The organism is Nonomuraea sp. KM88 (assembly GCF_052245635.1).
Taxonomy (GTDB): domain Bacteria; phylum Actinomycetota; class Actinomycetes; order Streptosporangiales; family Streptosporangiaceae; genus Nonomuraea.
The window spans coordinates 57,672-103,879 of the sequence record NZ_JBQQCC010000024.1; the positions used below are offsets into that span (position 1 = coordinate 57,672).

50 protein-coding genes and 1 rRNA gene (1 of these 51 only partly in view) are annotated in these 46,208 nt (G+C 70.3%); 30 read left to right on the top strand and 21 right to left on the bottom strand.

Going from position 1 to position 46,208, the window contains the following annotated elements; genetic code table 11:
* Together ACTWPV_RS43710 and ACTWPV_RS43715 are read left to right on the top strand one after the other, a co-directional pair.
* Window positions 1–282, top strand: partial view of an amino acid ABC transporter ATP-binding protein gene (locus ACTWPV_RS43710; RefSeq protein WP_443156305.1) — the end only. Its footprint begins 462 nt before the window's first position; only the last 282 of its 744 coding nucleotides appear in the window; its start codon lies off the left edge, out of view; it ends in the stop codon at window positions 280–282.
* A gap of 67 nt (window positions 283–349) precedes the next feature.
* Window positions 350–775 (top strand): CGNR zinc finger domain-containing protein, encoded by a 426-nt coding sequence (locus ACTWPV_RS43715; protein ID WP_443156306.1) that lies wholly within the window; start codon window positions 350–352, stop codon window positions 773–775.
* Window position 776: 1 nt separating this feature from the next.
* On the opposite strand, the gene ACTWPV_RS43720 is transcribed toward ACTWPV_RS43715, so the two are convergent.
* Window positions 777–1,157, bottom strand: coding sequence for a S24 family peptidase (locus tag ACTWPV_RS43720; RefSeq protein ID WP_347650489.1), 381 nt, complete (start codon window positions 1,155–1,157; stop codon window positions 777–779).
* 17 nt (window positions 1,158–1,174) lie between these two features.
* On the opposite strand from ACTWPV_RS43720, the gene sodN reads away from it, so the two are divergent.
* The 3 genes from sodN (at window position 1,175) to ACTWPV_RS43735 (ending at window position 2,993) form a co-directional block, all read left to right on the top strand.
* Window positions 1,175–1,576: a superoxide dismutase, Ni gene (sodN, locus tag ACTWPV_RS43725; RefSeq protein ID WP_132331356.1), complete on the top strand. Its 402-nt coding sequence runs from the start codon at window positions 1,175–1,177 to the stop codon at window positions 1,574–1,576.
* A gap of 173 nt (window positions 1,577–1,749) precedes the next feature.
* Entirely contained in the window at window positions 1,750–2,196 is a 447-nt protein-coding gene (locus tag ACTWPV_RS43730) for an anti-sigma factor (RefSeq protein ID WP_132510121.1), read from the top strand.
* A 17-nt stretch (window positions 2,197–2,213) separates the two neighbouring features.
* A complete protein-coding gene (locus ACTWPV_RS43735; RefSeq protein ID WP_171055307.1) occupies window positions 2,214–2,993 on the top strand; it encodes an RNA polymerase sigma factor SigF in 780 nt (259 codons plus the stop codon).
* On the opposite strand, the gene ACTWPV_RS43740 is transcribed toward ACTWPV_RS43735, so the two are convergent.
* Complete coding sequence (locus ACTWPV_RS43740) at window positions 2,990–3,373, bottom strand: hypothetical protein (RefSeq protein WP_347650488.1); 384 nt, start codon at window positions 3,371–3,373, stop codon at window positions 2,990–2,992. The genes ACTWPV_RS43735 and ACTWPV_RS43740 overlap by 4 nt on opposite strands.
* Before the next feature lie 89 nt (window positions 3,374–3,462).
* On the opposite strand from ACTWPV_RS43740, the gene ACTWPV_RS43745 reads away from it, so the two are divergent.
* Both ACTWPV_RS43745 and ACTWPV_RS43750 read left to right on the top strand, forming a co-directional pair.
* On the top strand, window positions 3,463–4,422 hold the full coding sequence (locus ACTWPV_RS43745; RefSeq protein WP_347650487.1) for a diacylglycerol/lipid kinase family protein: 960 nt from the start codon (window positions 3,463–3,465) through the stop codon (window positions 4,420–4,422).
* Window positions 4,423–4,698: 276 nt separating this feature from the next.
* Window positions 4,699–4,953 carry a WhiB family transcriptional regulator gene (locus ACTWPV_RS43750; RefSeq protein WP_347624499.1) on the top strand — a complete coding sequence of 85 codons (255 nt, stop codon included), beginning with the start codon at window positions 4,699–4,701 and terminating at the stop codon, window positions 4,951–4,953.
* 77 nt (window positions 4,954–5,030) lie between these two features.
* Here the strand turns inward: ACTWPV_RS43750 and ACTWPV_RS43755 are convergent, their stop codons facing one another.
* Complete coding sequence (locus tag ACTWPV_RS43755; RefSeq protein ID WP_347650486.1) at window positions 5,031–6,500, bottom strand: histidine kinase N-terminal domain-containing protein; 1,470 nt, start codon at window positions 6,498–6,500, stop codon at window positions 5,031–5,033.
* 508 nt (window positions 6,501–7,008) lie between these two features.
* On the opposite strand from ACTWPV_RS43755, the gene ACTWPV_RS43760 reads away from it, so the two are divergent.
* The 6 genes from ACTWPV_RS43760 (at window position 7,009) to ACTWPV_RS43785 (ending at window position 12,963) form a co-directional block, all read left to right on the top strand.
* The gene (locus ACTWPV_RS43760; RefSeq protein WP_347624501.1) at window positions 7,009–7,728 is read left to right on the top strand and encodes a GntR family transcriptional regulator; all 720 of its coding nucleotides are present in this window, start codon (window positions 7,009–7,011) and stop codon (window positions 7,726–7,728) included.
* 150 nt (window positions 7,729–7,878) lie between these two features.
* Window positions 7,879–8,592, top strand: coding sequence for a dethiobiotin synthase (gene bioD / locus ACTWPV_RS43765; RefSeq protein ID WP_443156307.1), 714 nt, complete (start codon window positions 7,879–7,881; stop codon window positions 8,590–8,592).
* Between the two features lie 80 nt (window positions 8,593–8,672).
* Window positions 8,673–9,833 carry a sensor histidine kinase gene (locus ACTWPV_RS43770; RefSeq protein ID WP_347650484.1) on the top strand — a complete coding sequence of 387 codons (1,161 nt, stop codon included), beginning with the start codon at window positions 8,673–8,675 and terminating at the stop codon, window positions 9,831–9,833.
* Window positions 9,824–10,480: a response regulator transcription factor gene (locus tag ACTWPV_RS43775; protein ID WP_347624504.1), complete on the top strand. Its 657-nt coding sequence runs from the start codon at window positions 9,824–9,826 to the stop codon at window positions 10,478–10,480. Before ACTWPV_RS43770 ends, ACTWPV_RS43775 begins: the two co-directional genes overlap by 10 nt.
* Entirely contained in the window at window positions 10,477–11,253 is a 777-nt protein-coding gene (locus ACTWPV_RS43780; protein ID WP_443156308.1) for a DUF4097 family beta strand repeat-containing protein, read from the top strand. Before ACTWPV_RS43775 ends, ACTWPV_RS43780 begins: the two co-directional genes overlap by 4 nt.
* Window positions 11,254–11,316: 63 nt before the next feature.
* Complete coding sequence (locus ACTWPV_RS43785) at window positions 11,317–12,963, top strand: acetolactate synthase (RefSeq protein ID WP_443156309.1); 1,647 nt, start codon at window positions 11,317–11,319, stop codon at window positions 12,961–12,963.
* Between the two features lie 2 nt (window positions 12,964–12,965).
* On the opposite strand, the gene ACTWPV_RS43790 is transcribed toward ACTWPV_RS43785, so the two are convergent.
* On the bottom strand, window positions 12,966–14,495 hold the full coding sequence (locus tag ACTWPV_RS43790) for a protein kinase domain-containing protein (protein WP_443156310.1): 1,530 nt from the start codon (window positions 14,493–14,495) through the stop codon (window positions 12,966–12,968).
* A gap of 274 nt (window positions 14,496–14,769) precedes the next feature.
* On the opposite strand from ACTWPV_RS43790, the gene ACTWPV_RS43795 reads away from it, so the two are divergent.
* Complete coding sequence (locus ACTWPV_RS43795) at window positions 14,770–15,159, top strand: thioesterase family protein (protein ID WP_347624508.1); 390 nt, start codon at window positions 14,770–14,772, stop codon at window positions 15,157–15,159.
* Between the two features lie 6 nt (window positions 15,160–15,165).
* Here ACTWPV_RS43795 and ACTWPV_RS43800 read toward each other — a convergent pair whose 3' ends face one another.
* The 8 genes from ACTWPV_RS43800 to ACTWPV_RS43835 all read right to left on the bottom strand — a co-directional run bounded on the left by ACTWPV_RS43800 (window position 15,166) and on the right by ACTWPV_RS43835 (window position 21,622).
* Window positions 15,166–15,381 carry a biotin/lipoyl-binding carrier protein gene (locus ACTWPV_RS43800; protein ID WP_132336371.1) on the bottom strand — a complete coding sequence of 72 codons (216 nt, stop codon included), beginning with the start codon at window positions 15,379–15,381 and terminating at the stop codon, window positions 15,166–15,168.
* A gap of 40 nt (window positions 15,382–15,421) precedes the next feature.
* Window positions 15,422–16,786, bottom strand: a complete 1,365-nt coding sequence (locus tag ACTWPV_RS43805; RefSeq protein ID WP_347650480.1) for an acetyl-CoA carboxylase biotin carboxylase subunit — start codon at window positions 16,784–16,786, stop codon at window positions 15,422–15,424.
* Window positions 16,787–16,918: 132 nt separating this feature from the next.
* Window positions 16,919–18,214: an HD-GYP domain-containing protein gene (locus ACTWPV_RS43810; protein WP_443156311.1), complete on the bottom strand. Its 1,296-nt coding sequence runs from the start codon at window positions 18,212–18,214 to the stop codon at window positions 16,919–16,921.
* Complete coding sequence (locus ACTWPV_RS43815; RefSeq protein WP_443156312.1) at window positions 18,211–19,566, bottom strand: HD-GYP domain-containing protein; 1,356 nt, start codon at window positions 19,564–19,566, stop codon at window positions 18,211–18,213. The genes ACTWPV_RS43810 and ACTWPV_RS43815 overlap by 4 nt, the downstream gene beginning before the upstream one ends.
* An 18-nt stretch (window positions 19,567–19,584) precedes the next feature.
* Window positions 19,585–19,707, bottom strand: a complete 123-nt coding sequence (locus tag ACTWPV_RS43820; RefSeq protein WP_347650477.1) for a hypothetical protein — start codon at window positions 19,705–19,707, stop codon at window positions 19,585–19,587.
* Between the two features lie 94 nt (window positions 19,708–19,801).
* On the bottom strand, window positions 19,802–20,743 hold the full coding sequence (locus tag ACTWPV_RS43825; RefSeq protein WP_347650476.1) for an NAD-dependent epimerase/dehydratase family protein: 942 nt from the start codon (window positions 20,741–20,743) through the stop codon (window positions 19,802–19,804).
* 10 nt (window positions 20,744–20,753) lie between these two features.
* The gene (gene rsrA / locus ACTWPV_RS43830; RefSeq protein ID WP_443156313.1) at window positions 20,754–20,981 is read right to left on the bottom strand and encodes a mycothiol system anti-sigma-R factor; all 228 of its coding nucleotides are present in this window, start codon (window positions 20,979–20,981) and stop codon (window positions 20,754–20,756) included.
* Window positions 20,982–21,016: 35 nt separating this feature from the next.
* Window positions 21,017–21,622, bottom strand: coding sequence for a sigma-70 family RNA polymerase sigma factor (locus ACTWPV_RS43835; protein WP_132630305.1), 606 nt, complete (start codon window positions 21,620–21,622; stop codon window positions 21,017–21,019).
* Between the two features lie 234 nt (window positions 21,623–21,856).
* Between ACTWPV_RS43835 and ACTWPV_RS43840 the strand changes: the two genes are divergently transcribed.
* Window positions 21,857–22,597 carry a class I SAM-dependent methyltransferase gene (locus tag ACTWPV_RS43840; protein WP_132336385.1) on the top strand — a complete coding sequence of 247 codons (741 nt, stop codon included), beginning with the start codon at window positions 21,857–21,859 and terminating at the stop codon, window positions 22,595–22,597.
* Window positions 22,598–22,622: 25 nt separating this feature from the next.
* On the opposite strand, the gene ACTWPV_RS43845 is transcribed toward ACTWPV_RS43840, so the two are convergent.
* A complete protein-coding gene (locus ACTWPV_RS43845) occupies window positions 22,623–22,955 on the bottom strand; it encodes a TraR/DksA family transcriptional regulator (RefSeq protein WP_347650475.1) in 333 nt (110 codons plus the stop codon).
* A gap of 157 nt (window positions 22,956–23,112) precedes the next feature.
* A complete protein-coding gene (locus ACTWPV_RS43850) occupies window positions 23,113–23,913 on the bottom strand; it encodes an SOS response-associated peptidase (RefSeq protein ID WP_347650474.1) in 801 nt (266 codons plus the stop codon).
* 97 nt (window positions 23,914–24,010) lie between these two features.
* Between ACTWPV_RS43850 and aroA the strand changes: the two genes are divergently transcribed.
* The 3 genes from aroA to hisN all read left to right on the top strand — a co-directional run bounded on the left by aroA (window position 24,011) and on the right by hisN (window position 27,478).
* The gene (gene aroA / locus ACTWPV_RS43855) at window positions 24,011–25,282 is read left to right on the top strand and encodes a 3-phosphoshikimate 1-carboxyvinyltransferase (RefSeq protein ID WP_443156314.1); all 1,272 of its coding nucleotides are present in this window, start codon (window positions 24,011–24,013) and stop codon (window positions 25,280–25,282) included.
* A 174-nt stretch (window positions 25,283–25,456) separates the two neighbouring features.
* Window positions 25,457–26,500, top strand: coding sequence for a ribosome small subunit-dependent GTPase A (gene rsgA, locus ACTWPV_RS43860; RefSeq protein WP_347650500.1), 1,044 nt, complete (start codon window positions 25,457–25,459; stop codon window positions 26,498–26,500).
* A 195-nt stretch (window positions 26,501–26,695) separates the two neighbouring features.
* Window positions 26,696–27,478 (top strand): histidinol-phosphatase, encoded by a 783-nt coding sequence (gene hisN / locus ACTWPV_RS43865; protein ID WP_347624517.1) that lies wholly within the window; start codon window positions 26,696–26,698, stop codon window positions 27,476–27,478.
* On the opposite strand, the gene ACTWPV_RS43870 is transcribed toward hisN, so the two are convergent.
* A complete protein-coding gene (locus tag ACTWPV_RS43870; protein WP_443156315.1) occupies window positions 27,468–29,174 on the bottom strand; it encodes a right-handed parallel beta-helix repeat-containing protein in 1,707 nt (568 codons plus the stop codon). The genes hisN and ACTWPV_RS43870 overlap by 11 nt on opposite strands.
* Before the next feature lie 64 nt (window positions 29,175–29,238).
* Here ACTWPV_RS43870 and ACTWPV_RS43875 point away from each other — a divergent pair, with 64 nt between their 5' ends.
* Window positions 29,239–30,081, top strand: coding sequence for a TetR/AcrR family transcriptional regulator (locus tag ACTWPV_RS43875; RefSeq protein WP_347650470.1), 843 nt, complete (start codon window positions 29,239–29,241; stop codon window positions 30,079–30,081).
* Here ACTWPV_RS43875 and ACTWPV_RS43880 read toward each other — a convergent pair.
* Together ACTWPV_RS43880 and ACTWPV_RS43885 are read right to left on the bottom strand one after the other, a co-directional pair.
* Window positions 30,078–30,914, bottom strand: coding sequence for a fructosamine kinase family protein (locus ACTWPV_RS43880; protein ID WP_443156316.1), 837 nt, complete (start codon window positions 30,912–30,914; stop codon window positions 30,078–30,080). The genes ACTWPV_RS43875 and ACTWPV_RS43880 overlap by 4 nt on opposite strands.
* Window positions 30,901–31,386 (bottom strand): low molecular weight protein-tyrosine-phosphatase, encoded by a 486-nt coding sequence (locus ACTWPV_RS43885; protein WP_347650468.1) that lies wholly within the window; start codon window positions 31,384–31,386, stop codon window positions 30,901–30,903. The genes ACTWPV_RS43880 and ACTWPV_RS43885 overlap by 14 nt, the downstream gene beginning before the upstream one ends.
* Before the next feature lie 120 nt (window positions 31,387–31,506).
* On the opposite strand from ACTWPV_RS43885, the gene pstS reads away from it, so the two are divergent.
* From pstS to ACTWPV_RS43910, 5 genes are read left to right on the top strand one after another with little or no spacing between them, the layout of a single operon-like run.
* Window positions 31,507–32,604, top strand: a complete 1,098-nt coding sequence (pstS, locus tag ACTWPV_RS43890) for a phosphate ABC transporter substrate-binding protein PstS (RefSeq protein ID WP_347650467.1) — start codon at window positions 31,507–31,509, stop codon at window positions 32,602–32,604.
* A gap of 6 nt (window positions 32,605–32,610) precedes the next feature.
* A complete protein-coding gene (pstC, locus tag ACTWPV_RS43895) occupies window positions 32,611–33,591 on the top strand; it encodes a phosphate ABC transporter permease subunit PstC (protein ID WP_347650466.1) in 981 nt (326 codons plus the stop codon).
* Window positions 33,588–34,463, top strand: coding sequence for a phosphate ABC transporter permease PstA (pstA, locus tag ACTWPV_RS43900; protein WP_347650465.1), 876 nt, complete (start codon window positions 33,588–33,590; stop codon window positions 34,461–34,463). The genes pstC and pstA overlap by 4 nt, the downstream gene beginning before the upstream one ends.
* A gap of 15 nt (window positions 34,464–34,478) precedes the next feature.
* The gene (gene pstB, locus ACTWPV_RS43905; RefSeq protein ID WP_347650464.1) at window positions 34,479–35,255 is read left to right on the top strand and encodes a phosphate ABC transporter ATP-binding protein PstB; all 777 of its coding nucleotides are present in this window, start codon (window positions 34,479–34,481) and stop codon (window positions 35,253–35,255) included.
* Entirely contained in the window at window positions 35,255–35,980 is a 726-nt protein-coding gene (locus ACTWPV_RS43910) for a winged helix-turn-helix transcriptional regulator (RefSeq protein WP_347650463.1), read from the top strand. Before pstB ends, ACTWPV_RS43910 begins: the two co-directional genes overlap by 1 nt.
* Here the strand turns inward: ACTWPV_RS43910 and ACTWPV_RS43915 are convergent.
* Both ACTWPV_RS43915 and ACTWPV_RS43920 read right to left on the bottom strand, forming a co-directional pair.
* Complete coding sequence (locus ACTWPV_RS43915) at window positions 35,949–36,890, bottom strand: serine hydrolase (RefSeq protein ID WP_443156317.1); 942 nt, start codon at window positions 36,888–36,890, stop codon at window positions 35,949–35,951. The genes ACTWPV_RS43910 and ACTWPV_RS43915 overlap by 32 nt on opposite strands.
* A gap of 145 nt (window positions 36,891–37,035) precedes the next feature.
* Entirely contained in the window at window positions 37,036–38,190 is a 1,155-nt protein-coding gene (locus tag ACTWPV_RS43920) for an ROK family protein (protein WP_443156318.1), read from the bottom strand.
* A gap of 243 nt (window positions 38,191–38,433) precedes the next feature.
* Between ACTWPV_RS43920 and ACTWPV_RS43925 the strand changes: the two genes are divergently transcribed.
* The 5 genes from ACTWPV_RS43925 (at window position 38,434) to ACTWPV_RS43945 (ending at window position 44,145) form a co-directional block, all read left to right on the top strand.
* Window positions 38,434–40,047: a beta-N-acetylhexosaminidase gene (locus tag ACTWPV_RS43925; RefSeq protein ID WP_443156319.1), complete on the top strand. Its 1,614-nt coding sequence runs from the start codon at window positions 38,434–38,436 to the stop codon at window positions 40,045–40,047.
* The gene (locus ACTWPV_RS43930; RefSeq protein WP_443156320.1) at window positions 40,044–41,966 is read left to right on the top strand and encodes an ABC transporter permease; all 1,923 of its coding nucleotides are present in this window, start codon (window positions 40,044–40,046) and stop codon (window positions 41,964–41,966) included. The genes ACTWPV_RS43925 and ACTWPV_RS43930 overlap by 4 nt, the downstream gene beginning before the upstream one ends.
* A 22-nt stretch (window positions 41,967–41,988) precedes the next feature.
* Window positions 41,989–43,251, top strand: a complete 1,263-nt coding sequence (locus ACTWPV_RS43935; RefSeq protein WP_443156321.1) for an extracellular solute-binding protein — start codon at window positions 41,989–41,991, stop codon at window positions 43,249–43,251.
* A gap of 418 nt (window positions 43,252–43,669) precedes the next feature.
* Complete coding sequence (locus tag ACTWPV_RS43940) at window positions 43,670–43,927, top strand: hypothetical protein (RefSeq protein WP_443156322.1); 258 nt, start codon at window positions 43,670–43,672, stop codon at window positions 43,925–43,927.
* On the top strand, window positions 43,876–44,145 hold the full coding sequence (locus tag ACTWPV_RS43945) for a hypothetical protein (RefSeq protein ID WP_443156323.1): 270 nt from the start codon (window positions 43,876–43,878) through the stop codon (window positions 44,143–44,145). Before ACTWPV_RS43940 ends, ACTWPV_RS43945 begins: the two co-directional genes overlap by 52 nt.
* Before the next feature lie 451 nt (window positions 44,146–44,596).
* On the opposite strand, the gene ACTWPV_RS43950 is transcribed toward ACTWPV_RS43945, so the two are convergent.
* Window positions 44,597–45,484: a phenylalanine 4-monooxygenase gene (locus tag ACTWPV_RS43950; RefSeq protein ID WP_443156324.1), complete on the bottom strand. Its 888-nt coding sequence runs from the start codon at window positions 45,482–45,484 to the stop codon at window positions 44,597–44,599.
* Between the two features lie 127 nt (window positions 45,485–45,611).
* Here ACTWPV_RS43950 and ACTWPV_RS43955 point away from each other — a divergent pair, with 127 nt between their 5' ends.
* Window positions 45,612–46,070, top strand: coding sequence for an Lrp/AsnC family transcriptional regulator (locus ACTWPV_RS43955; RefSeq protein WP_443156325.1), 459 nt, complete (start codon window positions 45,612–45,614; stop codon window positions 46,068–46,070).
* 63 nt (window positions 46,071–46,133) lie between these two features.
* Here the strand turns inward: ACTWPV_RS43955 and rrf are convergent.
* Window positions 46,134–46,208, bottom strand: a 5S ribosomal RNA gene (gene rrf / locus ACTWPV_RS43960); the annotation flags it as partial.

Genomic DNA, 46,208 nt, shown 5'->3' on the forward strand with positions numbered 1-46,208 from the left:
GCCATGGACCCCAGCCTGATGTTGTTCGACGAGCCGACCTCGGCGCTCGACCCCGAGCTGGTCGGCGACGTGTTGACCGTCATGCGCAAGCTGGCCGAGGAGGGGATGACCATGCTCGTGGTCACCCACGAGATGGGCTTCGCCCGCGAGGTGGCCGACCGGGTGGTGTTCATGGACGGCGGCGTGGTCGTCGAGGACGGCCCTCCGTCCCAGGTCATCGGCGACCCGCGGCACGAGCGCACCAAGGCGTTCCTGCACCGGGTGCTGCACCCCGAGGGATAGCCGCGGCCGGCGGGGCGTCTCCCCGAGCCGCCCCGCCGCACCGGCGGCCATGGTGTAATGAACCAGAATGGACCTGACCTCTTACGCCGAGTGGGCTGTCCGGCTGGCCGACGATCCCGCCCCGCCGCCCGACCTCGCTCGCCTGCGCGACGAGCTGGCCGCCGTGTTCGACGCGGCCGGCGACGACCGGCGGGTGGTCGCGCTGCTCAACACCCTGCTCGTGCGCTATCCCGTGCGCCCTCAGCTCTCCGACCACGACGGCCGGCCCTGGCATCTCCACCTGGCCGACGACTACGCCGCCTGCGCCGTGATGGGCCTGGCCGCGGTCGTGGCCGAGCTGGGCGTCGACCGGCTCGGCCGGTGCCTCGATCCGCGCTGCGGCAAGGCGTTCCTCGACACCTCGTCCAACCGCTCGCGCCGCTACTGCTCGGCCCGCTGCGCCAGCCGCGCGAACGTGGCCGCCTTCCGCGCCCGCCGCAAGAACGCCTTCTGACTCACCGCACCGGCGAGCGTGCCCGGCGCACCAGTGGCCAGTAGCGCAGCACCACCCGGCCGACGATGTCGTGGACGGGGCCGAAGTCCCAGCTGTCGCGCCGGCCGCCGGCCCGCTGGTTGTCGCTCTCCAGCCACCACCCGTCCGCCCCGTGCCACCGCGCCCGTTTCACGATGAGGCGTTCGGGGTCGCCGGGGAGCCTGGCCACCACGAGGTCCCCCGGGCGCACGGTCGCGCCGCGCCGGACGAGAAGCCAGTCTCCCGGCGCCAGCGCCGGACGCATCGAATCGCCTTCGACACGCACTCTCATGGGCTGCGACCCCCTACTCCACGGGCACTGGGACCCGAGTAAGGTCGGTTGTGGACCAAGCTGATTCAGCATCAAGGAAGGACTTTCCGATGCTCGCACGACTGCTACGACCCAAGCATGTCGCATCCGCACACTGCGACCTGCCCTGCGGGGTCTACGACCCCGCTCAGGCCCGCATCGAGGCCGAGTCGGTCAAGGCGATCATGGAGAAGTACGCGGCCAACGAGGACCCGGTCTTCCGGGCCCGCGCGGTGACCATCAAGGAGGAGCGCGCCGAGCTGGTCAAGCACCACCTCTGGGTGCTCTGGACCGACTACTTCAAGCCGCCGCACCTCGAGCAGTACCCGCAGCTTCACCAGCTGTTCTGGGACGCGACAAAGCTCGCGGGCGCCGCCGGCGCCAAGGGCACGGTCGACGTCGGCAAGGCCGAGGATCTGCTGGGCAAGATCGACGAGATCTCGAAGATCTTCTGGGAGACCAAGGCCGCCTAAAACGGCACCTAAGGCTCTGCGCGGTCAGCGGCCGCGCAGAGCCTTTTCCATTGATGGCGAGTCTGAAGCGTCCAAGCACCGCTCAGGGACGGTAAGTTGCAGTTGGCGTCGGATACGGTGGGTCGCGGTCAGCGGCCCGCCACGTGGCGGTTCCCACGTACGCGAGGAGGAACGTGACCGAGGAAACCGAGACCCGCGCGGAGGGCGTGGCCGGCATTCGCGACGTGGTGAGCATCAGGCTCCCCGCCGCCAGTGCCTACTTGTCCGTGCTGCGCACGGCCACCGCCGGGCTCGCGGCGCGGCTCGACTTCACGCTGGACGAGATCGAGGATCTGCGGATCGCGGTCGACGAGGCGTGCGCCATGCTGCTGAGCGAGGCGGTGCCCGGCACCGACCTGACCGCCGAGTTCGAGCTGACCGGCCAGGAGATGCAGGTCAGGGTCGAGGTGGCGACCGTCGGCAGCTCCGCTCCCAAGCGTGACGACTTCGCCTGGATGGTGCTGACGGCCCTGGCCGATGACGTGGACGCCGTGGCACCTTCCCAGGGCTTCCCCGATCGCATGGCGATCGTCCTGCGTAAGCGCCGAGGCGCGGCCCAGAGAACGGCGGGGCCGGCGTGACGGAAAGGACTGGAGCCATGGCCACCAGCGAACACGCCGTGCCCGACAGGGTCCGTGCCCGCAGGCTCTTCGCCGAGCTGGCCGAGCTGGGTCCTGAGGAGCCGCGCCGCCAGCGCATCAGGGATGAGCTGGTCGAGCTCCACCTTCCTCTGGTGGAATACCTGGCGCGCCGCTTCCGCAACAGGGGCGAGTGGCTCGACGACCTCACCCAGGTCGCCACCATCGGCCTGATCAAGTCGATCGACCGGTTCGACCTCAACCGAGGCGTCGAGTTCTCCACCTACGCGACGCCCACGATCGTCGGCGAGATCAAGCGGCACTTCCGCGACAAGGGCTGGGCGGTGCGCGTGCCGCGCCGCCTGCAGGAGCTGAAGCTCTCGCTCACCAAGGCCATCAGCGATCTGTCGCAGCGCGAGGGCCGGGCGCCGACGGTGTCCGAGCTGGCCTCCTACCTGAAGATGACCGAGGAGGAGGTGCTCGAGGGCCTCGAGTCGGCCAACGCCTACTCGACCGTGTCGCTCGACGCCCCCGACTCCGGCGACGACGACGCTCCCGCGGTGTCCGACTCCCTCGGCATCGTCGACGAGTCGCTGGAGGGCGTCGAATATCGCGAGTCGCTCAAACCACTGCTGGAGCGGCTGCCGCCGCGGGAAAAACGTATCCTGCTGCTGCGCTTCTTCGGCAACATGACACAGTCGCAGATCGCGACCGAGCTGGGCATCTCGCAGATGCACGTCTCGCGCCTGCTCGCCCGCACGCTGGCCCAGCTGCGCGAGGGCCTGACCGCCGACGACTAACCGTCTCCGTAGAGAGCGTGGGTGGTGGGGGGCGCCAGCAGGGTCACGAGCCCTGTCACGGCGACCACGATCAGCGGGATGCCGAGCTGCGGCTGGTCCGACTGGATGAGCGTGACGGCGATGACCAGCATGAAGATCTGCGTCAGCACGGCCGGTGACCTCCCCCACCGCTCCATCCTGAACAGACCGCCCAGGGCCACCCAGAGCAGCCCGGCGGCCACCAGCAGCGCGAACCCCGACTCCGCCAGGGCCGTCGTCACGTTGGCCGGCGCTCCCGTCAGCGTCTGCACCGCGACGAGCACGCCGAGCCCCAGTGCGACGAGCCCTTCCAGGGCGACGACGGCGGCGGCGATGAGAAGGGTAAGCGGGCGACCGTTCACGTCCGTACCCTACCGCCAGGGCCGTACGGTCCGAGAAATAGGACGTTAGGCCCACAAAGCGGACGAGCTTAACCGGCTACGCTGGCGATATGCGCGCCATGCTGCTGGTCAACCCCAAGGCCACCACCACCAACGCTCGCACGCGTGACGTGCTGATCCGCGCGCTCGGCGCGGCCGTCGACCTCGCTGTCGAGGAGACCCGCTACCGCGGCCACGCGGCTTCGCTGGCGTCCACGGCACGGGCCAAGGGCTACGACCTGGTGGCGGTGCTCGGAGGCGACGGCACGATCAACGAGACCGTCAACGGCCTGCTGAACCCGGTGGACGGCGAGCCGGCGGCGGACGACCCCAGCACCGGCCGCCCCGGCCTGATCGTCATCCCCGGGGGCAGCGCGAACGTCTTCGCCCGTGCCCTGGGGCTGCCGAACGATCCGGTCGAGTCGACGGGCGCGGTGCTGGAAGCGCTCAGGGAGGGGCGGCGCAGGACCGTGGGGCTCGGGCAGGCCCTCTGGGAGGGGCAGAGCCGCTACTTCACCTTCTGCTCGGGCATGGGATATGACGCGGAGGTTGTGCGGGCCGTGGAGGGCCTGAGAGGCGCCGGGAGGAAGGCTACCCCCACGCGGTATGTGAACACGGCTCTGCGGCACTATCTGGCCACGGACAAGCGGCATCCCGCGATGACGCTGACCGGCCCCGGCATCCCTGCCACCGAGGGAGTGTTCATGGCGATCATCTCCAACACCTCGCCGTGGACGTACGTCGGCACGCGACCCGTGACGCCCACCCCGTGGGCCTCCTTCGAGACCGGGCTCGATCTGCTCGGGCTGCGGCGCATGAGCCCGATCGCGCTCGCGCCGGTGATCCGGCATATCCTCACGGAGAGTGACGTCCTTCCGTCGGGCCGGCACCTCGTCCAGCTGCACGACGAGCCCGAGTTCACGCTCACCGCGGGCCGCCCGGTGGCCTTCGAGCTGGACGGCGACTACCTGGGCGAACGCGAAACCGTGACGTTCCGGTCCACGCCGAACGCATTACAGGTTCTGGTCTAGTTGGTTACATTCGGTCATTGTGTGACGCATCCGACATCCATAACAGCCAAAACTTCGCGTCAACCCTCTTGCGTGCACTGAAAGTGACTGAAAGGCTCAACACTGACGTCGGAACGTAGGACCTTTCGCAACCCAGAGGTCCTCCGGGCGTCAAGCGGGCGGCCCCCGGTCCTCAACAGGATCCCGGGTGATCGTTCGCGCGAGTTAGTGAAACTCTTCACAAAGTAGTAGCCGCACGGAGCCGACCTAGAGGCTCCATCTACTAAGGAGTGACGCATGGACTGGCGCCACCGAGCTGCCTGCCGTGACGTGGACCCCGAGCTCTTCTTCCCGATCGGCAACACCGGCCCCGCCCTCCTGCAGATCGAGGAGGCCAAGCAGGTCTGCCGGTCCTGCCCCGCCGTCGAGGCCTGCCTGAAGTGGGCGCTGGAGTCCGGACAGGACGCCGGCGTCTGGGGCGGACTGAGCGAGGACGAGCGCCGCGCCCTCAAGCGCCGCTCCGCCCGCGCCCGCGCCCGGCTCTCCGCCTGACCCGATCACACCCCCCCTGCTCCGGTGCGTCCGCACAGGATGTGCCCGCCGGCAGCTCGGACGCGGATTCGCCCGGGTCAGCTCGGCGGGAGCGGGATCGACATCACCACCTCCGTGCCGCCTTCCAGCCGTGGCTGGATCGACAGCCGGCCCGACAGCTCCCCCACCACGAGCGTGCGTACGATCTGCAGCCCCAGGCTGGTGGAGCTGTCGAGGTCGAACCCGCTGGGCAGCCCGCCCCCGTCGTCCCAGACCGTGAGATTGAGCCGGTCGTGCTCCGGTTCCACCACCACCTCCAGCCGCTTGGGCCTCCCGTGTTGCAACGCGTTCTGCAACAGCTCGGTCAGCGCCATGGCCAGCGGCGTGGCGATGAGCGACGGCAGCACGCCGAAACCTCCGACGCGCCGCGGTGTCACGGCCGCCTCCGCCGCCGACACCTCACCCGCCATCGCGATCACCCGGTCGGCGATCTCGTCGAAGTCGACGAACTCCTCCGGCGCATGAGAAAGCGTCTCGTGCACGATCGCGATCGACCCGACCCTGCGTACCGCCTCCTCGAGCGCCTCCCTGCCCTCCGGCACCTGCAGCCGCCTGGCCTGCAGCCGGAGCAGGGCGGCGACGGTCTGCAGGTTGTTCTTCACCCGGTGGTGGATCTCGCGGATCGTGGCGTCCTTGGTCATCAGCTCGCGCTCGCGCCGGCGCAGCTCCGTGACGTCCCTGATGAGCACCAGCGCGCCGATGCGGCCGCCGCCCACGATCAGCGGGATGGCTCTGAGCTGCACGATCGTGCCGCCGGACTCGACCTCGGTGCCCTTCGCCGCCCGCCCGCTGGCCACGATCATGAGGTCTTCGTTGATGGGCTCGTCGGAGTAGCACAACTGCGCGGTGACCCGCCCCAGCTCCGCCCCCACCAGGTCGGCGTGCAGGCCCAGCCGCCGGTAGGCGGACAGGGCGTTGGGCGAGGCGTACGTGACGCGCCCCGCCCGGTCGAGCCGGAGCAGGCCGTCGCCCACGCGCGGCGAGCGGACCAGGATCGGCTCGTCGCCGGAGAACGGGAACCGGCCCTCCGCCACCATCTGCGCCAGGTCGGAGGCGCTCTGGAGGTAGGTCAGCTCCAGCCGGGAGGGCGTGCGGGCGGAGGAGAGGTTGGTGGAGCGCTGGATCACCGCGAGGAAGCGGGCCTCGCCGCCCTCGACGGCGCGCCGCACGGGGATCGTCTCCTCCCTGACGGGCACGCCGGTGGACCAGTCGGGATCTCCCTCGCGGCAGATGCGGCGTTCGTTCCAGGCGGTGTCGATGAGGTAGCGCTCGCCCTTGGCCGCCACGGTGCCGACGATGTCGTCGTGGTAGACGGTCGGGCCGGTCGTCGGCCGCATCTGGGCGATCGCGATCCAGCCGTTCTCCCCCAGCAGCGGCGCCCACAGGACGAGGTCGGCGAAGGACAGGTCGGCCAGCAACTGCCAGTCGGAGACCAGCGAGTGCAGCCAGTCGAGATCCGCCTCGTCCAGCGCTGTGTGGCGGGCTACGAGGTCGCTCAGTGTCGGCACGAGTGCATCATGCGTGCTTTCCCCCGCAACAGCCAAACCGGCCGTCGGGCGGCGGGCGCGCTGAGGTGGGCATTTGACCGCATAGCCGGTACTCGGGCACAACTCCGTACGAGTGCGGGCGTACCACGCCATCCTCGTACAGTGCTGGCACCGTGCCCCCTGGTGACCGTTTCGTGAAATCTCACATGGTGAGAAGCATCACACAGCCGCCACCGCTCAGCTGCAGGAAAAGGGCTGCGCGCCACCAGCCGGAGGTGATCCGCACGGGCGGGTGGTTCCTCCGCGACACGGCTGGCGGACCGGCCTCGGTTGCGATCGCGCACATCGCTGTGGATATCCTTCACCATCAACCTGAGCAGCCCGGATCCGTGCGTGCCAGCTGTCGTACGCGCTCGGCGCCGGTCGGCGGCTCCGGCCCGCGGTTGACCGCTCGGGCCGAAGTGAGTTCCGATGATCTCGCGGTGACCAGACACGCCCTCACCGCCGTGGCAGAAGTGAAGGTGAGAGCGTGACTGACGACAGCCCCCGCGTTCCGAAGTACTACGACGTGAAACGGAGCCTGCTCGAGCTCACCAAGAGCCTCTCGCCGGGCACGGCGCTGCCGCCCGAGCGCACGCTCGCCGTACGCTTCGAGACCTCCCGCACCACGGTCCGGCAGGCGCTGACCGAGCTGGTGGTGGAGGGCAGGCTGCTGCGCATCCAGGGCAAGGGCACGTTCGTGGCCCAGCCGAAGGTGGCCCAGGTTCTCCAGCTCACCTCCTACATCGGCGACCTGCGCACGGCCGGTCTGGAGCCGGACACCAAGATCCTGGAGATCGGCTACATCACCGCCGACGAGGCCCTGGCCCGGCGCCTGGCCATCAACCCCGGCGGGCGCGTGCTGCGCATCCACCGCCTCAGGCTGGCCAACGGCGAGCCGGTCTCCATCGACACGACCCACCTGTCCGCCCGCCGCTTCCCCCGGCTGCGGCGCGAGCTGGAGGTGCACGCGTCGCTGTACGAGACCCTGCACAACGCCTACAACGTGCGGCTCACCGACGCCGAGGAGATCATCGAGACGGTGCTGGCCACCCCCTACGACGCCAAGGCCCTGGGCGTCGACGTCGGCCTGCCGATGCTGCTGCTCACGCGCCACGCCTTCGACGCCGACGGCAACCCCGTCGAGTGGGCCCAGTCGCTCTATCGCGGCGACCGGTACAAGTTCGTCACGCGCCTGCGCCGTCCGTGAAGAACCTCATGCGTTACGGCAGGCCACCCTGCCCGGACCCGCCGACGCCGGCTCGCCTCCGTCGAGCGCCGGTCGTGAAGGCTCACGGGGCACTCGCCGTGACGAGCGCGCCGCGGGCCGTGTTCTTCACTGACTCCTAGGCTGACGTCCATGAGCATTCTCGTCGTCACCGGCACCGGCGCCGGGGTGGGCAAGACCGTGGTGACGGCGGCCGTGGCCGTGTTGTCGCTGGCGCGCGGGGCGGCGACCGCCGTGGTCAAGCCCGCCCAGACCGGCGTGGCCCCCGGTGAGCCGGGCGACGTCGACCACGTGATCCGGCTGTCCGGGGTGGCCACCACCTTCGAGCTGCGCCGGTTCACCGACCCGCTCTCCCCCGCCGCCGCGGCGAGGGCGGCGGGCATGCCGCCCGTGTCGCTGGCCGGGGCTGCCACGCTGGTGCGGGAGCTGGGTGAGAGCAACCGGCTGGTGGTCGTGGAGGGCACCGGAGGGCTGCTGGAGCGCTTCGACGAGGACGGCGCCACCGTCGCCGACCTCGCGCGCTCCCTCAACGCGCAGGTGCTCGTCGTGGCCGGGGCCGGGGGCGCCGCGGTCAACCACACCGCGCTCACCCTGGAGGCGCTGGCCCACCGCGGGCTCGACCTGGCCGGCCTGGTCATCGGCCGGTGGCCGCGGCGGCCGGGGACCGCCGCGCGCAGCGGCGTGGCCGACCTCGAGATGCTGGCCGCGCGGCCGCTGGCCGGGGCGCTGCCCGACGGCGCGGGCGACCTGGACAGGCAGGCGTTCGCCGAGGTGGCGCGCAAAGGGCTGGGCGCCACGCTGGGCGGCACGTTCGACCCCGCGGCCTTCCGGCGGCAGGTCCTCTGACAAGGGTGGGGCTAGCCCCACCACGCACCAGCACACCAGGCCCATTTCGCGGCTTCCCCGCCGGTCAATACCGTTGGGGCATGACAGTCCCCCGTCCGTGGTCGGCACGGGCCTGGCTCGACACGGCTCACGTCATGACCGGCCTGCCGGTCGCCGTGCTGCTCGGCGGGCTGACCGTCCTGCTGGCCGTGGTCCCTCGCCTGCTGTGGCAGGCCCTGCCGTGGTTCACCCGGGTGCAGTGCTCCCGGTTCGCGGCGTTCCAGGGGGTGCGCATCCCGCCCACACCGCCCCTGGCGGGATGGCGGAGCCCCACGGCGTGGCGGCAGATCGCCTACCACCTGCTGTCGCCGTTCGTGGGCGCCGCCGCGGCGTTCCTGGTGGCCGTGGTGTGGGGCGGATCGTTCGTGGGGCTGCTGTCGTTCCTGCCGCCGCGGCTGGTGCCCGCGCCCATGGTGTTCGAGTTCAACCTGCGCGACGGGCGCGTGCTGGGGATCTTCATGGGGGTGGGGCTCGCGCTGCTCGTCCTCGCTCCCTTCCTGGCACGCGGCATGGCGGCGCTCGACCTGGTGGTGGCGCGTACGCTTCTCGGGCCCAGCCGCTCGGAGCTGGGGCAGCGGATCGAGACGCTGACCGAGAGCCGGGCCGGCGTCATCGACGCGGCCGACGCCGAACGCCGCAGGATCGAGCGTGACCTGCACGACGGCGCGCAGCAGCGGCTCGTCTCGCTCGCCATGAACCTCGGCCTGGCCAGGGCCACCCTGACCGACCTGCCCGAGCCGGCCCGCCAGGCGATCGAGCAGGCTCACGAGGAGGCCAAGCAGGCGCTCAAGGAGCTGCGCGACTTCGTCAGGGGCCTGCACCCTGCCGTGCTCAACGACCAGGGCCTGGACGCGGCGCTGTCCGGAGTCGCCGCCCGAGCGCCCGTGCCGGTCAAACTCCGGGTCGACATCGAGCGGCGTACGAGTCCGACCATCGAGGCGGTGGCATTCTTCATCGTGTCCGAAGCACTGACCAACATCGCCAAACACGCCTCGGCCACCAAGGCCGAGGTGAACGTGCGGCGTGAGCGCGACCGCCTGCACGTGGAGGTCTACGATGACGGTTGCGGCGGCGCCACGCTGGACGGAGGCACCGGGCTGCGCGGCCTGGCCCAGCGGATCGACGCGGTCGACGGGTCGCTCCGGTTGTCCAGCCCGCTGGGCGGCCCGACGACGATCGAGGTGGAACTGCCGTGCGAGTAGTGCTGGCCGAAGACTCCGTGCTGCTGCGGGAGGGCCTGATCCGGCTCCTCGACGCCTCCGGCATGGACGTGGTGGCGGCCGTGGACGAGGCCGAGGGGCTGCTGCGGGCGGCCGAGGAACACCGGCCCGAACTGGTCATCACCGACGTCAGGATGCCGCCCACGCACACCGACGAAGGGCTGCGGGCCGCACTCCTGCTGCGCCGCCAGCAGCCGGGCCTCGCGGTCCTCGTGCTCTCCCAGTACGTCGAGGAGCGCTACGCAGCCCAGCTGCTGGCCTCGGCCGCGACCGGCGGCGTCGGCTACCTCCTCAAGGACCGGGTGGCCGACGTGGCCGAGTTCATCGACGCGCTGCGCAGGGTGGCCTCCGGCGGCACCGCCCTCGACCCCGAGGTGGTCGCCCAGCTGCTGCTACGTGGCAACAGCGACCCGCTGGAGCGCCTGACGCCGCGCGAGCACGAGGTGCTGCAGTTGATGGCGGAAGGCCGGTCGAACGCGGGCATCGGCCAGGCGCTGGTGCTCAGTGAAGGGGCGGTCGGCAAGCACATCGGCAACATCTTCACCAAGCTCGACCTGTCACCCGCCGAGGGCGACCACCGGCGAGTGCTCGCCGTGCTGCGCTTCCTCAGGATCAGGAGCCTGCCATGAGAGCGGCCTGGCTGATCGTGGGCGCGCTGACGACCACGGTGGCGTTGCTGGGGTCCACGGCCATGCTCTGGCACGTGTTCGCCAAGGCCAGGATGCCCGAGGAGGTCAAGCTACGGTCCATCCCGTTCACGGAGCGCAGGATCCAGATCAACGCCGCCAGGGGCGACGTGCACGTGTCCATCCTGCCGGGCGACGCCGGCGAGGTGTTCATCCACAGGTCCCTGCGGTGGACGCGTGACCGGCCCGCCGTCACGGAGGACTGGGACGCGCGTACGAGCACCCTGCGGCTCGAGGCGGCCTGCCCCGGCGCCGACCAGCCGGACGGGCCCCTCTGCATGGCCGACTACGTGCTCTTCGTGCCGCCGGAGACCGACATCGAGGCCGGCACGACCGGTGGCCGGCTCAGCGTCGGCGACGTGTACGGCGACGTGCGCCTGACCTCCGTCACCGGCGACGTGCGCGTCGACGACGTCGCCGGCTCCCTCTGGGCCAGGGTCGGCACCGGCAGCGTGCACGCCGACGCGCTCAACTCCGAGGAGACCGATGTGGAGGTCGGGGCGGGAAACGTGAGCCTGTCGTTCGTCAACCCTCCGGCGACCGTGAAGGCCGTCGTCAGGACGTCCGGCGACGTGCAGGTGCACGTGCGCGAGGGCTCGTACGACGTCTCGGTGGTCGCCCGCAACAGCACCCTGAACATCGGCAAGGACCCCAGCTCGCCGCGGAAGATCAGCGCGAGGGCGCCGGACGGCAACGTCACCCTGTGCTGCCGCTGAAGATCACCCGTGTCCGGGCCTTAAGGTCTGTTTACTCTTGTGACTGGTTGGTAAGTTCCCGGCATGGAGTCTGCGAAGCACGCCGGTGACGCCGCCGTCGCCGTGTCCAAGGCCTATGGCGTCGAGACCATGTTCACCCTGTCGGGGGGGCACGTCTTTCCGCTCTACGACGGCGCCGTGCACGAGGAGATGCGCATCCTCGACGTACGCCACGAGCAGAGCGCGGTCTTCGCCGCGGAAGCCACGGCCCGGCTGACCAGGAAGCCCGGGCTGGCCGTGCTGACCGCCGGCCCCGGCATCACCAACGGCGTCAGCGGCGTCGCGACCGCCCACTTCAACGGCTCCCCCGTGGTCGTCATGGGCGGCCGGGCGCCGCAGTCGCGCTGGGGCAGCGGCGCGCTGCAGGAGATGGACCACCCGCCGCTGCTCGACCCGATCACCAAGCTGTCGTTCACGGCGAGCGGCGCCGAGTCGGTCGGCCACGAGGTCGAGATGGCCTTCCGCACGGCGGTCGCCTCCCATCGCGGCCCGGTGTTCCTCGACTTCTACATGGACCACCTGTTCTCTCCGTCGCCGGTGCACGACGTGCAGACGCAGACGCCGTCGCCGCTGGAGCCCGACCCCGGCGACCTGGCCGGCATCGCACGGCTGCTGGCCGAGGCCGAGCGGCCCGTGCTGGTGTACGGGTCCGACGTGTGGATGGAGCGCGCCGAGGAGGCCGCCCGCGACTTCGCCGAGACGTGGCGGCTGCCGGTCATCCCCAACGGCCAGGGCCGCGGCATCCTGCCGTCCGGGCACGAGCTGCTCGTCACCCGGGCGCGCGGGCTCGCCTTCTCCCAGGCCGACCTGGTGATCGTGGTCGGCACCCCGCTCGACTTCCGCCTCGGCTACGGCTGGTTCGGCGGCAAGGACGGCGCGCCGCTGGCCCGCGTGGTCCACATCGCCGACGCGCCGTCGCAACTGGCCACGCACATGCAGCCGGCCGCGTCCGCCGCGGGCGACCTGTCGGTGGTGTTCTGGGGCCTCGGCGCCGCCTGTGGCGACGCGGGCGTCAAACCCGACGCCTACGCCCCCTGGGTGACGAGGTTGTCCGACACGGCCGCCGCGGCCATCGCCGGCGACGCCGAGTTGCTGGCCTCCGACTCCGACCCGATCCACCCCATGCGCATCTACGGCGAGCTGGGCAAGATCCTCGCCGACGACGCCGTGGTCATCGGCGACGGCGGCGACTTCGTCTCCTACGCGGGCAAATACGTCGAGCCCCGGCAGCCGGGCAACTGGCTCGACCCGGGCCCGTACGGTTGTCTCGGCACCGGCCTCGGCTACTCCATCGCCGCCCGCCTGGCCAGGCCGTCCTCACAGGTGGTGCTGCTGCTCGGCGACGGCGCCGCCGGGTTCTCCCTGATGGACGTCGACACCCTCGTACGCCACCGGCTGCCGGTCGTCATGGTCTGCGGCAACAACGGCATCTGGGGCCTGGAGAAGCACCCCATGCAGATGTTGTACGGCTACGACGTGGCGGCCGAACTGCAACCCCAGTGCCGCTACGACCAGGTCGTGACCGCACTCGGCGGCGGCGGCGAGCTCGTCACCGAGCCGTCCGAGATCGGCCCCGCGCTGCGCAGGGCGTTCGACTCGGGCATCCCCTACATGGTGAACATCGCCACCGACCCGCAGATCGCCTACCCGCGCAACACGACGGGGGTGTGACGCTACTGCTTCGGGCTGGCCGACGGGGTGGGGTTCGGGCTGCCGGTCGTGCAGGGGCTGTCGACGACGACCAGCGTGATCTTCGCCCCTTCGTCCGCCTGGGTGCCGCCCTTGGGGTTCATGGCCTTGACGGTGCCGCAGCGCAGGCCGGCGGTGGTGGTGGTCTGGTCGTCGAGGTCCACCTCGAAGCCCATCGCCAGGAGGATGTCCTGCGCCTCGAGGAACCTCATCCCGACCACCTTGGGCACGCGCTTCTTGCCGGCGGTGGGCGTGGGAGAGCCCGACGGCGTGGTGGTGGGCGTCGTGGTGGGCGTCGGCGTGCGGGTGGGGGTCCTGGTCGGCTTGGGCTCCGGGGTCGTCGGGTCGGGCCTGGGCGGCCTGGTGGTCGCCCTGGGCTCGGAGGTCGTCGGGTCGGGCCTCGGCGGCCTGGTGGTCTTCGTCGCGCGAGGGGAATGGATGGACGACGTGTCGCCCCGCGGAACAGCGGTCTCGGTGACCTGCGGCTCGCCGGGGGTCATGCCCGTCAGAGCGACCGCGCCGGCGCCCGCGCCGAGCACCACCGCGACCGCGATGCCCGTGATCAGGCCGGTCCTGCGCGGCGCCTTCGCCGCCCGCCGGCTGCCGCCACGGCGCTCGGACACGTTCGTGTCCTGGGATGCCTGCTGGTGCGCACCGGTCTGGTACGCCTCCATCGGCGGAGCGGCCGTGCCCGTCCCGGTGGGGGGCGCGTGAACCGGCTCGGGCACGGGCGAGGGCTGCCCGCTGGCGGCCGCGCGGGCCGCCTCGCTCATGGCCTTGGCCGACGGGTAGCGCCTGGCCGGGTCCTTCGACAGCGCGACCTCGACCAGCGTGCGCACCGCCTGGGGGATCTCGGCGGGGAGCGGCGGCGGGGCCTCGCGGATGTGCTTGAGCGCGATCGTGACCGCGCTGTCACCGTCGAACGGACGCTGCCCCATCAGGCACTCGTACGCGACCACGCCGAGCGCGTAGATGTCGACCGCGGGCGTGACAGGCGCACCCTCGGCCTGCTCGGGGGCGCAGTAGGCGGCCGTGCCCAGCACCATGCCGGCGTCGGTGAGCCGGTTGGCCAGATCGGACCTGGCGATGCCGAAGTCGGTCAGCACGAGCGTGCCGTCGCGCTGCACGAGCAGGTTGCCCGGCTTGACGTCGCGGTGCACGATGCCCTGGTCGTGCACGGCCTGCAACGCCGAGGCGGCCTGGGCGATCAGGTCCATGGCCTGCTGCGGCGCGATCCGGCCCAGCCTGGACAGTAAGCGGTCGAGCGGCTCGCCGTCGACGAACTTCATGACCAGGTAGACGGTGTCGCCGCTGACGCCGTAGTCGTAGACGTCGACCACGCCGCTGTGGTTGATCGTGGCCATCGCCCGCGCCTCCCCCTGGAAGCGAGCGACGAACCCCGGGTCCTCCATACGGCCTGGCAGCAGCACTTTGACGGCGACGGTGCGGGCCAGGACGATATCCTCGCCCCGCCACACCTCGCCCATGCCGCCGGCGCCGATGCGGGTATCCAATCGATACCGCCCCGCCAGCGTCGTCCCTTGTGCCACCATGACGCCCCCGTTACCCCCCTACTTCAGTAACCTCTCCCACCCCGCGAGTCTCCAACAAAGCGAACTTTCATCGCGGTAAGGTAACACAGTGGTCACGGAAGTCAGAGAGTGTACGACTCACCTGTCCCACATGCCACTCAAATGCCTCAAGCCGTACAAACTCTATCCTGCGGCCTCACGACGGGCCTTGTCCGCGTTTCGCGGAACTCAACAGCCGGATCGCTAGGCTGATCCCATGACGCTCGCACCTGGGCTTCGCGCCCAGTCACTCATCGTGGTCGAGATGGACGACACCGCCAAGAGCGTGGGCAGCGGAGACGTGCCCGTGCTGGCCACGCCCCGGCTGCTCGCGCTGGCCGAGGCGGCGACCGTGCGCGCCGTCGAGCGGCACCTCGCGCCGGGCCAGACGTCCGTCGGCACCCGGGTCGAGCTGGAACACGTGGCCGCCAGCCCGCTCGGCACGCGCGTGCAACTCGGCGTCGAGCTGACGCGGGTCGACGGCCGTCGCCTGACCTTCGCCTTCGAGGCCCACGACGAGCACTCTGTCGTGGGCAAGGGCACGATCGAGCGCGTCCTCGTCGACCGCGCCAGATTCCTGGCCGCGAGCGAACGGCGCACGACGTGAGGGCCGCTAGTCGTCGATGACGGCGATCAGGTCGCCTTCCTGGATCACGTCGCCCTCGGCCACCTTGAGCTGGGCCACCGTGCCGTCGTCCTCGGCGAGCACCGGGATCTCCATCTTCATCGACTCGAGAATGACGAGCGTGTCACCTTCGGAGACGGTGTCGCCCTCGCGGACGACGACCTTCCACACGTTGGCCACCATCTCGGCGCGTACCTCAGCCACCGCGACTCCCCTCTTTCCATGATCCGATAATGTTCACGACCTAGGCGCGCATGCGCGCGACCAGACCGGTGTCGTAGTCGCCGGCGACGAACTCCGCGTTCTCCAGCAGCTCCGCACAGAATGGCAGATTGTTCTTCGGTCCCTCTACGGTGAACGCCGCCACCGCCTTGCGGCCCTTCTCCAGCGCGTCGGCGCGGCTCTCGCCGCGGACGCAGAGCTTGGCCATCAGCGGGTCGTAGAACGGGGTGACCGTGTTGCCCATCTCATAGCCGGAGTCGACCCGCACGCCGTCGGCGACCGGCTCCTCCCACGCCGAGATCGTGCCAGGACCGGGGAAGAACCGCTTCGGGTCCTCCGCGTAGACGCGGAACTCTATCGCGTGCCCGGTCGGCTCGGCCGGCACCTCGGGGCTCTCGCCCGCCGCGACACGCAGCTGCAGCTCGACCAGGTCGACACCGGTGACCAGCTCGGTGACCGGGTGCTCCACCTGCAGCCTGGTGTTCATCTCCAGGAACACGAAATCCTGCCGGTCGGCGTCGACCAGGCACTCGACGGTGCCCGCACCGGCATAGCCGACGGCCTCGCCGGCCCGCACGGCGGCGGCGAGCATGCGCTCGCGCAACTCCGGCGTGATGCCGGGGGACGGCGACTCCTCGACGACCTTCTGGTGGCGGCGCTGCACCGAGCAGTCGCGCTCGCCCAGCGCCACGACCCGGCCGTCGGGCAGGCCGAAGATCTGCACCTCGACGTGGCGGGCCCGCTCGATATAGCGCTCGAGCAGGACGGCGGGCCCGTCGAGCGCGTCGCCCGCGCTCCCGGCGAACCTCGCCGCCGCCCTGGCCGCCTGGTCGTACGCCTTGCTCAGGCCCTCGTCGTCGTAGGCCACGCTCATGCCGATGCCACCGCCACCGGCCGCGGTCTTGACCATGACCGGATAGCCGATGGACTCCGCGGCCCGCAGCGCCAGCGACAGGTCGGTGACCGGCTCGCGGGTGCCCGCGGCGACGGGAACGCCCGCGGCCTCCATGAGGTTCCTGGCGTTGATCTTGTCGCCCATCCGGTCGATGGCCTCGGGCGCGGGCCCGATCCACACCATCCCCGCCTCGATCACGGCCCTGGCGAACGCGGCGTTCTCGGCGAGGAACCCGTAGCCCGGGTGCACGGACCGCGCGCCCGTCGCCCGCGCCGCCTCCAGCACCTTGCCGGCGTCAAGGTAGCTCTGCGCGGGGTTGGCCGGGCCGATCAGCACCGCCTCGTCGGCCTCGCGGACGAACGGCAGGTCGGCGTCGGCCTCGGAGTGCACGGCGACGGCACGCAGGCCCATCCGTCTGACCGTGCGGATGATCCGCCGCGCGATCTCACCTCGGTTGGCGACCAGAACGGGTCCGAGCGTCTCAGTAAGCACGCCGACCACCTTATGGCCGTCACAGGCTTGACCCCTTTCCCCCGAAACCACCGAAGCGGCCAGCACGATCTGTAGGAACCCCACAATCAGGAGCGCTCCACGGGCCGGTGGCTGCGTGCGGGCGACAACAGCTTAGACGCGGCCGCGGTCGATCACACGCCCTAGCGCCTCGATCGCGTGGGGGTCGTAGGAGCCGCCAGGAGACTGCCGGACGCGCTCCAGCGCCGCCCCGGCGCGGTCGCGGTCGGTGGAGGGCCCCACCAGGTCGTCGTAGGCGTTGGCGACCTTGATGATGCGGCTCGACAGCGGCGGGTCCTCGGTGATCGGGTCGCACTGCCGTCTGACCACCTCCGCCACGCGGTCGAGCACGCCCGTCTGCCGGATCACCTCGGCGCCCAGCTCGGCGATGCGGCGGGCCTGCTCGGGCTCGGTGAGCACGGTGGCGCCGCCGGGGATGGGATCGCTCAGCGACAGCTGGCCGATGTCGTGCATCAGCGCCGCGTATTCCAGCTCCAGCAGCTCGGGCTCGGCCATGCCCAGCTCTCTGCCGATGGCCACGGCCAGCCGGCTCACCCGGCGCGAATGCCCGGGCTCGACGTAGCCGCCGACCTCCGTCACCCGGGACAGGGCGCGCACGGTCTGCAGATAGGTGGCGCGGATGCCGGCGTATTTCCTGAAAGCGACCTGGGTGACCAGCAGCGGGGCGGCGAACACCAGCAGCGCCACCAGGTCCATGCTGTGCGTGGCCAGCGCCAGCAGCACGCCCGACGAGCCCACGGCGGCGCCCAGCGGGAACGCTATGTTGATCTCGTCGCGCACCGCCACCCGGAACGCGGTGCGCACCTGCTCCGCCCTGAGCAGGGCCGCGATCAGCACGTCGATCAGCAAGGTGATCGTGATGAGCGTGGCCATCGCCGCCAGCGCCGGCCACCACGTGCTGGTCGGCGGCTTGGTGAGCTCGTGGAGCGGGTCGGCCAGCGGCCGGAACGCGAACGCCGGCAACGCGCCGATGAGCAGCCGCCTGGCCATCGCGTCGAGCCGCGGCGGGCGGCCGACGGCCAGGTGCGGCAGCGCTCCCGCCGTCATGCCGACCGCGATCACGGCGACCACCTGCAGCGCGGGATGGCGCAGCGGGTTCTGGCTGAGGTCGAGCAGCAACGTGTAGCCGAGCGCCGCGGCGGCCCCGATGGGCGCGACCTCCCTGTTGCCCGGCATGGTGAGCCTGGCCAGCTCGCCGACCGCGATCAGCGCGCCGAACCCGACCGCGACCTCCGGGCGTTCGAGCCCGGCGGCGGCGGTGTAGCCGACCCCCGCCACCGCGACCAGCCCGGCCACGCAGATGAGCAGGAGCTGCCCCGAGTCGAGCCGGCGCAGCACCGTGCCCACGGACCGCTCGGCCCGCCGCCGGGGACGTGCTGTGGTGATCATTGACCGGTCACGACCTCGATGGGCATGGTCGGGTCGTCGTGGTCCTTGATCGGGGACTCGGCGGCCTCGGGGGGCGGCGGGTCGACGCGGCGCGGCGGCTGCCACGGCTCGCGGTCGAGCGCTCTGATGAAGGCCGCGACCATGACCGGGTCGAAATGGGTGCCGGCGCATTTGCGCAGCTCTTCCACGGCCACCGGCACCGGCCTGGCGCCGCGGTAGGAACGGTCGGAGGTCATCGAGTCGAACGCGTCGGCCACCGCGATGACCTTCGCGAACTCGGGGATCTCGTCACCGGCCAGCCCCATCGGGTAGCCCGTGCCGTCGTGGCGCTCGTGGTGGTGCATGATGCCGGCGTAGGCCTCGTCGAGGAACCCGATGCCGCGCACGATCTCCAGCCCGCGCATCGGATGCAGCTGGATCGCGGCGAACTCCTCCTCGGTGAGCGGCCCGTCCTTCTGCAGCACCTTGGTGGGCACGCCGAGCTTGCCCACGTCGTGGAGCATGCCGGCGTAGCGGATCGCCCGCACCCGCTCGACCCCCATGCCGATCTCCTGGGCGATCATCGAGGAGGCGTGCGAGACCCGCGTGCAGTGGCCGCGCGTGTAATAGTCCTTCGTCTCGACCGCCTGGCAGAGCGCGGCGATGGTGGCGTCGTAGGAGCGCTGCTGCGCGTGATACTGGCCGAACGCCCACCGCGCCACGAAGAGCGGCACCAGCACCAGCACCGCCGAGATCGACGCCACGGTGGCCCACAGCCCCGCCACCAGCAGCCCGAACGTGCCGTAGCCCAGATAGGACAGCAGGAACTGGACCATGCCGCGCATCGGCACCTCGGTGGCGCGCGACCCCGTGGCCAGCGCGATCACGGTGAGGGTGAGGACGATGTTGAGCGGCACGAAGACCGCCGTGGCCGCGACGTAGGGGCCGATCAGGTCGTCGAACGCGTTGACCTGAGGCACGCCGACCTGCCCGTCGAGCGCGACGTAGAGCCACCCGGCCGCGAAGCCGCAGATGGCGAACTGGGCGCCGTTGAACAGACGTTTGATCAACGGCAGCCCCGGCCGCACGCTCACGATCGCGGTCAGCCCCACCAGCGCCGCCCCCTCGGGACCGAGCAGCACCACGGCGGCCAGCGAGGCCGAGAAGCTCACCGAGACGGCGAACTGCTCCACGTTGAGCAGCGTCGGCATCGACTCGCACACCAGGAACAGCAGCGCGAGCACGAGCAGGATGTCGAGGTCCTCCGGAGCCACGGGCGCGCCGGAGACCACGACGCCGCGAACGATGAGAGCGGCCGCCACCCCGATCACAGCGACCAGATAGGCCCTTGCGGGCCACGGCAGATCACGCATTGCGGCCCCCCACGGCGGTCAGGTCCAGGAAACCCCGGGTGGGATCGCTCCCTCGAACACGCCCCCGAACACCATGACCATCGGAGCGGCCAGCACGGCGGCCATGAACAGCCGGGCGACCATAGCCTTCAACATACGCATGCCTCCACGGTCGACTTGTGGAGTTTCACGCTACAGAAGAGGGCGTGGTCGCACCGCCCGAGTGTGAAATAGCAAGCAAAGCGTAATCAAGCCACTACGAGACGCGATGTGCGGCGGCCCACTCCACGGTCTTCTTCACGCCGGTCGACAGGTCGGTGCGCGGCTGCCAGCCGAGCCCGTCGTGGGCCGGCACCGGGTCGACCGCCATCGCCGGCAGGTCGCCCACGCGCGGCTGCGCGAACCCCGGCTTGTCCTGGGCGCCCGCCGCGTCGGCGATGAGCGAGTGCAGCCGGCGGTCGCTGGTCTGGATGCCGGTGCCGAGGTTGAACCTGCGGCCGTTGCCCTCCGCCCCGCACGCCCTGACGAAGCCGTCGACCACGTCGTCGACGTAGATGTAGTCGCGGGTCTGGGTGCCGTCGCCGTAGAGGACCGTGGGCGTGCCCGACAGCAGGGCGTCGGTGAAGATGGCGACCACACCGGCCTCGCCCTCGGGCGACTGGCGCGGACCGTAGACGTTGGAGAGCACCAACGTGGTGTATTCGAGACCGTAGAGGGCCCGGAACGTGGCGAGGTAGGTCTCGCCGCTCAGCTTGGACGCGGCGTAAGGGGAACGCGGGTCGGTCGGCGCGTCGCCGGGCACCGGGATCGCCGACGGCCTGCCGTAGACCGCCACCGACGAGGCGAACACCACCTTGCGGGTGCGCCCTTCGTGGGCCGCGGCCAGCACGGACGCCGTGCCCGCGACGTTGACGCCCGCGTCGTGCACCGGGTCGGCGACGCTCTTGCGAACGCTGATCTGCGCGGCGAGGTGGCAGATGACCTCGGGTTGCAGGTCGGCGACCAGGGCGATCAGCGCGGGATCGCGCACGTCGATCTGGTGCAGCCGGAAGCGGTCGCTCCCGCTCGCCTGCGCCAGGTTGTCCCGGCGCCCTGAGGACAGGTCGTCGACGACGTCGACCTCATGCCCGTCGCCCAGCAGACGATCGACGAGATTCGAACCGATGAACCCGGCACCCCCGGTGACCAACGCGCGCATGCGGTCGATCCTAGTCGGCCAGCTCCGACCTCACTTGCGCGATGCGGGCCAGGACCTTGGATCGCAGGTCTGCCGGGACCGGATCGCAGCCGCAGTGTTTGTGCACAAGCGCCTTGACCGCTTTGTCCAGATCATATTCCTGCAGGCACGGGCTGCACTCGTCGAGATGCACGCGGATGTCTGCGACGTCGCTCTCGGTCAGCTCGCCGTCGAGATAGGCGTAAACCTTGTCGAGCACCTCGCGACAGTCGGTGTCATGCGGGTTGCCACAGCTCATTTCGATCCCTCCGCCGGGACCAGGCCACGCTCGCGAGCATAGTCCTCAAGGAGGCCCCGCAACTGCCTGCGTCCCCTGTGCAGCCTCGACATCACGGTGCCGATCGGAGTGCCCATGATGTCGGCGATCTCCTTGTAGGGGAAGCCCTCGACATCAGCCAGGTAGACGGCGATCCTGAACTCCTCGGGCAGGGCCGCCAGCGCCTCCTTGATGTCGCCGTCGGGCAGGTGCTCGAGCGCCTCGACCTCGGCCGACTTCAGCCCGCTCGACGTGTGGGACTCGGCCCGCGCGAGCTGCCAGTCCTCGATCTCCTCGGCGCCCGACTGCTTCGGCTCGCGCTGCTTCTTGCGGTAACTGTTGATGAAGGTGTTGGTCAGGATCCGGTAGAGCCACGCCTTGAGGTTGGTGCCCTGCTGGAACTGGTGGAACGACGCGAACGCCTTGGCGAAGGTCTCCTGCAGCAGGTCCTCCGCGTCCGCGGGATTTCGGGTCATCCGGAGCGCCGCGGAGTAGAGCTGCTCGAGATACGGCATGACATCGCGCTCGAATCGCTCGCTCCGCTGCTCCAGCGTCTCCGCGCCTGTCGCGGGCACCGGACCCACCCCCCTAAGATCACCGGTGGCCGACCGTGGCGGAACACCGTACTCAGGGGAGGATACCCGCTGGCCCGTGACCTCCTGGTCAGCGGGTTGGGGGCTGAGCAATGTGAGCATGCTCGTCGCAACACACCCGCGCCCTCGTCTGTTCCCGCAAGATAGAAGGTACGAAGGACCCGGTGCGGGGAACGTCATAACGTACCGGCTGGTAGCCCTTTTTCCGTAACCCAGGAGTCGCGTGTGCTGCCCATTCCGGCCGAGGAACTGAACGGCTCAGGGACGCTCGGGCCGTACTGGACCTTCTATCGCGCCGTCGCCGCCGAGCAACTGAACCGATGGCTTCCCAGCCAGCCCTCCGTGATCCTCGACCTGTCCGGCGGCCGCGGCCGGTGGTCCGGCCAGGCGGCCAGGGCCGGGCACCGGGTGATCGAGGTGCTCGACTTCCGCCGCACGGTCGACGCGCAGTCCCGATTGCGCGACGCCGACCGCGTCCGCCACGTGCGCGCCGACGATCTGTCGTTCCTGCCCGACGAGAGCGTGGACGCCGTCCTCGCAGAAGAGCGCGCGATGTCGGTCGAGCTGATGGCCGAGTCGGCGATGAGCGACGTGGCCAGGGTGTTGCGCCCCGGCGGCCGGGCGCTGGTGTGCGTCGACTCGCTCGTGCTGGGCATGGCGATCCTGGCCGAGCAGGGCCAGTGGCAGCACCTGCGCCAGACCGGCGAGGTCATGCTCGTGCCGTGGCCCGACGGCAGCATCACGCGCTGCTTCAGCAGCGGGCAGCTGCGCGAGTTGCTGGCGGGCACCGGGCTGGAGGTGGAGTGGATGCGGCCTCGCACGGTGTTGTCGCCGTCCACGGTCGACCACGTGCTCTCGTCCGACGCGCGCGCCCTTTCCTATCTGGTGCGTACGGAGCTCGAGGCCCATCCCGACGACGACGACACCGTCGGCATCCACCTGGTGGCCAGCGCCCGCAAGCGCTGAGCGCCTGCCGGCGGCCCCGGCGCGGTCAGCGGCGGCGCTCCCGCTTCCCCTGGCACTGCACGCACCGCGCGGCCTCCGGGCGGGCCTCCAGCCGGCCCTCCGGCACGGGCTTGCCGCAGTCGACGCACCTGCCGTAGACGCCTTCGTCGATGCGCCCGATCGCCTCCACCACCGCGCGGCGCTGCGCGGTGGCCACGGTCAGCATGGCCTGCGCGCGGTCGGCGTCGGTCAGGTCGGAGCCCGCGTCGGCCGCGGAGTATTCCCGCACCGCGACGGGGTCGCCTCTGAGGACCCCGATCGAGCGGTCCAGTTCGGCGAGCATGTCCTTCAGCCGCTCACGAGCGGTCGTGACGTCCACGAATCCGCACCTCCGGGTGAATGAGGGAAGCCTGCGGCCAGGACTCCCCGGATGTCCCCGCCGGCGCGATCAATGGGGGCCTATGTGGCGGTGACACCGAGTGAACGGTTGCATCGCTTTCCTCACCGAATGCCCACTTACCGCGCTTCTTACACCTTTAGAACAGCGCGGACTCCCCCGCCTCGGGGAGCGGTTCGATGAGGTGGGGGCCGTTGTTCCTGACGTTGTTCACGTCCGTGGCGACCGCGTACGCCGTGAGCCGCCCCGACTCGGCGGGCACCAGCAACTCGGAGGCCCGCCCGGTGTCGGTGAGTTCGGGGTCGAGCCATTCGGCCCAGCGGTCGCGCTCGATCATCATGGGCATCCTGTCGTGGATGCGGCCGAGGTGGTCTTCGGCGTCGGTCGTGATGACGGTGCAGCTGACGAGCCACTGGAGCGGGTCGTCGTCGGCGCGCGACGGATCCTTCCAGAACTCGTACAGGCCGGCCATGGCCAGCACCCCGCCGTCCGCGGGATGGATGAAGTACGGCTGTTTCTTCTTCCCCTGCTTTTGGCCGCGCCCGCTTCGGCCCTCGCTCTCTCCGTCCGGGCTCGTGCGGTCCGGCTCGACCGGCATCCACTCGAAATAGCCGTCGGCCGGGAGCAGGCATCTGCGCTTGGCGAACGCCCGGCGGTAGGACGGCTTCTCCGCCAGCGTCTCGGCCCTGGCGTTGATCAGCCGCGAGCCGATCGACGGGTCCTTCGCCCAGGCGGGGACCAGGCCCCACTTGAGGATCCTCAGCTGGCGGACCGCCCGCTCGGCCTCGTGGGGCACGCGGCTCAGGACGGCGTAGACGTTCTTGGTCGGCGCCACGTTGTAGTCGGGGCCGAGCTCCTTGTCGGGGTCGCCGTCCTGCTCGATCTGGAACTCCTCGAGCAGCTCGTGCTTCTTGCGCGCCGAGGCATATCTACCGCACATGACACCACACTGCCATGTCCTTCCCCCACTCGCGTGTCCGCCCGGCGGCGGCGCGCGGACTTCGACCGCGTACCGCCACTCCCAGTACTCTTTGACCATGCCCGCTCCGCTCTGGCCCGCACCGACGGCGACGACCCCCGTCAGCGCCACCGTCTCGCTGCCCGGCTCCAAGTCGGTGACCAACCGCGCGCTCCTGCTCGCCGCGCTCGCCGACGGCCCCGGCGTCGTGCGCGGTGCGCTGCGCAGCCGCGACGCGGACCTGATGGCGGCCGCGCTGCGGGCGCTCGGCACCACGCTGGTGGCCGGAGGTGAGAGCGCCGCGGGGGTCGACTGGCACGTGACGCCGGGCCCGGTCCGCGGCGGCGTGAGCATCGACGCCGGCCTGGCGGGCACGGTCATGCGGTTCGTACCACCGATGGCCGCGCTGGCCGACGGCCCGGTCCACTTCGACGGCGACCCGCACGCGCGCAAGCGCCCGATGGGGCCCATCCTCGACGCGCTGCGCTCGCTGAACGCGCGGGTCGACAACGACGCGCTGCCGTTCACGATCATCGGGCCCGTCACGGGCGGCGAGGTGACGCTGGACGCGTCGGGCTCGTCCCAGTTCGTCTCGGGGTTGCTGCTGGCGGCCGCGCGCTTCGAGAAGGGCGTCACGATTCGCCACGTGGGCCCGCCCGTGCCCTCGCAGCCGCACATCGAGATGACGGTGCAGATGCTCAGGGCGGCCGGCGTCACGGTCGACGACGGCGAGCGCGACGTGTGGCGCGTCGAGCCGGGCCCGATCGCGGCGAGAGACGTCACGGTCGAGCCCGACCTGTCCAACGCGGCCCCGTTCCTGGCCGCCGCACTGGTCACGGGCGGCACGGTCACCATCCCGGCATGGCCCGCCGAGACCACCCAGCCCGGCGACGCCCTGCGGGGTCTGCTCACCTCCATGGGCGCCACGGTCACCCGCACGGCCGACCTGGTCGTCACGGGCACGGGCGAGATCACCGGCATCGACGCAGACCTGCACGAGGTCGGCGAGCTGACCCCGACGATCGCCGCGCTGGCCGCGCTCGCGCGCACCCCGAGCCGCATCCGGGGCGTGAGCCACCTGCGCGGCCACGAGACCGACCGCCTGGCCGCGCTGGCCACCGAGATCAACCGCCTCGGCGGCGACGCCGAGGAGACGGACGACGGCCTGGTCATCCGACCCCGCCCGCTGCGCGGCGGCACCTTCCACAGCTACGACGACCACCGCATGGCCACCGCTGGAGCGATGATCGGGCTCGCGGTCCCGGGAGTGCGGGTGGAGAACATCGCGACGACCGCCAAGACCCTGCCGGAGTTCGTCCAGATGTGGGCGGCGATGCTGGACTCCCGATGACGACGGCCTTCCGGCCGCTGCCCGCCGCTGGTTTCATGGGGGAAGCCCCGGGCACGTCGGAGAAGGGCGAGACGTGACCGCGCGCTGCCCGCACCCACCCGCCGTACCCGGCCCGCGTCACCGAGCACCCTGTCACCGACCGCAGAGGGGAAGCGAGCGTATGGGAGCGGACCGCTGAGAAAGCGGGAGTACGACGAGGACGACGTACGGGTCAGGCCGGGCAAGGGGTCACGGCCGCGCACCCGGATCCGTCCTGCGCACGAGGACGCCGTCGGAGGGTTCGTGGTGGCCGTCGACCGGGGCCGCTACACCGTCCTGGTCGAGCCGGAACGCCCGAAGGGGTCGGCCCAGAAACGCAGGCACCAGCCTCAGCGCCGCCTGGTGGTCGCCATGAAGGCCCGCGAGCTCGGCCGCAAGGGCATCGTCGTGGGCGACCGGGTCGCCCTGGTCGGCGACGTCTCCGGCCGTCCCGACACCCTGGCGAGGGTCGTCCGCGTGGAGCCGCGCAGCTCGATGTTGCGCCGCTCGGCCGACGACACCGATGACACCGACGGCATCGAACGCCCGGTCGTCGCCAACGCCGACCAGCTCGTCATCGTGACCGCCCTGGCCGATCCGCCGCCCCGCCCTCGCATGATCGACCGCATGCTGGTGGCCGCGTTCGACGCCGAGATCGAGGCTCTGCTCTGCCTCACCAAGTCGGATCTCGCCCCGCCCGACTCCCTGGTCGCCCTGTACGAACCGCTGGGCGTCTCGCACGTCGTCGTGCGCAAGGGCGGCTCGCTCGACGAGCTGCGCGACCACCTGACGGGGCGCATCAGCGTTCTGGTCGGCCACTCGGGCGTCGGCAAGTCCACCCTGGTCAACGCCCTGGTCCCCGACGCCAACCGCGCGGTCTCCCAGGTCAACGCCGTCACGGGCCGCGGCCGCCACACCTCCACCTCGGCCGTCGCCCTGGAGCTGCCGGAGGGCGGCTGGATCATCGACACCCCAGGAGTGCGCAGTTTCGGCCTGGCCCACGTGTCGGTGGAGACGGTGCTGGCCGGGTTCCCCGACCTGGTGGAGGGCACGGTCGACTGCCCGAAGGGCTGCACACACCTGGGCGACGGTTGCGCCCTGGACGCGTGGGTGGCCGCCGGCAATGCCGACCCCGCCCGCCTGGAGTCGCTCCGTCGCCTCCTGTCCAGCCGCGAGGGCTCACCCGACGACGCTCCCTGACCCTTTTCACGTGCCCTTGCGTGCTGCCTTTTCGGCGGTCAATGGACGGGCAAAAAGTACGGATTGCCAGGGAAGATCAGCGATATCTCTCGACATGACGTACTTACCGCTGACAGGGAAAAGGGATACCGGTTACCAGAAAAGAGACGTTGGTGACTGATGTTCGGTATACGACTCACGGTAGCGTGGGCGACCGTGCAGGGTTACAACGATGATCTTCGCCTCGCGCATGTCATGGCGGACGCCGCCGATGACCTGACCATGCGGCGGTTCAAGGCGGTCGATCTGAAGGTCGACACCAAGCCCGATCTGACGCCGGTCAGCGACGCCGACCGCGCCGTGGAGGAGGCCATCCGGGGCACGCTGCGCCGTGCCAGGCCGCGCGACGCGGTCGTGGGAGAGGAGTTCGGCAAGACCGGGTGGGGCGCCCGGTCGTGGATCATCGACCCCATCGACGGCACCAAGAACTACGTGCGGGGCGTGCCCGTGTGGGCGACCCTGATCGCGCTCATGGAGTACGGCGAGGTCGTCGTCGGCCTCGTGTCGGCCCCCGCCCTCGGCAGACGCTGGTGGGCGGCCGCCGGGGGCGGCGCGTGGACCGGCAAGAGCCTGACCAAGGCGTCCAGGATGACCGTGTCGTCGGTCTCGACCCTGGAGGACGCGTCGTTCTCCTACTCCAGCTTCGGCGGCTGGGAGAAGACGGGCCGGCTCGACAACTTCCTCGACCTCGGCCGCGCCTGCTGGCGTACGAGGGCGTACGGCGACTTCTGGTCCCACATGATGGTCGCGGAGGGTTCGGTGGACGTGTCCGCGGAGCCCGAGTTGTCGCCGTGGGACATGGCGGCGCTCACCGTGATCGTCGAGGAGGCCGGCGGCGTGTGGACCGACGTGGCGGGCGTGAAGGGTCTGGAGGGCGGCAGCCTCGTCTGCACGAACGGCACCCTCCACGACGAGGTCGTCCGCCGGCTCAACGCCTAGGACCGGCCTCGGACTGGATGCCGGCGGTTGCGGCGTTCAGCTCCCGTTCATCCTCGTACGTCACATTTCCGCCATACGTGACACCGCTGGGCGGATTGTCATGTCCCAGCGGATCCTGGTCCCAGAAGTTCCCCCGGTAGACCACGTTCTCCAGCGGCGGCCCCACCACGAGGACGGCCGTGTTGTCCGCCCGCAGGACGACGTTGCCCTCCACCGTCACCCACGAGGCCCCGTAGTCGGTGTAGAGCCCGAAGTTGTACGGCGTGTGCGTGTCCTTGATGACGTTTCCCTGGACGAGCGCCTGGTTGTCCGGGGAGTCGCCCTGCGGCCCCGACAGGTAGACGCCGCCCCCGTCGGCCAGCACCTCCATGGTGTCCGCCGCGAGGTTGCGCAGGATGCGGGCACCCTGCCCGGAACCCACGACGATCCCGCAGTGGGGCACGTGGGCCACCTCGTTGTGCGCGACCACGCAGTCGCGCGTGCCCGACACGGAGATGCCCGGCGCGCCGCTGAACTCGAGCCCGATGTGGTGCACGCGGTTGTCCTCGATCGAGGTGGCCTGGCTGCCGGAGACCTCGATGCCGGCGCCGGACAACGTGTCGAACGCGCAGCGGCGCACCGCGAGACCGGCGCCGCCGGTGACGCCCAGCCCGGAGGCGCCGAGCCGGGTGAACCGGCACCCCTCGATCGCCACGTTCTCGGTGGCGTCGAAGGTGACGCAGGCGGGGATCGTGACGGAAGCCGCGGGATACGTCACGGACGCCCCTTCCCCGATGACCGCCGTCTCGACGCCGCCGCCCTCGTAGTAGCCGGTGCCGTGGTAGTGCAGGAACCCCTCGGCCGCGCTCGGGCGCAGCCAGGTGGCCTCGGCGAACACCAGGCCCCAGAACGACACGTCCCGCGCTCCTGCGACGCTCACCAGGCGCTCCAGGACGGGTGCGACGACCCGCGTACGAGAGGGGTGCTCCCCGGGGCGGGGCAGGTACATCAGCACGTGCCGCCCCGGACGCGACCGGTCGAGCACGAAGGTGCCCGGCTCGGCCAGGAAGGCGGCGTCGTTCTCGATGCGGGTGGGCAGGCCGGGCCCGCTCGACGACTGACCCTCCCACGTCGAGTTGTACAGCTCTCCGGCCCATCCGAAGGCGGGCTGTGCCATGGTGATCACCGTCTCGTCGCCGTCGCCGGAGACTCCCGCGACCCCGCAGCGGGCCTCCGTCCAGGGGTAGACGCCACGGAAGACGAACTCGACGTCCGCGGGGCTGCGCCAGCCGAGCGGCTCGCCGCCGCCGGTGACGTAGCCGGTGGCGGTCACGCGGACCTCGCCGGGCAGCCCGGGGAGGGCGGCCCGCTCGGCCCTGCGCCCGTCGACGTAGAGCTGGCGGGTGTCGAGCTCGCCGACCTCGGCCACCCAGACGCCGTCGTGTTCCTGCCAACCCGTGATGACCCGGCCGCCGCTGATCACGGGCTCCTCCTGCTCGGGGGTGCCGTAGCCGTACGCCTGGAAGGTGATCCCCGAGTCGGCACCGGTGAGCTCGAGCGGCCGCGCGAGCGTGTGCACGCCACCCTTAAGGTGTACGACGGCGTCGCCGCCGGCCTCGCGGGCCGCGGCCCTGGCGCGGTCGAGGGTGGCGAAGGGGCGCTCTGCCGATCCGGGCCAGGAGTCGTCGCCGGAGGGCGCGACATGGAACTGGAACATCTGAACCACCTTTGCTGTTTATGCCGTACACGAAGTAGTACACCATAAACGAGGGAGGGCGCACATGGCGAGGGGCAGGGCCGACGACCCCGACCACGGTGTCGAGCTGCTGTGGCGGGCCGGCGACCGCGAGCCGAGGCAGGGCCTCAGCCTGCCCAGAATCGTGCGCGCCGCCGTCGAGCTCGCCGACGAGGAAGGCCTGGCGGGCCTGTCGATGCGGAAGGTCGCCGACCGGCTCGGCTTCACGACCATGTCGCTCTACCGCCACGTGCCCGGCCGCGGCCAGCTCGTCGACCTGATGCTCGACGAGGTTCTCGGCGAGCACCCGCAGCCCATGGAGGCGGGCGGCTGGCGGGCCCGGCTGGAGGCCGTGGCCAGGCACGCGTGGGAAATCCGCAAGCGGCACCCGTGGCTGGCCGAGGTGCGCGGCAGCCGCCACGTCCCCGGTCCCAACGCCGTCGCCCACTACGACTACATGCTGAGCACGCTCGCCGGCACGGCGCTGCGCCCCTCGGAGGTCATCGCGGTCGTGGGCATGGTCGGCCGGTTCGTCGACGCCGAGGCCCTCGTCCTGGTCGAGACCCGGCGGGAGGAGCGGCGCAGCGGGGTGTCGGAGGAGGAGTGGTGGGGCTCGCGCGACTCGCTCTACGAACGCCTCGACCGCTATCCGACGCTCTCCCACCTGTGGACCGCGGGCGGCTGGGACCACCCCGAGGACTCCTTCGACTTCGGCCTGCGCCGCCTGCTCGACGGCGTCGAGGTTCTCGTCCGGAAGCGTGATGAAATGCGTGATGGAATGTGTACGGAATGCGGCGGCCCGCTGGAGCCGGCCCCGTCCGGCCGCCCCCGCGTCTACTGCTCACGCGCCTGCCAACAGCGCGCCTACCGCAGACGCAGGAGCGGTTAGAGCGCCAGCACCCGCCGCGCCGCGTCCATCAGGGCGTCCCGGTAGCCGCCCCCGAAGAGCACCACGTGCACGAGCAGCGGATGCAGCTGGTGCAGCGGCACCCGATCCCGCCACCCCTCCGCGAGCGGCCACTCCTCCCGGTAGGCCCCCAGCACCCGGTCGAGGTACGGCAGCCCGAACAGGTCGAGCATGGCCAGATCGGTCTCCCTGTGCCCGCCATGGGCGGCCGGATCGACCAGCACCCCCGACCCGCCCGACCACAACACGTTCCCGCTCCACAGGTCACCGTGGATGCGCGCGGGCGGCCCGGCCGGCCCAGCCACCTCGGCGAACCGGTCCACCGCCCGCTCGACCAGGCGGACGTCCCGCGCCGGCAGCCGGGCCCGCCGCAGGAACGGCAGCACCCGCCGCGAGGCGTAGAACGACGGCCAGTCGGCCGCGGGGGTGTTGTCCATCGGCAACTCGGCGATGAATCCCGGCCACGGCGCCCCGAAATTGTCCGCGCCCTCGCGGTGCAGCCGGGCCAGCTCACGCCCGAACCGCTCGGCCGCCGCGGCGCCGGGCGGCTCCTGTCGCACCCATGACAACACGAGCCGGTCCGGCCCGGCCTCGATCACCTCGGGCACCGCGATCGCCTCGCCCAGCCAGCGCAGCCCGGCGGCCTCGGAGGTGAACACCTCGGAGCGGCGCCGTCCGTCCTGGCCGCCCTGGCCGCCCGCCACGGAAGCCTCGGAGATCGGGCCGCTCTTCACGAACACCTCGCGCCCGTCGTCCAGCACGCCCCGCTGGAGCCGCCAGCCGTGCGACGAGCCGAGGTCCTCAGCCAGTCTCATCGCCGAGCTCATCGGCGATGTGCTTGGCCACGCCCTCGGATGCCGCCTTGACCAGCGCGAGCACCTCCTCGAACCCCTCGGTGCCCCCGTAGTACGGATCGGGCACCTCGGCACCCTCCGGCGCGGCGGGGTCAAAGGAACGGAACAACCGCACCTCCACCTCGTACGGCGCCATCCGCCGCAAAGTGGACAGGTTGTCCCGATCCATGGCCAGAACCAGGTCATAACGGGCGAACCAGTCGCCCGCGAACTGCCGCGCCCGGTGCACCGAGCCGTCGTACCCGTGCCGCGCCAGGAGGTCGAGTGCCCGCTCATCCATGGGATCCCCCACGTGCCACTCGCCGGTCCCGGCGCTGTCGACGGTGACCCGGTCCCCCAGCCCGCGACCGGCGAGCGTCTGGCGGAGCACCACCTCCGCCATCGGAGAGCGGCAGATGTTCCCCATGCACACGAGGCATACGCGATACGTCATAGCTCCCATCATGAGGGTGACCTGGTGCGTTCACCGAACGTTCACCCTTGCTAGGGGTCCGAGTCACCTTCGCTGCATAGCTTCATGGCGACTAAGGACCAAGTGGGAGGAAACCCAACCGTGAAGTATGCAGGCCGGCTCGCCGCCGTCGCCTTCGTCGGCGCGCTCTCGCTCGCTGCGTGCGGCACAGACAACAACACCGGGGCCACCGGCACCACCGCCGCCACCGAGGCCGCGGCTGACAGCGGTCTGAGCGGCACGATCAACGCCGCGGGCTCCTCTGCCCAGGCCAACGCGATCGACCAGTGGAAGAAGGAGTTCCAGGCCAAGAACTCCGGGGTGAGCATCAACTACCAGCCCAGCGGGTCCGGTGCCGGCATCCAGGCGTTCATCCAGGGCACGGTCGCGCTCGCGGGTTCCGACTCGGCCCTGAAGGACGACGAGCCCGCCAAGGCCGACGCCCGCTGCAAGACCGGCAAGGCCGTCAACATCCCCATGGTGACCGGCCCCGTCGCGGTCGTGTACAACCTGCCCGGCGTCGAGGGCCTGCAGCTGTCGCCCAAGACGCTCGGCGGCATCTTCAACAGCAAGATCACCAAGTGGGACGACCCGGCCATCAAGGCCGACAACCCCAATGCCACGCTCCCCTCCACGCCGATCCAGGCCTTCCACCGGGCCGACGAGTCGGGCACGAGCGACAACTTCACCAAGTTCCTCGAGGCCACCGCCGACTGGCCGTACGAGGCCGCCAAGGCCTGGCCCGCCGAGGCCAAGGGCCAGGGCGCCAAGGGCTCCGACGGCATCGCCTCCTCGGTCAAGGACACCGAGGGCGCGATCAGCTACGTCGAGATGTCGTACGCCGACAACTCCCAGCTCCAGAAGGCCAAGGTCGCCAACGGCTCCGGCGAGTTCGTCGAGCTGACCCCGGAGAGCGCGGCCAAGACCGTCGAGACCGCCGAGATCAAGGGCACCGGCAACGACCTCGCCCTGTCGATCGACTACGCCACCAAGACGCCGGGCGCCTACCCGATCGTGCTGGTGACGTACGAGATCACCTGCGAGAAGGGCCTGCCGGCCGAGGAGTCGAAGCTGGTCAAGTCGTTCCTCACCTACACCGCCAGCGACGAGGGCCAGGCGGCGCTGAAGGACCTGGGCTACGCCCCGCTGTCCGGCGAACTGCTCACCAAGGTCCGCTCCACTGTCGAGGCGATCTCCTAAGAGCTGATGACCACCAGAACGGAAATCCGTGAGGGCGGACCGGCCACGAGCCGGTCCGCCTCGCGGCGCAGCCATGGTGAAGCGCCCTTCCGCTTCCTGTCCACCGGGGCCGGCGTCCTCCTGCTGGGGATCATGGCGGCCATCGCCGTCTTCCTCATCGGGGAGGCCATCCCCGCGCTTCGGGCCGACAAGGGCAACTTCCTCACCGAGCTGACCTGGGACCCGAACAGCAGCCAGGTGTTCGGCATCGGCGCGCTGGCGTTCGGCACCGTGCTCAGCTCGGCACTCGCACTCGTCATCGCCATGCCCATCGCGGTGGGCGTGGCGCTGTTCATCTCCCACTACGCGCCGCGCCGCCTGGCCGGCCTGCTCGGTTACCTGATCGACCTGCTCGCCGCGGTGCCCAGCGTGATCTACGGCCTGTGGGGCGTGGCCTTCCTGGTGCCGCTGCTCAGGGAGCCGTCGCAGTGGCTGAACGAGCACTTCGGCTGGTTCCCGCTGTTCGCCGGCGAGGGCGCGATCGGCGGCAAGACCATGCTCGCCGGCGGCATCGTGCTCGCGATCATGATCCTGCCGATCATCGCGGCCATCTCGCGCGAGGTGTTCCTGCAGGTCCCGAGGATGAACGAGGAGGCCGCGCTGGCCCTCGGCGCCACCCGCTGGGAGATGATCCGCATGGCGGTGCTGCCGTTCGGCCGCCCCGGCGTGATCAGCGCCGCGATGCTCGGGCTGGGCCGGGCCATGGGCGAGACCATCGCGGTCGCGCTGATCTTCCCGGCGACGTTCGGCATCAGCTTCCAGATCCTCACTCCGCAGGGCAACAGCATCGCCGCCAACATCGCCAACGGGTTCGGCGAGGCCGGCGACATCGGCCGTGGCGCGCTGATCGCCTCAGGCCTGGTGCTGTTCGTCATCACCCTGCTCGTGAACATGGCCGCCCGCATGATCATCAACCGGCGCAAAGAGCTCATGAAGGCCGACACATGACCACCATCCAGCACATCTCGACCGGCCGCCGGCTCAAGGACCGCATCGTCCAGGTGCTGGTCTATCTGGCGTTCGCGCTGGCCGTGGTGCCGCTCGTGTCCGTGCTCTGGCTGGTGGTCTCCAACGGCCTGGCGCGCTTCGACATGACGTTCCTCACCCACTCGATGCGCGGAATCGGCGCGCGCGACGTGGGCGGCGGCGCCTACCACGCCATCATCGGCACCCTGGAACAGGTCCTGCTCGCCTCGCTCATCTCCGTCCCCATCGGGTTGCTCACCGCGATCTACCTGGTCGAGTACGGCAACGGCGGCCGGCTGAGCCGGGCCATCAGCTTCTTCGTCGACGTCATGACCGGCATCCCCTCGGTGGTCGCCGGCCTGTTCGTGCTGGCGTTCTGGATCCTGTTCCTGGGCATGCCCTACTCCGGCTTCGCCGGCGCCATGGCGCTGTCGATCCTCATGATGCCGACCGTGGTCAGGTCCGCCGAGGAGATGCTGCGGCTGGTGCCCGGCGACCTCCGTGAGGCTTCGTACGCGCTGGGCGTGGCCAAGTGGCGCACGATCCTCAAGGTCGTGCTGCCGACCGCGTTCACCGGCATCGTGACGGGCGTCATGCTGGCCGTGGCCAGGGTCGCGGGCGAGACGGCGCCGCTGCTCCTGACGGTGTTCTTCACCGACTCCATCAACAACGACCCGTTCAACGGGCCGCAGATGGGCCTGCCCCTCTACGTCTTCGACCAGGCGGCACGTCCCAACGACACCGCCATCGACCGGGCGTGGACCGGCGCCCTCACGCTCATCCTGATCGTCATGCTGCTCAACCTGGTGGCGCGTCTGATCGCCTGGTGGCGTTCACCCGCCAGGCGCCGATAGGGGGTAACCGCAGATATGTCCAAGCAGATCCAGGTCTCGGGCCTCGACGCGTACTACGGGTCGCACAAGGCGATCGAAGACGTGTCGATGACCATCGAGCCGCGCTCGATCACCGCGTTCATCGGCCCGTCCGGGTGCGGCAAGTCGACGTTCCTGCGCACGCTCAACCGCATGCACGAGGTGATCCCCGGCGCTCGGGTCGAGGGCAAGGTCCTGCTCGACGGCGACGACCTGTACAGCAGCAACGTCGAACCCGTCTCCGTACGCCGGATGATCGGCATGGTCTTCCAGCGCCCCAACCCGTTCCCCACGATGTCGATCTACGACAACGTCGCCGCCGGCCTCCGCCTCAACGGCCGCGTCAGCAAGGCGCACCTCGACGACACCGTGGAGGAGTCGCTGAAGGGCGCCAACCTCTGGAACGAGGTCAAGGACCGCCTCAGCAAACCCGGCGCCGGCCTGTCCGGCGGGCAGCAGCAGCGGCTCTGCATCGCGCGGGCCATCGCGGTCAAACCACAGGTGCTGCTGATGGACGAGCCGTGCTCGGCGCTCGACCCCATCTCGACGCTGGCCATCGAAGACCTCATGGCCAAGCTGAAGGACGAGTACACGATCGTCATCGTCACCCACAACATGCAGCAGGCCGCCCGGGTCAGCGACAGGACCGCCTTCTTCAACCTGGCCGAGCAGGGCAAGCCCGGCAAGGTCATCGAGATGGACGAGACGTCCCGCATGTTCACCAATCCGTCCCAGAAGGCCACCGAGGACTACATCACGGGACGCTTCGGTTGATGAACCGACAGCAGACGGCATCCACGATGAACGGGGACACGAGGACCAAACCCGTACTGCTCATCGCCGACCCTGACGGCGCCGTCGTGGACGCCCTGGCGGCCGCCCTCGAACGTGAGGGCGTGGCCGTCACGGGCGCGCCTGACGGCGCCCAGGGGCTGCTGCAGGCCGGTGCCCTGCAGCCTGACGTGGTGCTCGTCTCGGCCACGCTGCCGGTCATCGACGCCGTGGACTTCGTTCGCGCCGTACGCCTCGCGCGGGCCGTACCGGTGCTGCTCGGCGTCGGCGAGGGGCACGCCGAGCAGGCCGTACGCGCGCTCGCGGCCGGGGCGGCCGCCTGCGTGGCCAGACCCTACCGGGTGCCCGAACTGCTGCCGTTCATCCAGGCCGCCTCCCCCGATTCGCACAAGGTGCTGGCGGTGGGTGGGGTCGAGCTGGACGTACAGGCCTACCAGGTGCGCGTGGCCGGACGCACCGTGCACCTGCCGCTGCGGGAGTTCGAGCTGCTGCAGTATCTGATGCGCAACGCCGACCGTACGGTCACCCGCGAGCAGATCATGCGTCACGTGTGGAACGCCGCGGCGTCCACGTCGACCAACACGATCGCAGTGCACGTCAAACGCCTGCGTGCGCGCCTGGGTGACGAGGACGACCAGCTCATCCAGACCGTACGCGGCGTGGGCTACCGCCTCGTCACTCCGAGCATCTCCGGAAATCCCGCATGATGCGCTCGGTGACGCCTTCGACGGTCGCGATGCCGTGCCACACCTCCGGGCTCCCCTCGGTGAGCACGGCAACGGCGTAGTCGCGGCCGTCACCCCTGATCAGCCCCACGCTGATCGTGGCCCAGCGCTTGGTCGACACGCGCCTGAGCCACCCGTTCTTCAGCGCCGCGCGCTCACCCTCGCACGTCGCGGCGCTGATCCCCCAGGCCTGGCCGTCGACGACCCGGCCCATAAGGTCGAGCACCTGCTTCCGGTCCTTGGCCCTGAGCGGGCTCTTGCCGGACACCAGTGCCTGCATGAGGCGGATCTGGTCCGCAACGGACGTTCGGGTGATTCCCCAGCAATAGAGGTCGAGGCAGTCCCCCGGAACTCCCTGCGTGTGTTTCAGCCCCAGCTTCTCTCCCGCCCTGGTGAACCCGGGCGCTCCGCCGATGCGCAGCCAGAGGCGGTCGGCGGCGTGGTTGTCGCTGTAGCGGATCATCAGTTCGGCGTCGTGCCTGACGGCCGCGGGGAGCTTCGTCCAGGAGGTGTCGAGCAGGAGCGCCATGAGGATCTGGACCTTGGCGGTGCTCGCCGTGATCAGCCGCTCGCCGGGACGGTAGCGGTAGACCCGCCCGGTCTCCAGCTCCTTGACCATGGCCGTGACCGGTCCCGGACGGCCCCGCAGATAACGGTCGAGACGTTCGGTGATCTCCTTGGCCGGAATCGGCGGCAGCGCCTCCTCGCGCGCGCTCCGCTCGAACCTTCCCCGCGCTTCCCGGTGCACCTCGGAGGACGTGGTCACGTCCAGCACGGCCGGCAGGGCGGCGTGCATCCTCGCGGGCACGGGCCGGGGCATCGGGACCAGCGGCAGGAGCAGGGCGAGAATGATGACCAGTCGTGGTATCGCTCTCACACCAAGCGCGATCATCCGAGCATTATCACGACATATCACAACACGCCGCTAGACCTGCTACGAGCGGGTCGCGCGCCGGGAACAGGACGGCACCTGAGCCCGGCTACTGGTCCGGCTGGCCGAAGACTCCGCCCAGGAGGCCCGTGCCGGAGATCCGTGGTCAGCGCGAGGTGGGCAGGGGGACGTCCGGGGTGAAGTGCAGGTCGTCGATGTGGGCGACGGCGTAGTCGATGGCGCCCATGACCACGCACTCGTCCCCCAGCGTCGAGGCGCGCAGCTCCGGCGGGCGGATGCAGGCGCGCTCCAGGCGTTCGCGCAACCTGGGCAGCAGGACGTCGGCCGAGCGGGAGAAGCCGCCGCCGAGCACGACGACCTGCGGGTCGAGCAGCAGGACCATCGCGCTGGTGCCCACGGCCAGGTCGTCCACGTACCGTTCGACCGCCGCGAGCGCCACCGGGTCGCCGGCGCGGGCGGCGGCCAGGGTGAAGCCGGCGGCGTCCGCCGGAGAGGTGTCCTCGGGGATGACCGGGCAGTTCTGCAGGTGCTCCGAGGCGTCGAACAGTTGCGCCTGCGGCAGCATCGCGATCTCCCCGGCCGCGGCGCCGAAGCCGCGGTGGACCTTGCCGTCGATGATGACCGCCGCTCCCATCCGCCGGCCGACGTGCAGGAACACCACGTCGCTCGCGTCCCGCGCGGCGCCGCGCACGGCCTCGGACTTGGCGGCCAGGCGGCTGTCGTTCTCGACGAGGACCTCGCAGGGGAACATCCCGCGCAGGTGCCCGGCCAGGTCGAGCCCGGTCCAGGCGGGGATCGCGGCGCAGTAGCGGATGCGTCCCTCGGGGGTGACCACGCCGATGGTGCCCGCCGCGACGATCCACACGTCGTCGATCGTCTTGCCGCCCAGCGCCAGGCAGCTCGCGACCGTCCGCTCGATGGCGGCCAGCCGCTCGTCCAGGGGGGTGTCCGGCTGTACGGGCTGGCGGGTCTCGGCGAGGATCTCGCCGTTCAGGTCGGACAGGGCGGCGCGGATGTTGTGGCCGCCTATGTCGAGCCCCACAAGGTGACCGCTCGTCGCACGGAAGCGGTAGCGGCGGGCGGGCCGGCCGATCGTGCCCTGGGCGGGCGGGGTCTCCTCGACCCAACCGAGCCGCATGAGCTCGTCCACGACCTCCTTCGTGGAGGGACGCGACAGGCCGGTGCGCTCGGCCAGGGCCGACAGCGTCAGAGGGCCGGCGCCGCGCAGCGTTCCGATCGCGGCCAGGGCATTGAGCTGCCTGAGCCGTGACAGGTCGCCGCCGCGGAGTGTGGCTGCCATCGTCCGTCCTAACGCAGGTTTCCTGTGCAAGTCGCTTCATTATGCCAGCAGCCGAGTGCGCAAAGATGACCAGGATCGCAAGATCTGCGCAGGAATGAGCATTGACCCGCAATCTGGGCTGGTGCTAATAATGAAAGGCTCCTTCGTAAATATGTGAGAGGTGGAGCCGATGCCGTTCGTGCACGTGGGGAAGGCGGGAAGCGCCCGCGTCCCGGCGCTGGTCCGTTCCGAGGGGACCGGTCGATGATCGTCCCCAAGCCCTTGCGGTACGAGCCGCGTCCCGGCCGTTTCGTCATCGACAGGGAGACCGCGCTTACCGCCGACCCGGTGCTCGGCCCGGTCGCGGCGTGGCTGCGCGGTGAACTCGCCCCGGTGACCGGAGGCGAGCTGCTGCCGTCGAGCGGCCCGGGGCCGGCGATCAGGCTCGCTCTCGGCGACGGCCTGCCGCCGGAAGGCTACCGGCTCACCGTCGACCCTGGCGGGGTCACGCTCGACGGCGGATCGGCGGCCGGGGCCTTCTACGGGGCGCAGACCCTGCGCCAGCTCCTGCCGCCCCACGCCTTGCGCAGGTCAGGGACGGGCGAGGCGCTGGAGCTGCCCGCCGTGCACGTGGCCGACGAGCCCCGCTTCGCCTGGCGCGGCGCCATCCTCGACGTGGCCCGGCATTTCATGACCAAGGCAGACGTGCTGCGCTTCATCGACCTGATGGCCCTGCACAAGCTGAACGTCCTGCACCTGCACCTGACCGACGACCAGGGCTGGCGCATCGAGATCAAGCGCTACCCGCGCCTGACCGAGATCGGCTCCTGGCGCGAGGAGAGCCAGGTCGGCTGGATGGGCGAGATGGACGGCCGGCCGCACGGCGGCTTCTACACCCAGGACGACCTCAGGGAGATCGTCGCCTACGCCGCGCGCCGCCACATCTCGGTCGTGCCCGAGATCGACCTGCCCGGCCACACCCAGTCGGCCATCGCCGCTTACCCGGAGCTGGGCAACGTGGACACCCCGCTGGGCGTGGGCACCACGTGGGGGGTCGGCTCCAACGTGCTGAACGTCGAGGACGCCACGATCACGTTCTTCAAGAACGTCTTCGACGAGGTGCTGGAGCTGTTCCCCAGCCCGTACGTGTGCGTCGGCGGGGACGAGTGCCCCAAGGACCAGTGGCGGGCCAGCCCGTCGGCCCAGCGCCGGATCGCCGAGCTGGGGCTGCGCGACGAGGACGAGCTGCAGAGCTGGTTCATCCACCAGTTCGACGCCTACCTGGCCGAGCGCGGCCGGCGCCTGGTCGGCTGGGACGAGATCCTGGAGGGCGGGCTCGCGCCGGGCGCGGTGGTGGCCGCCTGGCGCGCCGACGTGGGCGCGGTGGCCGCCGCCCGGGCCGGTCACGACGTCATCAACTGCTCCAACACCGCCGTCTACCTCGACTACCGGCAGAGCCCGCTGGAGGACGAGCCGCTGCCGTTCAGGACCGTGCTCACTCTTGAGGACGTCTACGCCTTCGAGCCGGTCCCCGCCGAGCTGCGCGGAGACCCGGCCGCGGGACGTGTCCTGGGCGCCCAGTGCGGGATCTGGACCGAGCTGATCGACTCCACCCGCCACGCCGACTACATGGCATTCCCCCGGCTGGCGGCCTTCGCGGAGACCGTCTGGTCGGGGCCCGAGCGGGACCTGGCCGACTTCCGCCGCCGCCTGGAGGCGCACCTGCCGCGCCTGGACGCGATCGGGGTCGAGTACCGGCGCGAGTCCGGCCCGCTGCCCTGGCAGCGTCGACCGGGGGTGCCCGGCAGGCCGGAGGAGCCCGCGGAGTGGCAGGCGACGCTGGACTCCTGGACCGCCAATCTCAGAAACCCCCGATGAGCACCCGGACGGCGGGTCCCCGCGCGGGCTCCGGCGCGGCCCTCGGACTGGCGGGCCGGGCCGCGGACCTGTGGCGGCGCACCGTGCCATGGCGCTGGCTGACGCCGAGCACGGTGCTCATCGCGGGGGTGATCGGATTCCCCGCCCTCTACATGGTCTGGATGTCCTTCCTCGACATCAGCAGGATCGGGCTGGTCACGGGGATGGCAGGGCTGGACAACTACGCCCGCCTGCTCGGCGAGGACGCCCTCAGCCTCGTCGTCGGCAACACGCTGCTGTGGCTGGTGATCGTCGTTGGGCTGACCATGCTGCTCTCGCTCGCGCTGGCGCAGTTCCTGGCCAAGGACTTCTTCGGCCGCAAGTTCGTCCGGCTCGCGCTGGTGGTGCCGTGGGCGACCTCGCTGGTGATGACGGCGACCGTGTGGCGCTTCATCTACGAGGGCGGCAACGGCCTGCTCAACCGGATGCTGATGGACCTGTCGATCATCTCCGCGCCCGTCGACTGGTACAAGGATCCGGCCACGGCGCTGTACTCGGTGATGGCCGTGGGCATCATCACCTCGATGCCGTTCACCACGTACGTGCTGTTGTCCGGGTTGCAGACGGTGCCGCACGACGTGCTGGAGGCCGCGCGGATCGACGGCGCGAGCGCGTGGGCGACCTGGCGACGGGTGACGCTGCCGATCCTGCGGCCGTCGATCATGATCGCTCTCGTCCTCAACATGCTGCACGTCTTCAACGCGTTCACCGTCATCTGGGTGATCATGGGCAAGACGGCCGGCAACCACGCCGACACGACCGTGACGTGGCTGTACAAGATCGCGTTCACCGCGCAGCTCGACGCCGGTGAGGCGGCGGCGCTCGGCGTACTCAACGTCGCCTTCCTGCTGCTGCTCATCCTGGCCTTCGTGCTGGTGCTGCGGCCGCACCGCAATCCCTCGGCGAGCAGCGAGCCCTCCGCTCCGTCGCCCGCCGTCCCGGAGCCTGCGCCGGTCGCGAGCCAGGTGGGTCCGCCCGCCGGGCTCCCCAGGAGCCCCGAGCCGGGGCGGCGGAGCGGACGGCCGGCGGCGCTCGCGCGGGCGGGGCGCGGGTGGCGGCGGATCCGTCCCGTCGTGCTCCCGTTGATCGGGTTCGCGGTGGCGCTGTTCTTCATCGCGCCCTACGCCGCGATGTTGTTCGGCTCGCTCAAGACCGACGCCGAACTGTTCGCCGTGCCGGCGAACTACCTGCCCGAGACCTGGGCGTGGTCCAACTACGCGGACGTGTGGCGGCGCATCCCGCTGGCGGACTTCTTCCGCGTCAGCCTGACGATCGCGCTGGCCTCCACGGCACTGGTGCTGGTCCTCGCCGCACCGGCGGCGTACGTGCTGGCCCGCATGAGGTTCAGGGGACGCACCGCGTTCCTCAGCGTGATCCTGGTGACGCAGATGTTCCCCGCCGTCGCGCTGCTCATCGGGCTGTACCGGCAGGCGGTGTTCGTCGACGGGATCAACAGCTACGGCGTGATCATCGCCATCAACTCTGCCTTCAACCTCGCCTTCGCCGTGTGGATCCTGCACGCCCACTTCAGCGCGATCCCCGTCGAGATCGACGAGGCCGCCATGATGGACGGTCTCGGCAAGTTCTGGATCATGCTTCGCATGATCCTCCCGCTGGCCGCGCCCGGCCTCGTCACCGTGATGATCTTCACCTTCATCCAGGTGTGGAACGAGTTCGTCATCGCCCTGACGCTCTTCAACGACCCGGCCGGCGGGCGTGTGCCCCTCACGGTCGGCGTCCAGCAGTTCATCGGCCTGTACGAGACCAACTACCAGTATCTCTTCGCCGCGGCGCTGATGGCCATCGTGCCGGCGGTGATCCTGTTCGCGTTCATCGAGAAGCATCTGGTGAGCGGCCTGACCGCGGGCAGCACCAAGTGACAACGAGAAAGATCGGTGTGAGATGACCTCCAGAACCAGACCACGGCTCGGCGCTCTGGTCGCGCTCGCAGGTCTCGTGCTCGTGCTGGCCGGGTGCGGCGGCGGGCCGGGTGGCGCGGACGGCGGCTCCGGCGGCCAAAATTCCATCAAGCTGGTCGTCGCCCAGTACACCGAGGGCACCCGCCCCTACTGGGACAAGCTGATCGCCTCCTTCGAGGCGGCGCACCCGGGCAAGAACGTCGACCTGCAAGTGATCGACTGGGGAAACCTGCAGAGCCAGGTGAACACCATGGTGCAGACCAAGCAGTTCCCCGACATCCTGAACATCAACCTCTTCGCCGACTACGCGGAGGCCGGACTGCTGTACCGCGCCGAGGAGGTGGTCTCCAAGGAGGTTCTGTCGGACTTCCTGCCGTCCTTCGCCGAGAACGCCTCCTTCGACGGCGTCCAGTACGGCCTGCCGTTCGTCGCGACCGTCAACGGCCTGTACTACAACAAGAAGATCCTCAAGGAAGCCGGTCTCGACGAGCCCCCGGCCACGTGGGAGGAGTTCCGTGCTGCGGTCAAGACGATCAAGGCGCTACCCGGCGGCTACGTGCCGTATGCGATGGCGCTCGGCGCCGAGGCCGGCGACTACGAGTTCGGCACCTGGATGCGGGCCAACGGCGGCGACTGGCGTACCGGTGACCGGTGGACCGTCAACGACGAGCGCGCCGTCGAGACCCTGCAGTTCCTCAAGTCGCTGACCCAGGACGGCTACACCCAGCCGAACCCCGGCCAGACCAACCGCCCCGACGGCACCTGGCCGCTGTTCGCCCAGGGCAAGGCGGCCATGGTGTACGCCTCCTTCGGCACCCGCGCCTTCCTCGACCAGGTGGAGAAGTCGGGCGTCGACTACGGCACCGCGATGCATCCCACCAACCACGGCGCCGAGCCGGCCACCCACGGCATCCAGGACTACCTGATGGCCTTCAAGAAGGACGGCAACCAGCAGCTCGTCCGCGAGTTCCTCGACTACTTCTACCAGGCCGACAACTACGCCGAATACCTGAAGGTCGAGGGCCTGCTGCCGACCACGTCGTCCGCCTCGGCGATCATGCGCGAGGACCCGAAGGTCAGCCCCATCGTCGACATGGTGGCCAAGGCGCGCTTCGACCCGACCTCGCAGCCGGTGTGGGCCGAGCTGCGCGGCACGGTGGCCGCCGAACTGGGCACCGCCGTCGGCCCCAGCGGCGACCCTCGTGCGGTGCTCGACAAGTTCCAGCAGATCGTCGAGCCCTCATGAGCCGTTTCGCCCGCTGATGGTAGGTATTCGCACTCGATATCCGCACCGCCAGGGCTGGACGCCGCACCAGGCCCGCTCGGGTCCGTGCCTGGTGAGCTCGCCTCGCCCCGCGCCGGAGGGGGGAACAGGCAGCGATGACGCCCAGCGTTTGAACCGCTCATAGCAGGTCTCCAAGGAGCGTACCGCTCGAGGACGTCCCGCCGGTCCGCGACCGCCACAGGATAGTGTTGATCACTTCCCGGCGGTCCAGCCAGGGACATCCCCGCCCGGGCCACCTCGCAACCCGTTGGCGGCATGGGTGCGGGTTCCGCCCACACGACCGACGAGTTACGCCTCGCCGCGTCGTCTGCCTGTAGGGAACGTCCCCATCCGCGGCCTGTGGGAGGCCGGGGACGGGACGGCAGGGAGCGTGCACACCATGGACCAGGAGGACGTCAGCGCCACCCTGACCGTCGCCGTGCCCGCCGCGAGGGTGTTCGCGGTGCTGGCGGACCCGGCGAGCCATGCCGCGATCGACGGCACCGGCTGGGTTCACGAAGCCGTCAACCAGGCGCCGCTCGCCGAGGTGGGGCAGATCTTCCGGATGGACATGCATCACGCCGACCATCGAATGGTGACTACCAGGTGGTCAACAAGGTCCAGGTGCTCGACCCGCCGCGCGCCATCGGCTGGCTGACGGGCCATGACAAGGGCGACGGTCAACTGGAGTTCGGCGGCTGGATCTGGCGGTACGACCTCACGCCGCTCGGTCCGTCCAAGACCGAGGTCACGCTCACCTACGACTGGTCGGCGGTGCCCGACTCCTCCCGGGCATACCTCCAGTTCCCGCCGTTCGGCCCCGACCATCTCGCCAACTCGCTGCACCACCTGGCCGAGCTCGTCTCCGACAGGTGACCGGCGAGCGACCACCCGCACCGGCGACCTTTACCACCCGCACCGGATGCGACGACCAGCACCGGCGACCTTTGCCGCCCGCACCGGATGGCTCGGACCGGCGATGACCACCGGCACCTGAGACCCCGGACGCAGGCGACACCCTCTGGCTCCCACCCCACTCTGAACGACGCCCCGTGGTCGTGCCCGACCGGTGCGGGCCACCGGTTCACCCATGACGACATCTCGCCGGCGGGAGACGTTGATCGCTGCACTCCGGCAGGACACGGCCCAGCCGTGCACTTCGACCGAGGCCGGACGGGCTGCCCCTCCGGGCACCGTCCGCCACGCCGAACGCGCACCCCCGGCCCCGCAACACCAGCATCGATTGACGTCGCGCCGCCAGCAACGGAGCGAGGTCAACCATCGAAGCCTGACCACCACCCCAACCCGTGATCATTCGGTCAGAGCGCTAGACGCGAGCGGCGACCAGCTTCGCGATGGAATCGTCGTCACACGTGTCCCAGAAGTCCCCGACGACGTCTTCCAAGTGCTGGACCGACTCGGCCCGGAACAAGACATCCTGATATTTCGTGATGTCGTAATGCGTGGTGCCCATGGCGGACAGGTCCAGCGGCCTGATGTCCATCCCGCGGAACTCCTCGATCTCCCCGTACGACGACAAGATGCCCGCCCCGTACGCCTTGAGCTCGCCGGTCTCCTGCATGACCCCGAACTCCATGGTGAACCAGAACACCTTCGACACGAACTCCAGCGCCTCCTCCCCCTCGACGCGCCGTGCGGCCTGGCCCGCCAGGCGGTAGAGGGCGGCGTACCGGGGGTGAGCGAGCGCATTGGCATGCCCGATCACCTCGTGGATGACGTCGGGCTCCGGCGTGTAGAAGGGCACGGAGTGATGCCGGATGTACTGCGTCGAGTGGAAGAACCCGTCCGCGAGCACTCCGTAGAAATCCCGTAGCGGCACCAGGCCGGCCGCCGGCAGATAGCGGAAACCGGTCAGCGGCTCCAGGAGCTGGGACACCTCTTCCAGTTGCGGGATCCTCTCCTGAGGCAGCCCCAGCCTGGCGGCGCCGTCGAGATATTCCGCCGTGGCGTACTTGGCGTGTTTGATCCCCAGTTCCCTGGTGACGGTCGCCCACACCCCGTGCTCCTGCTCGGTGTATTCGGCGATCGGGATGGGCGTGCCCGGCTGATAGTTGACCGCCAATCCCGCGATGGCGTTGCGCCGCGACCGATACACCGGATCCGCGAACCCCGGATGCGAGGCGGACAACTCAACCACCACGGAGCCGTCCGCCTGAGCCGCGACTGGGGCGAAGTACTGCGCTTCCTCGAACATGCCCCACATGACAACAAGTCCCGCTTTCACTGGCAAGAGCGACCAACTTGACTGGGCGATACGCTAGTTCTCGCATGCCAGAACACGCATTTCCTGGACGAATCGCACAGCCGCGGAGGATGCCCTCGTGGACGATCTAGACGCCCGCCTGCTCGTGACCATGCGAGCCCACCCTCGCGTCGGCCTGACCGAACTCGCCCGCCTGCTCGGGGTGGCCAGGGGCACGGTCCAGGCCAGGGTCGAAAAGCTGACCGCCAGAGGCGTCATCGAGGACTTCGGCCCCACCGTCTCACCGGCCGACGCCGGCTATCCGATCCTGGCGTTCGTCTGGCTGCAGATCGCGCAGGGGCGCCTGGAGGAGGCGGTGGAAGCGCTGCGCGCCGTACCGCACATCCTGGAGGTGCACGGGACGAGCGGGCAACACGACCTGCTGTGCCGGGTCGTCGCCAGAACCACGGAACACCTGCAGGAAATCATCGCCCACATCCTGACGTCCCCCGCGGTGCAACGCACGGACTCCACCATCGCCCTGTCCACCCAGATTCCCCACCGGATCGAACCGCTCCTGGCAGACGCCGTCACCTGACGGAAAACACAAAAAAGAGGGGGTCCCGACGCGCTTGGCGTCGGAACCCCCTCCACAAAGATTGTCCGGCGGTGACCTACTCTCCCACACCCTCCCGAGTGCAGTACCATCGGCGCAGAGAAGCTTAACTTCCGGGTT

Bases quoted from the DNA above. Each gene is read 5' to 3' on its own strand.
- ACTWPV_RS43715 (WP_443156306.1), top strand. From the start codon at position 350: ATGGACCTGACCTCTTACGCCGAGTGGGCTGTCCGGCTGGCCGACGAT.
- ACTWPV_RS43720 (WP_347650489.1), bottom strand. From the start codon at position 1,157: ATGCTGAATCAGCTTGGTCCACAACCGACCTTACTCGGGTCCCAGTGC.
- sodN (WP_132331356.1), top strand. From the start codon at position 1,175: ATGCTCGCACGACTGCTACGACCCAAGCATGTCGCATCCGCACACTGC.
- ACTWPV_RS43735 (WP_171055307.1), top strand. From the start codon at position 2,214: ATGGCCACCAGCGAACACGCCGTGCCCGACAGGGTCCGTGCCCGCAGG.
- ACTWPV_RS43745 (WP_347650487.1), top strand. From the start codon at position 3,463: ATGCGCGCCATGCTGCTGGTCAACCCCAAGGCCACCACCACCAACGCT.
- ACTWPV_RS43750 (WP_347624499.1), top strand. From the start codon at position 4,699: ATGGACTGGCGCCACCGAGCTGCCTGCCGTGACGTGGACCCCGAGCTC.
- bioD (WP_443156307.1), top strand. From the start codon at position 7,879: ATGAGCATTCTCGTCGTCACCGGCACCGGCGCCGGGGTGGGCAAGACC.
- ACTWPV_RS43770 (WP_347650484.1), top strand. From the start codon at position 8,673: ATGACAGTCCCCCGTCCGTGGTCGGCACGGGCCTGGCTCGACACGGCT.
- ACTWPV_RS43780 (WP_443156308.1), top strand. From the start codon at position 10,477: ATGAGAGCGGCCTGGCTGATCGTGGGCGCGCTGACGACCACGGTGGCG.
- ACTWPV_RS43785 (WP_443156309.1), top strand. From the start codon at position 11,317: ATGGAGTCTGCGAAGCACGCCGGTGACGCCGCCGTCGCCGTGTCCAAG.
- ACTWPV_RS43795 (WP_347624508.1), top strand. From the start codon at position 14,770: ATGACGCTCGCACCTGGGCTTCGCGCCCAGTCACTCATCGTGGTCGAG.
- ACTWPV_RS43810 (WP_443156311.1), bottom strand. From the start codon at position 18,214: ATGATCACCACAGCACGTCCCCGGCGGCGGGCCGAGCGGTCCGTGGGC.
- ACTWPV_RS43815 (WP_443156312.1), bottom strand. From the start codon at position 19,566: ATGCGTGATCTGCCGTGGCCCGCAAGGGCCTATCTGGTCGCTGTGATC.
- ACTWPV_RS43820 (WP_347650477.1), bottom strand. From the start codon at position 19,707: ATGCGTATGTTGAAGGCTATGGTCGCCCGGCTGTTCATGGCCGCCGTG.
- ACTWPV_RS43825 (WP_347650476.1), bottom strand. From the start codon at position 20,743: ATGCGCGCGTTGGTCACCGGGGGTGCCGGGTTCATCGGTTCGAATCTC.
- ACTWPV_RS43850 (WP_347650474.1), bottom strand. From the start codon at position 23,913: ATGTGCGGTAGATATGCCTCGGCGCGCAAGAAGCACGAGCTGCTCGAG.
- aroA (WP_443156314.1), top strand. From the start codon at position 24,011: ATGCCCGCTCCGCTCTGGCCCGCACCGACGGCGACGACCCCCGTCAGC.
- ACTWPV_RS43870 (WP_443156315.1), bottom strand. From the start codon at position 29,174: ATGTTCCAGTTCCATGTCGCGCCCTCCGGCGACGACTCCTGGCCCGGA.
- ACTWPV_RS43875 (WP_347650470.1), top strand. From the start codon at position 29,239: ATGGCGAGGGGCAGGGCCGACGACCCCGACCACGGTGTCGAGCTGCTG.
- ACTWPV_RS43880 (WP_443156316.1), bottom strand. From the start codon at position 30,914: ATGAGACTGGCTGAGGACCTCGGCTCGTCGCACGGCTGGCGGCTCCAG.
- ACTWPV_RS43885 (WP_347650468.1), bottom strand. From the start codon at position 31,386: ATGACGTATCGCGTATGCCTCGTGTGCATGGGGAACATCTGCCGCTCT.
- pstC (WP_347650466.1), top strand. From the start codon at position 32,611: ATGACCACCAGAACGGAAATCCGTGAGGGCGGACCGGCCACGAGCCGG.
- pstA (WP_347650465.1), top strand. From the start codon at position 33,588: ATGACCACCATCCAGCACATCTCGACCGGCCGCCGGCTCAAGGACCGC.
- pstB (WP_347650464.1), top strand. From the start codon at position 34,479: ATGTCCAAGCAGATCCAGGTCTCGGGCCTCGACGCGTACTACGGGTCG.
- ACTWPV_RS43910 (WP_347650463.1), top strand. From the start codon at position 35,255: ATGAACCGACAGCAGACGGCATCCACGATGAACGGGGACACGAGGACC.
- ACTWPV_RS43915 (WP_443156317.1), bottom strand. From the start codon at position 36,890: ATGATCGCGCTTGGTGTGAGAGCGATACCACGACTGGTCATCATTCTC.
- ACTWPV_RS43920 (WP_443156318.1), bottom strand. From the start codon at position 38,190: ATGGCAGCCACACTCCGCGGCGGCGACCTGTCACGGCTCAGGCAGCTC.
- ACTWPV_RS43925 (WP_443156319.1), top strand. From the start codon at position 38,434: ATGATCGTCCCCAAGCCCTTGCGGTACGAGCCGCGTCCCGGCCGTTTC.
- ACTWPV_RS43930 (WP_443156320.1), top strand. From the start codon at position 40,044: ATGAGCACCCGGACGGCGGGTCCCCGCGCGGGCTCCGGCGCGGCCCTC.
- ACTWPV_RS43935 (WP_443156321.1), top strand. From the start codon at position 41,989: ATGACCTCCAGAACCAGACCACGGCTCGGCGCTCTGGTCGCGCTCGCA.
- ACTWPV_RS43940 (WP_443156322.1), top strand. From the start codon at position 43,670: ATGGACCAGGAGGACGTCAGCGCCACCCTGACCGTCGCCGTGCCCGCC.
- ACTWPV_RS43950 (WP_443156324.1), bottom strand. From the start codon at position 45,484: ATGTTCGAGGAAGCGCAGTACTTCGCCCCAGTCGCGGCTCAGGCGGAC.